This is a genomic window from Enterococcus sp. C57 (assembly GCF_040887305.1).
Classification (GTDB): Bacteria; Bacillota; Bacilli; order Lactobacillales; family Enterococcaceae; genus Enterococcus_B; species Enterococcus_B hirae.
In genome coordinates this window covers 1-57671 of the sequence record NZ_JBFOFP010000011.1, presented here as the reverse complement: position 1 = coordinate 57671, position 57671 = coordinate 1, and the positions used below count along the sequence as shown (strand labels likewise).

General features: G+C 38.0%; 60 protein-coding genes, 1 riboswitch and 1 other annotated feature (1 of these 62 running past the window's edge). Of the genes, 42 read left to right on the top strand and 18 right to left on the bottom strand.

The window, feature by feature from the left end:
- The 3 genes from AB5M32_RS12570 to AB5M32_RS12560 all read left to right on the top strand — a co-directional run.
- Nucleotides 1–1069 carry the 3' portion of a M20 family metallopeptidase gene (locus AB5M32_RS12570; RefSeq protein ID WP_178286863.1) on the top strand. 41 nt of this gene lie to the left of the window's left edge, so only the last 1069 of its 1110 coding nucleotides appear in the window; its start codon lies off the left edge, out of view; the stop codon is at nt 1067–1069.
- A gap of 29 nt (nt 1070–1098) precedes the next feature.
- Nucleotides 1099–2265 (top strand): pyridoxal phosphate-dependent aminotransferase, encoded by a 1167-nt coding sequence (locus AB5M32_RS12565; RefSeq protein WP_034699425.1) that lies wholly within the window; start codon nt 1099–1101, stop codon nt 2263–2265.
- Between the two features lie 222 nt (nt 2266–2487).
- Nucleotides 2488–3867 (top strand): FAD-dependent oxidoreductase, encoded by a 1380-nt coding sequence (locus tag AB5M32_RS12560; protein ID WP_010738534.1) that lies wholly within the window; start codon nt 2488–2490, stop codon nt 3865–3867.
- A 180-nt stretch (nt 3868–4047) separates the two neighbouring features.
- Here the strand turns inward: AB5M32_RS12560 and AB5M32_RS12555 are convergent, their stop codons facing one another.
- A complete protein-coding gene (locus AB5M32_RS12555; protein WP_063626514.1) occupies nt 4048–5013 on the bottom strand; it encodes an AraC family transcriptional regulator in 966 nt (321 codons plus the stop codon).
- Between the two features lie 462 nt (nt 5014–5475).
- On the opposite strand from AB5M32_RS12555, the gene AB5M32_RS12550 reads away from it, so the two are divergent.
- From AB5M32_RS12550 to AB5M32_RS12530, 5 genes are all read left to right on the top strand, one after another.
- On the top strand, nt 5476–7467 hold the full coding sequence (locus AB5M32_RS12550; protein ID WP_368024496.1) for an amylo-alpha-1,6-glucosidase: 1992 nt from the start codon (nt 5476–5478) through the stop codon (nt 7465–7467).
- A 17-nt stretch (nt 7468–7484) separates the two neighbouring features.
- Entirely contained in the window at nt 7485–8825 is a 1341-nt protein-coding gene (locus tag AB5M32_RS12545) for an MFS transporter (RefSeq protein ID WP_010720189.1), read from the top strand.
- Between the two features lie 111 nt (nt 8826–8936).
- Entirely contained in the window at nt 8937–9908 is a 972-nt protein-coding gene (locus AB5M32_RS12540; RefSeq protein WP_010720188.1) for an AraC family transcriptional regulator, read from the top strand.
- Nucleotides 9909–10210: 302 nt separating this feature from the next.
- On the top strand, nt 10211–11542 hold the full coding sequence (locus AB5M32_RS12535) for an MFS transporter (RefSeq protein WP_053765841.1): 1332 nt from the start codon (nt 10211–10213) through the stop codon (nt 11540–11542).
- An 18-nt stretch (nt 11543–11560) separates the two neighbouring features.
- Nucleotides 11561–13141 (top strand): alpha-rhamnosidase, encoded by a 1581-nt coding sequence (locus tag AB5M32_RS12530; RefSeq protein WP_178286861.1) that lies wholly within the window; start codon nt 11561–11563, stop codon nt 13139–13141.
- 264 nt (nt 13142–13405) lie between these two features.
- Here the strand turns inward: AB5M32_RS12530 and AB5M32_RS12525 are convergent, their stop codons facing one another.
- The 3 genes from AB5M32_RS12525 to AB5M32_RS12515 are packed head-to-tail and all read right to left on the bottom strand — an operon-like array spanning nt 13406 to nt 15559.
- A complete protein-coding gene (locus tag AB5M32_RS12525; protein ID WP_010720185.1) occupies nt 13406–13651 on the bottom strand; it encodes a hypothetical protein in 246 nt (81 codons plus the stop codon).
- Nucleotides 13652–13710: 59 nt separating this feature from the next.
- Entirely contained in the window at nt 13711–14208 is a 498-nt protein-coding gene (locus tag AB5M32_RS12520; protein WP_053765838.1) for a hypothetical protein, read from the bottom strand.
- Nucleotides 14171–15559, bottom strand: coding sequence for a Y-family DNA polymerase (locus tag AB5M32_RS12515; protein WP_081127667.1), 1389 nt, complete (start codon nt 15557–15559; stop codon nt 14171–14173). The genes AB5M32_RS12520 and AB5M32_RS12515 overlap by 38 nt, the downstream gene beginning before the upstream one ends.
- A gap of 383 nt (nt 15560–15942) precedes the next feature.
- Here AB5M32_RS12515 and AB5M32_RS12510 point away from each other — a divergent pair, with 383 nt between their 5' ends.
- The 10 genes from AB5M32_RS12510 (at nt 15943) to AB5M32_RS12465 (ending at nt 25735) form a co-directional block, all read left to right on the top strand.
- Nucleotides 15943–16176, top strand: a complete 234-nt coding sequence (locus AB5M32_RS12510) for a DUF1858 domain-containing protein (RefSeq protein WP_034699449.1) — start codon at nt 15943–15945, stop codon at nt 16174–16176.
- Complete coding sequence (locus tag AB5M32_RS12505) at nt 16173–17477, top strand: DUF438 domain-containing protein (RefSeq protein WP_063626520.1); 1305 nt, start codon at nt 16173–16175, stop codon at nt 17475–17477. Before AB5M32_RS12510 ends, AB5M32_RS12505 begins: the two co-directional genes overlap by 4 nt.
- Nucleotides 17478–18115: 638 nt before the next feature.
- Complete coding sequence (aroF, locus tag AB5M32_RS12500) at nt 18116–19135, top strand: 3-deoxy-7-phosphoheptulonate synthase (protein ID WP_010738525.1); 1020 nt, start codon at nt 18116–18118, stop codon at nt 19133–19135.
- 15 nt (nt 19136–19150) lie between these two features.
- Nucleotides 19151–20215 (top strand): 3-dehydroquinate synthase, encoded by a 1065-nt coding sequence (gene aroB, locus AB5M32_RS12495; protein WP_081127671.1) that lies wholly within the window; start codon nt 19151–19153, stop codon nt 20213–20215.
- Entirely contained in the window at nt 20216–21379 is a 1164-nt protein-coding gene (gene aroC / locus AB5M32_RS12490; protein WP_063626521.1) for a chorismate synthase, read from the top strand.
- A gap of 12 nt (nt 21380–21391) precedes the next feature.
- Nucleotides 21392–22471 (top strand): prephenate dehydrogenase, encoded by a 1080-nt coding sequence (locus tag AB5M32_RS12485; protein WP_178286859.1) that lies wholly within the window; start codon nt 21392–21394, stop codon nt 22469–22471.
- A 4-nt stretch (nt 22472–22475) separates the two neighbouring features.
- The gene (gene aroA, locus AB5M32_RS12480) at nt 22476–23762 is read left to right on the top strand and encodes a 3-phosphoshikimate 1-carboxyvinyltransferase (RefSeq protein ID WP_034699459.1); all 1287 of its coding nucleotides are present in this window, start codon (nt 22476–22478) and stop codon (nt 23760–23762) included.
- Entirely contained in the window at nt 23759–24289 is a 531-nt protein-coding gene (locus AB5M32_RS12475) for a shikimate kinase (protein ID WP_010720175.1), read from the top strand. The genes aroA and AB5M32_RS12475 overlap by 4 nt, the downstream gene beginning before the upstream one ends.
- On the top strand, nt 24261–25106 hold the full coding sequence (gene pheA, locus AB5M32_RS12470) for a prephenate dehydratase (RefSeq protein WP_034699462.1): 846 nt from the start codon (nt 24261–24263) through the stop codon (nt 25104–25106). Before AB5M32_RS12475 ends, pheA begins: the two co-directional genes overlap by 29 nt.
- 116 nt (nt 25107–25222) lie before the next feature.
- Entirely contained in the window at nt 25223–25735 is a 513-nt protein-coding gene (locus AB5M32_RS12465) for a type 1 glutamine amidotransferase domain-containing protein (RefSeq protein ID WP_178286857.1), read from the top strand.
- A gap of 436 nt (nt 25736–26171) precedes the next feature.
- On the opposite strand, the gene AB5M32_RS12460 is transcribed toward AB5M32_RS12465, so the two are convergent.
- Together AB5M32_RS12460 and AB5M32_RS12455 are read right to left on the bottom strand one after the other, a co-directional pair.
- Nucleotides 26172–26843, bottom strand: a complete 672-nt coding sequence (locus AB5M32_RS12460; protein WP_034699468.1) for a ClpXP adapter SpxH family protein — start codon at nt 26841–26843, stop codon at nt 26172–26174.
- Nucleotides 26844–26960: 117 nt separating this feature from the next.
- Nucleotides 26961–27536, bottom strand: coding sequence for a CYTH domain-containing protein (locus AB5M32_RS12455; RefSeq protein ID WP_172595694.1), 576 nt, complete (start codon nt 27534–27536; stop codon nt 26961–26963).
- 130 nt (nt 27537–27666) lie between these two features.
- Here AB5M32_RS12455 and AB5M32_RS12450 point away from each other — a divergent pair, with 130 nt between their 5' ends.
- From AB5M32_RS12450 to mgtE, 4 genes are read left to right on the top strand one after another with little or no spacing between them, the layout of a single operon-like run.
- Nucleotides 27667–28368, top strand: coding sequence for a GTP pyrophosphokinase family protein (locus AB5M32_RS12450; protein WP_010720170.1), 702 nt, complete (start codon nt 27667–27669; stop codon nt 28366–28368).
- Complete coding sequence (locus AB5M32_RS12445) at nt 28346–29143, top strand: NAD kinase (RefSeq protein ID WP_010720169.1); 798 nt, start codon at nt 28346–28348, stop codon at nt 29141–29143. Before AB5M32_RS12450 ends, AB5M32_RS12445 begins: the two co-directional genes overlap by 23 nt.
- A 1-nt stretch (nt 29144) precedes the next feature.
- Nucleotides 29145–30044: an RluA family pseudouridine synthase gene (locus AB5M32_RS12440; protein WP_010720168.1), complete on the top strand. Its 900-nt coding sequence runs from the start codon at nt 29145–29147 to the stop codon at nt 30042–30044.
- Nucleotides 30045–30061: 17 nt separating this feature from the next.
- A complete protein-coding gene (gene mgtE, locus AB5M32_RS12435) occupies nt 30062–31423 on the top strand; it encodes a magnesium transporter (RefSeq protein ID WP_368024495.1) in 1362 nt (453 codons plus the stop codon).
- Between the two features lie 104 nt (nt 31424–31527).
- Here mgtE and AB5M32_RS12430 read toward each other — a convergent pair whose 3' ends face one another.
- Complete coding sequence (locus AB5M32_RS12430) at nt 31528–32166, bottom strand: copper homeostasis protein CutC (protein ID WP_010720166.1); 639 nt, start codon at nt 32164–32166, stop codon at nt 31528–31530.
- A gap of 140 nt (nt 32167–32306) precedes the next feature.
- Between AB5M32_RS12430 and AB5M32_RS12425 the strand changes: the two genes are divergently transcribed.
- The 4 genes from AB5M32_RS12425 (at nt 32307) to AB5M32_RS12410 (ending at nt 37444) form a co-directional block, all read left to right on the top strand.
- Nucleotides 32307–33164: a methyltransferase domain-containing protein gene (locus tag AB5M32_RS12425; RefSeq protein ID WP_010720165.1), complete on the top strand. Its 858-nt coding sequence runs from the start codon at nt 32307–32309 to the stop codon at nt 33162–33164.
- 221 nt (nt 33165–33385) lie between these two features.
- Nucleotides 33386–33889, top strand: a complete 504-nt coding sequence (trmL, locus tag AB5M32_RS12420) for a tRNA (uridine(34)/cytosine(34)/5-carboxymethylaminomethyluridine(34)-2'-O)-methyltransferase TrmL (protein ID WP_010720164.1) — start codon at nt 33386–33388, stop codon at nt 33887–33889.
- A gap of 263 nt (nt 33890–34152) precedes the next feature.
- The gene (locus AB5M32_RS12415; protein WP_010738514.1) at nt 34153–34809 is read left to right on the top strand and encodes a histidine phosphatase family protein; all 657 of its coding nucleotides are present in this window, start codon (nt 34153–34155) and stop codon (nt 34807–34809) included.
- A gap of 19 nt (nt 34810–34828) precedes the next feature.
- The gene (locus AB5M32_RS12410; protein WP_178286855.1) at nt 34829–37444 is read left to right on the top strand and encodes an ATP-dependent RecD-like DNA helicase; all 2616 of its coding nucleotides are present in this window, start codon (nt 34829–34831) and stop codon (nt 37442–37444) included.
- Nucleotides 37445–37868: 424 nt separating this feature from the next.
- Here AB5M32_RS12410 and AB5M32_RS12405 read toward each other — a convergent pair whose 3' ends face one another.
- The gene (locus tag AB5M32_RS12405) at nt 37869–38846 is read right to left on the bottom strand and encodes a diacylglycerol kinase family protein (protein WP_096709620.1); all 978 of its coding nucleotides are present in this window, start codon (nt 38844–38846) and stop codon (nt 37869–37871) included.
- A gap of 366 nt (nt 38847–39212) precedes the next feature.
- Nucleotides 39213–39259, top strand: a riboswitch (PreQ1 riboswitch).
- Nucleotides 39260–39272: 13 nt separating this feature from the next.
- On the opposite strand from AB5M32_RS12405, the gene AB5M32_RS12400 reads away from it, so the two are divergent.
- Entirely contained in the window at nt 39273–39776 is a 504-nt protein-coding gene (locus tag AB5M32_RS12400) for a QueT transporter family protein (protein WP_010720160.1), read from the top strand.
- A gap of 457 nt (nt 39777–40233) precedes the next feature.
- Here the strand turns inward: AB5M32_RS12400 and cbpA are convergent, their stop codons facing one another.
- Nucleotides 40234–40875, bottom strand: a complete 642-nt coding sequence (gene cbpA / locus AB5M32_RS12395) for a cyclic di-AMP binding protein CbpA (RefSeq protein ID WP_010738510.1) — start codon at nt 40873–40875, stop codon at nt 40234–40236.
- A 160-nt stretch (nt 40876–41035) separates the two neighbouring features.
- On the opposite strand from cbpA, the gene rpmG reads away from it, so the two are divergent.
- The 5 genes from rpmG (at nt 41036) to AB5M32_RS12370 (ending at nt 44539) form a co-directional block, all read left to right on the top strand.
- Entirely contained in the window at nt 41036–41188 is a 153-nt protein-coding gene (gene rpmG, locus AB5M32_RS12390) for a 50S ribosomal protein L33 (RefSeq protein WP_002294578.1), read from the top strand.
- Nucleotides 41189–41206: 18 nt separating this feature from the next.
- Nucleotides 41207–41377: a preprotein translocase subunit SecE gene (gene secE / locus AB5M32_RS12385; RefSeq protein WP_010720158.1), complete on the top strand. Its 171-nt coding sequence runs from the start codon at nt 41207–41209 to the stop codon at nt 41375–41377.
- 99 nt (nt 41378–41476) lie between these two features.
- On the top strand, nt 41477–42022 hold the full coding sequence (gene nusG / locus AB5M32_RS12380) for a transcription termination/antitermination protein NusG (protein ID WP_010720157.1): 546 nt from the start codon (nt 41477–41479) through the stop codon (nt 42020–42022).
- A gap of 243 nt (nt 42023–42265) precedes the next feature.
- On the top strand, nt 42266–43150 hold the full coding sequence (locus AB5M32_RS12375) for an alpha/beta fold hydrolase (RefSeq protein WP_178286853.1): 885 nt from the start codon (nt 42266–42268) through the stop codon (nt 43148–43150).
- A gap of 408 nt (nt 43151–43558) precedes the next feature.
- A complete protein-coding gene (locus AB5M32_RS12370) occupies nt 43559–44539 on the top strand; it encodes a hypothetical protein (RefSeq protein WP_178286851.1) in 981 nt (326 codons plus the stop codon).
- Between the two features lie 19 nt (nt 44540–44558).
- On the opposite strand, the gene AB5M32_RS12365 is transcribed toward AB5M32_RS12370, so the two are convergent.
- The 3 genes from AB5M32_RS12365 to sdaAB all read right to left on the bottom strand — a co-directional run bounded on the left by AB5M32_RS12365 (nt 44559) and on the right by sdaAB (nt 48477).
- Nucleotides 44559–46604 (bottom strand): EndoU domain-containing protein, encoded by a 2046-nt coding sequence (locus tag AB5M32_RS12365; RefSeq protein ID WP_207432749.1) that lies wholly within the window; start codon nt 46602–46604, stop codon nt 44559–44561.
- 324 nt (nt 46605–46928) lie between these two features.
- Nucleotides 46929–47795 (bottom strand): L-serine ammonia-lyase, iron-sulfur-dependent, subunit alpha, encoded by an 867-nt coding sequence (gene sdaAA / locus AB5M32_RS12360; RefSeq protein WP_063626532.1) that lies wholly within the window; start codon nt 47793–47795, stop codon nt 46929–46931.
- Nucleotides 47796–47808: 13 nt separating this feature from the next.
- Nucleotides 47809–48477: an L-serine ammonia-lyase, iron-sulfur-dependent subunit beta gene (gene sdaAB, locus AB5M32_RS12355; protein ID WP_010720152.1), complete on the bottom strand. Its 669-nt coding sequence runs from the start codon at nt 48475–48477 to the stop codon at nt 47809–47811.
- Nucleotides 48478–49016: 539 nt separating this feature from the next.
- Here sdaAB and rplK point away from each other — a divergent pair.
- The 4 genes from rplK to rplL all read left to right on the top strand — a co-directional run bounded on the left by rplK (nt 49017) and on the right by rplL (nt 51539).
- Nucleotides 49017–49439: a 50S ribosomal protein L11 gene (gene rplK / locus AB5M32_RS12350; RefSeq protein WP_010720151.1), complete on the top strand. Its 423-nt coding sequence runs from the start codon at nt 49017–49019 to the stop codon at nt 49437–49439.
- 103 nt (nt 49440–49542) lie between these two features.
- Nucleotides 49543–50232, top strand: coding sequence for a 50S ribosomal protein L1 (gene rplA / locus AB5M32_RS12345; protein WP_010720150.1), 690 nt, complete (start codon nt 49543–49545; stop codon nt 50230–50232).
- A 79-nt stretch (nt 50233–50311) separates the two neighbouring features.
- Nucleotides 50312–50437, top strand: a sequence feature (ribosomal protein L10 leader region).
- 177 nt (nt 50438–50614) lie between these two features.
- Complete coding sequence (rplJ, locus tag AB5M32_RS12340; RefSeq protein WP_010720149.1) at nt 50615–51118, top strand: 50S ribosomal protein L10; 504 nt, start codon at nt 50615–50617, stop codon at nt 51116–51118.
- 52 nt (nt 51119–51170) lie between these two features.
- The gene (rplL, locus tag AB5M32_RS12335) at nt 51171–51539 is read left to right on the top strand and encodes a 50S ribosomal protein L7/L12 (protein ID WP_010720148.1); all 369 of its coding nucleotides are present in this window, start codon (nt 51171–51173) and stop codon (nt 51537–51539) included.
- Between the two features lie 90 nt (nt 51540–51629).
- Here the strand turns inward: rplL and AB5M32_RS12330 are convergent, their stop codons facing one another.
- The 5 genes from AB5M32_RS12330 to AB5M32_RS12310 all read right to left on the bottom strand — a co-directional run bounded on the left by AB5M32_RS12330 (nt 51630) and on the right by AB5M32_RS12310 (nt 54917).
- Complete coding sequence (locus tag AB5M32_RS12330; RefSeq protein ID WP_181934907.1) at nt 51630–52775, bottom strand: site-specific integrase; 1146 nt, start codon at nt 52773–52775, stop codon at nt 51630–51632.
- A 12-nt stretch (nt 52776–52787) separates the two neighbouring features.
- Nucleotides 52788–53102 (bottom strand): hypothetical protein, encoded by a 315-nt coding sequence (locus AB5M32_RS12325; RefSeq protein ID WP_010738263.1) that lies wholly within the window; start codon nt 53100–53102, stop codon nt 52788–52790.
- A gap of 58 nt (nt 53103–53160) precedes the next feature.
- Nucleotides 53161–53814, bottom strand: coding sequence for a DUF3221 domain-containing protein (locus AB5M32_RS12320; protein ID WP_368024494.1), 654 nt, complete (start codon nt 53812–53814; stop codon nt 53161–53163).
- Nucleotides 53815–53909: 95 nt separating this feature from the next.
- The gene (locus tag AB5M32_RS12315) at nt 53910–54404 is read right to left on the bottom strand and encodes a toxin (RefSeq protein WP_368024493.1); all 495 of its coding nucleotides are present in this window, start codon (nt 54402–54404) and stop codon (nt 53910–53912) included.
- A 15-nt stretch (nt 54405–54419) separates the two neighbouring features.
- A complete protein-coding gene (locus tag AB5M32_RS12310) occupies nt 54420–54917 on the bottom strand; it encodes a helix-turn-helix domain-containing protein (protein ID WP_368024492.1) in 498 nt (165 codons plus the stop codon).
- A 165-nt stretch (nt 54918–55082) separates the two neighbouring features.
- Between AB5M32_RS12310 and AB5M32_RS12305 the strand changes: the two genes are divergently transcribed.
- Both AB5M32_RS12305 and AB5M32_RS12300 read left to right on the top strand, forming a co-directional pair.
- On the top strand, nt 55083–55313 hold the full coding sequence (locus AB5M32_RS12305) for a helix-turn-helix domain-containing protein (RefSeq protein ID WP_368024491.1): 231 nt from the start codon (nt 55083–55085) through the stop codon (nt 55311–55313).
- A gap of 18 nt (nt 55314–55331) precedes the next feature.
- Nucleotides 55332–55550, top strand: coding sequence for a hypothetical protein (locus AB5M32_RS12300; RefSeq protein WP_368024490.1), 219 nt, complete (start codon nt 55332–55334; stop codon nt 55548–55550).
- On the opposite strand, the gene AB5M32_RS12295 is transcribed toward AB5M32_RS12300, so the two are convergent.
- On the bottom strand, nt 55537–56028 hold the full coding sequence (locus tag AB5M32_RS12295; RefSeq protein ID WP_181934910.1) for a hypothetical protein: 492 nt from the start codon (nt 56026–56028) through the stop codon (nt 55537–55539). The two genes, AB5M32_RS12300 and AB5M32_RS12295, sit on opposite strands and share 14 nt — an antisense overlap.
- A gap of 76 nt (nt 56029–56104) precedes the next feature.
- Between AB5M32_RS12295 and AB5M32_RS12290 the strand changes: the two genes are divergently transcribed.
- The 4 genes from AB5M32_RS12290 to AB5M32_RS12275 all read left to right on the top strand — a co-directional run.
- The gene (locus tag AB5M32_RS12290; RefSeq protein WP_010738250.1) at nt 56105–56389 is read left to right on the top strand and encodes a hypothetical protein; all 285 of its coding nucleotides are present in this window, start codon (nt 56105–56107) and stop codon (nt 56387–56389) included.
- A gap of 145 nt (nt 56390–56534) precedes the next feature.
- Entirely contained in the window at nt 56535–56684 is a 150-nt protein-coding gene (locus AB5M32_RS12285) for a hypothetical protein (protein WP_179130742.1), read from the top strand.
- Nucleotides 56685–56725: 41 nt separating this feature from the next.
- The gene (locus tag AB5M32_RS12280; protein ID WP_010738245.1) at nt 56726–57019 is read left to right on the top strand and encodes a hypothetical protein; all 294 of its coding nucleotides are present in this window, start codon (nt 56726–56728) and stop codon (nt 57017–57019) included.
- 232 nt (nt 57020–57251) lie between these two features.
- The coding region (locus AB5M32_RS12275; protein ID WP_368014405.1) for a YqaJ viral recombinase family protein at nt 57252–57671 on the top strand (420 nt) is incomplete at its 3' end.

Here is a 57671-nt window from a genome sequence, read left to right as displayed (position 1 = left end):
AATCGGCTTTCATGAATTTAAAACCAAAGCGTATTTGCATGAACAAATCAAGGATCTTGGGGGAGTCCTGCATGAAATCGGCGAGACTGGTTTATTGCTTTATTTTGATCATCAACAAAACGAAACGATTGCTTTTCGGACAGATATTGACGCCTTACCGATCCAAGAAGAAACAAATCTTCCCTTTGCTTCTACTCATGAAGGGATGATGCATGCGTGTGGTCACGATGGACATATGGCAATGTTATTAGGGTTAACGGAATATATCGCAGATCATAAAGAACAGTTAATGTACAACGTTGTTCTGATTTTTCAACCTTCGGAAGAAATATCTGGCGGAGCGGAAAGTGTTATTCAAACAGGTTTGTTAGAGGACTATCAAGTCCAAGCCATTTTCGGGTTTCATTTATGGCCAGGTCTTCCCAAAGGCGAGATCTATTCACGATCGGGCGCCTTTATGGCACAAAGTAGTGAGACAGATATCATTGTCAAAGGGAGATCAGCCCATATTGCCTCTAGTGAACAAGGGATCGACAGTATCCGAGGAGCAATTGGTTTTATGGATGAAGTATACGAGTTGGAACAATCTTTACCTAAAGAATGGCGACGTTTAATAAAGTTTGGACAGATCACTGGTGGTACGATTCGAAATGTTTTAGCAAATGAAGTAACTATTTCAGGCAGCATCCGTTCTTATGATCAGCAAATCCAAGATTCGATCAAAGCACAACTGGCTGATTTAGCAGAGAAATTTCAAAAAAATTCGCAGGTATCGATCCAATTCCGTTATAATGATGGATATCCAGCGGTCATCAATGATCCTCACTTATATACAGCCTTGAAGCAATCAGAAAAATTACATGAGCTTGAACAACCGGTCTTGCAAGCAGAGGATTTCGGTGTTTATACCCAGAAGTATCCATGTGTTTTTTTCTTTCTCGGTGTCGGTGATACACCAGCACTTCATGATGCACGATTTGATTTTGATATGGCTGTGTTAGAAAAGGGTGTCGCTTGGTATCAAACGATCCTTCATACAAAAGGACTTTTTCTAAAAAAGGATCAGTGACAAAGAAGTGATAAAAAGGAGAAAACCACATGAATTTAACCAATCGTTTTAATCACAGGCTTGCAAAAATAGCAGTGTCACAAATCAGAAGTTTTGACCAACAAATTTCTGCTATCCCCGATGTCATCAAGTTAACCTTAGGAGAGCCTGATTTTCCAACACCCGAACATGTCAAACAGGCGGGGATCACTGCTATTGAAGAAAATTATTCCCATTATACGGGGATGAGGGGACTACCCGAACTTTGTGAAGCTGCTTGTTTATTTCAAAAAGAACGTTATGGGTTGGTATACGATCCTCAAACTGAAGTACTAACGACAGTTGGTGCCACAGAAGCAATCGCTGCTTCTTTACTAGCGATTTTAGAAGAAGGCGACAAAGTATTGATTCCTGCGCCTGCTTATCCTGGCTATCAGCCGATAGTGGATCTTGCTGGAGCGGAATTGATCACGATCGATACGTCAGAAACAGGCTTTATTTGCCAACCAGAACAATTAGAAGCAGCCTTTGCTACTTATGGCGACTCGATCAAAGCAATTATCTTGAACTATCCAAGCAATCCAACAGGAACACTGTTAACTTCAGAACAAATGGCAAAATTAGCTGAAGTCATCAAACAACGATCGGTCTTCGTGATCAGTGATGAAGTCTATGCAGAGTTGAATTATGTCGGAGACCATGTCTCGCCAGCGTCTTATCTTCCGGAGCAAACAATTGTGATTAGCGGTTTATCCAAATCTCATGCGATGACCGGCTGGCGGATCGGCTTTATTTTTGCTCAAAAATATGTGATTGATGAAATCATCAAAGTCCATCAATATTTAGTCACTTCAGCCACTACAATGGCTCAAAAAGCTGCGGTTGAGGCACTTACTACCGGAATGTATGATGGGGAAAAAATGAAAGAACAGTATGCGAAGAGAAGAGATTATCTTTTAGGTCAATTAAGTGAGTTAGGGTTTGAAGTCATACCACCTGATGGCGCCTTTTACCTGTTTTGTAAACTGCCAAAAGAAGTTACCCTAAATTCTTGGGAGTTTTGCTTACAGTTAGCAGAACAAGGCAGAGTCGCCTGTATCCCTGGTTCAGCTTTTGGACCAGAGGGTGAAGGCTATATTCGGATTTCTTATGCAAGTAGTTTGGCAGAACTTACGGAAGCTTGCCAACGGATTCGCCTTTTTTTAGCTGATATATAATCAAAAAAAATGAAAAGCTGCGTTCGTTTTATTGAACGAAGTTTTTCATTTTTTTGTTTGTTTTGTTGATTGAAAGAGGAACATTTAAGTCAAAATCTTAATAGAGAAAGTCTTGTTTTTTCTGTCCAATATTTGGGCATTTCTTTTGATTTATAAAAAATCGAGTGTTATGTTTGAATTGTTTAGAGTTATTCTAAATAATTGAACAAGGAGGTTTCATCAATGGAGAAAACAAAGGTTATTATTGTCGGCGCATCTCATGGCGGACATCAATCGATTTTAGAATTGCTATCTAGATATGGTGAAAATGTCGATATCACCTTATTTGAAGCAGGGGATTATGTTTCGTTCATGTCATGTGGCATGGAATTATATTTAGAGGACCAAGTGACAGATGTTAATGATGTACGAAATTTCAGACCAGAAAACTTTCCACAACCCAATGTTCACATTTTAAACAATCATGAAGTAAAAGCGATTCATGCAGACCAAAAGACAGTAACGGTGACTAGTATCTTAGATAAGAGTACCAAAGAGTATGAATATGATAAATTGATCTTAAGCTCAGGAGTAAAACCAAATTCATTGCCAGTACCAGGAACAGATTTAGAGAACGTTTATTTGATGCGTGGGTACGATTGGGCTACTAGAATCAAAGATAAATTAACTGATCCAGCAATCAAAAATGTAGCTGTTATCGGTGCAGGCTATATCGGGATCGAAGCCGCTGAAGCTTTTCAAAAAGCAGGGAAAGAAGTGACGTTATTAGACGTGATTGATCGACCATTAGGCACTTATTTAGATCCGGAAATGACGGATATTTTAACCGAACATTTAAAAGAAAAGGGTATCAAAGTCGTGACGGGTGCGAAAATCACTGCTTTCACTGGTGAACAACAAGTCGCTGCGATTCAAACAGCAGATGAAGAAATCGCGACAGATCTTGTGATTCAAGCAGCTGGAGTCAAAGCGAATACGGAATGGCTAAAAGGAGTCGTAGATTTAGATGATCGTGGTTGGATCGTTACCGATGAATATTTGCAAACCAATTTACCTGATGTGTATGCAGTAGGGGATGCAACCCTTGCTTATTCGATACCTGCCCGCTCAAAAATGCCGATTGCACTAGCAACAGTGGCAAGAAGAGAAGCACGATATGTAGTCAAACATCTATTTGAGGATACACCAAGCCAACCATTTGGAGGCGTTGTAGGTTCTTCGGCATTAAGTGTTTTTGATTATCACTTTGCAGCTAGTGGTTTGAATAGTTTTACAGCAGAAAAAGCAGGCGTAGCTATTCGCACAGCTTATTATGAAGATACTATTCGTCCTAAATATGTACCTGAAGAATATGGGAACACGAAAGTTTCAATCCAATTATTCTTTGACCCAATGACACATCAAGTCCTTGGCGGAGCTGTTTTATCTACTTATGATGTGACTGCTCAAGGCAACGTACTAGCGCTAGCGATCCAACAAAAACTGACGATCGAAGATTTAGCAGAAGCTGACTTTTTCTTCCAACCAGGTTTTGATCGCCAATGGAATATGATCAATCTAGCCGCGCAACAAGCATTGGGAGAAGAACCATTTGTAGAATAAAATCAAACAATTAGAGACATTCGTTAGACATGTTGTATTTTACGTAAAATATAAATGAACCGCCTGAAACACTTCAATTGTTTCAGGCGGTTTTTGTTATTTTTTTGTATTAATAACTTTTAGTTACTATTTTATAGCTGGAATTAGTAAGATGCACCATTCATGTTTAAACTACTCTTTTTACATCCGTTTTTTTCGGAAATAATCAGGTGTTTTTCCGGTTTCTTTTTGGAAAAGTTTGAAAATCGAAGGGACACTTTTATAGCCGATTTTTAAGGCAATCGTACTTAAACTATCGTTTGTTTCTAGCATGAGTCGCTTTGCTTCAGATAAGCGTTTTTGATCGATCAACTCTTGGAAACTACTACCGGTTTTATTTTTTAACAAGTTGCTTAAATAGTTTTTGTTATAGCCAAAAGTTTCTCCTAATTGCTGTAAGGTGATTTCTGCATAGTGATCATTGATATAATCTAAGATTTGAATCAGCGGCTCATTACGAATCGTTTTTTTATTCGTGATAATCACTGGTGCTTGGGCGCTTTCTACCATCAGTGAAGAAAATAATAAATTCAGCAAAAGTTGCTTATGCACAGACTCTTTTTGATAAGTGGTCAACATCAAACTTTTAATTAGCTGATTCGCTAAGGGACTCATTGATAAGTCTAGGAGGATATAACTAGTATGTTCAGTAGGCGAACGAGTTGCTTGAAAGAAAAAATCTGTGATTAGATTATTGGATTTTGGTAGATTAGGCAATAGAATATTTTGAATAGCTGGAATATCAAGGAGGAAATTGATCAAGATATCCTCTGCTCCTACATAATCGATTTGTTGGATAACCTTACTATCTAACAGAAGTAACTGTCCTTTTTCTAAATGAAAAACGTCACCGTTCAAACGCTGGGTGCAGTGCCCATTGAATAAAAAATTCAACTCAATAAAATGATGGGTATGCGCGGGTGTGTAAGAAAATCTTGGATGTTTATTAATTGTGATTGATCCAAACTCAAAGAAATTACTTTTAGGAATTTCTGGAACGATCGAACGATGATAGTTGAGGTTCATCGTATTAATATTTTTACCTGATTTTTTTTGCAATTTTTCGATTTCCGTTTCTTTGAATAACTCTGCGATCCATTTCTCCATGAACTTCACCTCTTAATGATCATCTTACCTTGCTATTAATGTAACACAACTTCTTAACCAAAAAACCTGTAGATTTGATATAAACATTCTGGATTTTGGAAATTGTTCCCCGAATATGAAAGCGGTTAATATGTAGAGGGAGAAAAAGCATAAGTGTTTAGGAAGGAGAACTTAAATCTTTTAGCTGTTGATTGTTAACGACTGTTCCTGTTTTTTTTAAGTGATAGAAAGCGAAAAATGGAAAATTTTAGCCTATTTTTGAGGAAGAGTGAGCTATCAAAATGACTAAACAAATGTGTTCATTTGGCTTAACTTTCGCTAGTTTGGGTGAGACGTACGGGGCTGTTTCATTCGTTATTGAGCCATTCGTTCAAAAGATTTAGATTATCAGTTATTGACAATGAGAAAAAAGAATCGTGCATGATTACCATTGCTACGATCCAAAACCAAGGAGTGTGGAAGATGAATAGTGAAAAACAAACAAGATGGTTATGGTACCCAGGAGATTTTGAAATCAGACAAGGATTATTACAAAATTTTTCAAGAGAAGAAAGAGGCTATGACTGGCCTGCTTATTGGAACGTTGATGATTGTCATAAAAATGTGAAATTCAAACGTTACTACGAACTGACAGAACCAACTTCTTTTATTGTTTATGCAACAGGGATTGGCTATGTGGAAGTGAATGGGAAAAAGTATCCACTTAAAGAAACAATCAATTGTCAGCCTGGAAAGAATAAAATCAGGATTTTTGTAGGCAACGCAACTGGATTACCCGCTGTCTTTGTCGAAGGAGAGGTTATCAAGAGTGATTTAGGTTGGCGAGCAAGTAACTTTATTGAAGAACTACCAGCTGGTTGGAGCTCACTTTATTTGGATAAAGCAAACGATCCAAATCATGTCTATTTTGAAAAAAAAGTGGTTACACCTGTTTCAATCAACGAACAGAATGATGGGGTATTGATCGATTATGGTCGTGCGGTTTACGGAACACTGGCAATCAAAAAAATGACACATGGACAACCGATCATGATTTGCTATGGTGAATCTGCATCAGAAGCATTAGATGTGGAGATGTGCTATTACAAGGAAAAAGCAGCTACTGTTGAAACAATCCCAAGAAAGCGTGCTTTTCGGTATTTGTTTGTTCCAGATGTTGCGAAGGAAGAAATTGAGATCGAGGCAATCCATGAATCCCTTCCTTTAACCAATCATGCTGCTTTTTCTTCAGACAATGTCCTTTTAAACAAGATTTGGGAAGTTTCTGTGGAAACATTTACCCTATGTAGCGGATTGTTCTTTATCGATGGGATCAAGCGAGATCGGTGGATCTGGTCAGGCGATGCTTACCAAAGCTACTTTATCAATCAATACCTCTTTTTCGATGAAGAAATCAATACCCGAACGATGTTAGCGCTTCGTGGGCAAAATGAGATCAAGCAACACATGAATACGATCGTTGACTACTCGATTTTATGGATCATCGCTGTTGAGAATCACTATTTAATGACGGGCGACACGGTTTTCTTGAAACAAATCTATCCTAAGATGAAGACGATGATGGACTATCTCCAAGCACAAACGAATGAACTTGGCTTTATTTATGGGCGAGAAAAAGATTGGTTGTTTATTGATTGGACGGAGATGGATCGAGAAGGAACCTTGGCAGCAGAACAAATTCTATTGCTTGAAGCTTATCAAACGATGATGACTTGTGGAGCTGTTTTGGGTGAGGTAGATGACTACGAGCAGAAGTATCAACAACTAAAAGAAAATGTCATGAGCTATTTCTGGGACGAAGAAAAGCAGGCATTTATTGATTCCTATGAATCGAAAAAGCGCCACGTAACTCGTCATGCCAATATCTTTGCCATTTTATTCGATTTAGTGGAACAAGAAAAGAAAGAACAGATTTTAACCCATGTATTGTTAAACCCTGAAATTACCCAGATCACGACACCTTATTTCAAATTTTTCGAGCAAGATGCTCTATGTAAAATGGGTCAAACAGACCAAGTGTATCAAATCATCTGTGATTACTGGGGCGGAATGGTTGAAAGAGGGGCAGTGACATTCTGGGAAGAATATATCCCTGAGGAAACGGGCGAACAAGTGTATGAAATGTATGGGGATCCTTTTGGCAAAAGCTTATGCCATGCTTGGGGAGCAAGCCCAATCTATCTATTAGGCAGATATTTCGCAGGTGTCCGACCACTTTCACCAGGATATCAAACTTTCATCGTTGAACCTAATCTAGCTGCCTTTGAAAGTCTAAACATGCAAATACCAATCAAAAATGGACTTGTCACAATCAATAAAGAACAAGAACAGCTACACATTTCAACGACGCGAGAAGGAGGGATTCTCCGTATCAACCAGCAAGAGGTTCATTTAGAGCCAGGAAAAAATTATGATATCTCCCTTGAAACAACTAAGAGCAAACAACTGATTTGAAAAAGGAGAGGATTGGAATGCAACAAACACGAATCAGTGTAAAGGAAAAAATTGGTTTTGCTTTAACAAATCTCGGAAATATCCCAGTGATGACGTTGTTGAATACGTACCTTTTGATTTTTTATACCGATGTAATTGGCATTAATCCTGCTGTAGTTAGTACGCTTTTTCTAGTCTCCAGACTACTTGATGGTTTCAGTGATCCTTTATTAGGTTTTTTGATCGATCGTTTCCCAGTGACGCGCTTTGGCAAATATCGCCCGATTTTGGTGCTAGGAACAGTGATTTGTTGTATCAACTATTTACTTGTTTGGTTTGCGCCGTTACTTTTTACTAGTCAAAAAATCGTCGTTATCTATATTTCTTATATTTTGTTAGGTATCACTTTTGATTTAATGGATATCCCATTAAATAGTTTGATCCCCGTATTAACCGATCAAGAAGCCGATCGAAACATCTTGTCGTCCATAAAAGGTGTGTCGTATACAGTAGGACCTACTTGTTTGAATATTTTGGCACCGTTGATCCTTTCCGCTTACAATAATGGGCTTTCTGGGTATACCTTGTTGATTGTCGGAACGGTACTAGTCGTCTTGTTCTTCACGATTTTTGGTACATTAGCACTGAAAGAAAGAGGGAATGAAGAGCCCGCTGAATTATCGCAAGAGCGCGGCTATTCTTATAAAGAAGCGCTTGCTATCTTAAAAATTCGTCCAGTGATGACCCTATTTATCAGTATGCTTTTTATTACCGCCGCAAGCAATATCTTTAGTGGATCGCTTTTGTATTATTTGAACTATATTTTGAATGACACAAAATTGCTAAGTTTCGCTAGTTTTTTAGGACTGTTTGGTGCTTTAGGAGCAGGTGTGTTGGTCCCTAGTTTATCTAAGCGATGGGGGAAGAAAAAAGTATATGTTGGCGCATTATCTTTACTCTGTTTAGCGATGATCGTGATGATCGGCGTGCATCAATCGAAAATGATTTTCTTAGGGGCTTATCTTGCTGTCCAAGTTGGCTTAGGGCTGACCAATACTTTGCAGTATAGTTTATCTGCTGATAATGTGGATCAAATAAAACACGAGTTGGGAATTGAAACAGCAGCGCTGATCGCTTCATTGAATTCTTTTATCATGAAATTTGCGATGGCGATTGGTGGAGCTATCCCAGGATTTGTTTTGAGCTATACAGGCTATGTAGCGAATCAGGCGCAATTATCTAGCGCATCATTTGGCATTATTTTCTCTACTTTTGTAGTACCACTTGTTTTTTACCTAATCACGCTCGGTGTTTTCCAAATCGGTTATCCAGCGAACTATTTATTTGTTACGACTAAGGAAAAACCTTCCATTGGTTGATTTGCTGCTTTTTCGTTCGTTAGACTGAAAGATAGTTACCTAATTACCTAAAAGCTCTGGTTGCTATTGACGAAAAGCTAACTGAAAATGAAGAAAAAGGGGAGGATGCCAGTGTTTACCTTTGAGCAACTAAAAACATTTTTGATGGAAAATAACGAAATTGAATGTCGACAACAAATTGATGGTCAAAATATCAATGACCAACAGTTGCCCTATGAGACAGTCGCAGTACCTAAAATGCCCAAAAACCAATTTTTCAAAGAGGGTAATATCTTTATCAATAAACATCATCGTTACGCTGAAATGCCTGCACATACGCATGAATTTGTTGAATTTAACTATATGTTGTCTGGTTCATGTGTCCAATATGTCAACGATAAGAAAATTCACTTGAAAGAAGGTGAATTGCTGTTATTAGACAAAGAAATCGTTCAGCGTATCGATCCTTTAGAAGAGGAAGACCTTTTGATCAATATTTTATTGAAAGGGGAATCGATTACGACTGACATCGTGATCAATATGGTGAAGTCACGTGGATTGGTCAATGAATTTCTATTAAATGCTTCGCAGGAAAAAGGAAAACATGATGAATTTATCCATTTTCATTGTGGTGATAACTTAGAAGTGCAAGGGTTATTGCACAAAATGATTTTGGAATATTACAACAAACAAGACTATTATATGCGGGCACTGAATCTGAGATTGTCTTTACTATTGATCGAACTTACCCGTGATTTAGAAGAATATGTTACGCAACGTGAGAATCAGGAATTATTAGAGATTTTACGATATATCGATCTTCATTTTCGAAAACTGACACTGAAAAATCTAGCGAAACATTTTGGTTATAATGCAAATTATTTAAGTAATAAATTGAAAAAAGAAACAGGGAGTTCTTTCCAAGAATTGATCAATTCTTTGCGGTATAAAACGATGATCGAGTTGATGAGAGAAACGAATAAAACTTTTGAAGAAATCTCGTATGAACTTGGTTTTGAAACTCTTGCTTCTTTGTATAAATTAGTCGGAAAATACACAGAACTGACACCTAAAGAACTCAAAGATAGTCTGTTAAAAAAATAGAATAGGCAGTTGTGATGCAACGAGTCCTTTTTCTCAGGTGATCTGTAAAAAAGATTTGACCAATCATGAACTGGCAATGAAAAGCGAAGATTAACGAAAGCGTATTCCAAATGTATTGGATAAGTGTGAACCTTCTTTTCGTTTCCTGAATGTTCGAAAAAGAATCGCTTGTTTGATTCGCTGAAGCATACGAATGTGATTTGGATAAAAAGAACACTTTTTTTGCTATAGTCCTGAGTAATTCATACGTTTACAATTCTAACTGTTCGAACTTATAAAACTTATTTTAAGGAGTGTTTTTTATGAAGAAACAACAGGCATCAACTACTACCACGGTCAAAGAGTATTCGCCTCTAGCTGTCGCTGCTGGAATTGGCTCCATGCTTGGATCTGGCTGTATTGTTGGACTCTCAGCGACGATTCCCGTTTGGCAAAAGGGACTAGAGCTGACAACTGGACAAGTCGGGATCGTTTCTGGCGGGCTAACTTTTGCAATCGCTTTCGGATCGCTGTTTACTGGACAGATATCAAAAGCATTTGGCTTGATCCGTTCATTTAACTGGATCAATTTGTTTTACGCGATCGGAGCTGCGGTCTGTATTCTAGCCACAAGTTTCCCAATGCTCTTATTAGGCGTGATTATCATGGGCGTAGCATCTGGAGCAGACTTACCATTAAGTTTGACCGTTGTTTCTCATGATGCACCTGATGAGCATACTTCTGCTCGTTTGATTTCTTCCACACAGATTTTTTGGCAAGTGGGGATATTCATTTCTTACATCTGTTCGTTTCTTTTATCGGGAATCGAAGGTGTGTTAGGAGCAAGAATTGTTTTTGCCATCTTATTTACGTTTGCAGTGATCACTTGGTTATGGCGGACACTTTCACCTAAGTTTAGACAATTTCATGAAGCCGGAGCTGCTCGACAAGCAATGACCAAAGTGACAAGCGACTCGAAAGAAGTTTCTTTCAAGACAGTACTATTTGGGGAAAACAAACAAAAATACCTTGGCTTTTTCGCCGCTATCTTGATTTTTTATGTGTGTTGGAACCTCTTAGCGAATACTTGGGGACAATTTCAAACCTATGCTTTGACAAATGCCGGAGCTAGTCAAGCACAAGCTACAGGATTAGGGATCGGGTTGAATGTGATTTCTTTAGCAACAACGATTGCATTTGCCTCTGTTGCAGGTGGTAAATTTAGAAACAAAGCTTTCTTTATTGGGGCAGTCGTTCAATTTGGCGCAATGTTAGGTATGGCATTGATCGGTGGTGGTGCAGGATTTATTGCATTAGCGATCACAATTGCTTTTTATAATTTTGGGAATCCACTAGCCGGAGAAGCAATCTACAAAGTGTGGACACAAGAATCTTTCCCAGCAGAAACACGAGCTTCACTTCAAGGGTTCATCAATGGTTTTTCAAGAATGTGTTGTGGATTATTTGCTTTTGTTACCCCTTACTTAGTTGCTCCTGATCGTATCCAGACGTCTATGTTTGGCTTTGCGGGAATCGTTTTGGTAGCGACAATTGCTGGAGTGATCATGATGCGTCTACAGAAAAAATACCCAGTGATTGATCCCGTGGATAAAGAGCTGACTGAAGGAGAAATGACTGCATCGTTCACCAAGTAAAGAAGAGGAGAAAGCAAGATGGCATTTACTTTTCAAATCAATCAAGATGTGCGTTGGAAGAAAGACGAGGCACTGCTAACCAAAGCACAACAACATGTACCAAATCTTCTGAAAACGAAGATCGAACCAGTAGCAATCACTGAAGTCGTTGAAGACCCACATGGTTTGAATGGGTATTCAGCAATTAACAGTGACAAAGAAATCAAACAACTAGCTGATTATACTTTAAAAAGGGATGAAGCGATTATCTTAGATTTAGGGGATCATTATGTTGGGCATTTTAGTCTGTCCATTGACTCGGTTGGTTCGCCAATGGATGCGCCCTTATATTTACAACTGAAATTTGCGGAAGTACCCGCTGAACTTGCGGCAGATTCTAGTGTATATGATGGTTGGTTGTCAAAGTCTTGGATTCAAGAAGAATTTATCCATCTAGATGTTTTACCGGCACGTTTAGAATTACCAAGAAGATATAGCTGTCGTTATATTGAGCTAAAGGTGTTAGATACTTCACCCAAGTGGCAAGCTAGTTTTTCTAATCCGCTTTTTATCGCAGAAAGTTGTGTGTCACTCGACCAATTACCAAAGCCTGTGATTGCTGATGAAGAACTTGCTTCCATCTACCAAGTTTCTGTTAAAACATTATTTGATTGCATGCAAGAAGTCTTTGAAGATGGGCCCAAACGAGATCGCCGATTATGGATTGGTGATTTACGTTTACAAGCGTTAGCGAATTATGCGACTTTCGGTGATTTAGCTTTAACGAAACGTTGTCTTTATTTATTTGGTGGGATGACGACCAGTGAAGGGAAGATTCCAGCCAATGTTTTCACAGCCCCGCAATTGACACCAGATGATACGTTTTTATTCGACTATAGTTTGTTTTTTGCAGTGATCTTAGCTGATTTTTATCAACAGACGAAAGATTCAGTTGTCTTGCAGGATTTATATCCAGTAGCGAAAAAGCAGATGGAACTAGCACTGACATGTGTCGATGAAGAGGGACGCTTGAATTTGTTAGAAGAGTGGCCAGTATTTATCGACTGGTCGAATGAGTTTGAAAAGAGTACAGCAGGACAAGCAGTGTTGATCTATGCGATGAAACGATTCAACCAGTTGGCAGAACAAGTGAAAGATCCACAACTGAGTCATTACCAAGAAACAACAGAGAAACTGATTGCGTTTGCGAAGCAACAATTATTTGATGAAGAACAAAAGCAGTTTATTATTGAAACAACCGGAGAAATCAATGTGGCGAGTCAAGTTTGGATGGTTTTAGCAGAGGTCTTTGATCAACCAATGAATCGAGAAATTTTGGAGACGATGATTGCGCATCATTTTCCGATCACAGGGATTGCTACACCTTATATGTATCATCATGTAGTCGAAGCGCTATTTGTAGCTGGACTTCAAGAAGAAGCTATCCAGTTAATGAAAAACTATTGGGGCAAAATGATTCAGCTGGGAGCAGACACTTTTTGGGAAGCTTTTAAACCAGAAGAACCAGATTTTTCTCCTTATGGCAGCCCGATCATCAGTAGTTATTGCCATGCGTGGAGCTGTACGCCAGCGTACTTGATCGAAAAATATCTAAATTGAAAAAGCAGTCAGTTACTTTACATTGTCAACTGAAAAAAAGACAGTTGGATCGTTAAGTAATGATTCACTGATTCATCCTAGACATAAGCAAAAAATCTCAAAACCATTTTTGCGGTTTTGAGATTTTTTGCTGTAGTATGAAATGGACGAGCAGTTTATCCGTATAATCAAAGGTTTATCGCTTACGAGAAGATTTGTACGTTTTTTTGGGGGAGTCCATGCGTTCCATATAATAGGATTAGGTGTTCCAATTATATGGCTTTGTTAGGATGTCGGTTCCTTTAGATGTAAAATATCTTCCCAAAAGTGAAAGTATTGATCGGTCAATTGGATTTCAACGATGTCCACCCAATGAATCAATTGCTCATCTAAGGAAAATCCTTTTTCTGTCATGTCTCGTTGGACAAATCCTCGATAAGTGTTGTTATCCTTACAGCGGACAATGATTTCTTGTTTGGCAATAAACGCAGTGATAGCGATCGTTTCAAAATGTTGATGGACTGTTTTCAAAAAATCACTTCTTTCTAGTTTAATGAAATAGGCATTTTATGCTGATCAATGGCAAAACGCTACTCTTCTTCAGGAAAACTTTGGTAAAATTCATCTTTGATCGGAACGATCTCTTCGTTAAGACTTCGGTTACTTAACGTTTCATGTTGTGTGACTGACTGGGGAAAATAGGAAACATCAAACCACTTATCTTCCTGTTTTATTTGAACATGTCGGACGTCACACCAGTGAACGGTCTGTTCTTCAAGGATAAAATAGTCGTGATAAGCTTCACCAGTAAAGAAACCCTCGATGCTTTCTAAGTAGCGGCCAAATTCATCCTTGGTATTTAATTGCAGACTTACTTTTTTATGGTAAAGAAAAGCCTCTAATAAAACACTATCCATTTCTTCTCGAGACATTTGTTCCAACGGACGAATCTCTTTCACTGCCCATGCTTCATTTTTTTTGATTCCAGTGACTAGCTCTTCCATGGCGAATGCGGTGCCCCATTTTAATCCGAATGGGCGATCTCGGTATTCATTGTAGTCGAGAAATTCTTTTTTTGTTCGACGCATAGCCCTCACCTTCAATACCGGCATGACCACCAGCGTGTCCGCCAACGAGTGAACTCCTTGCGATCGCACGGCCACCTTCTAATAAGCTATGGGCATGGACAATTGCACTGAACCCATATTTTTGGCGAATACGATCAACGACAAAATCGATTTTGGCATCGTTGACTTGTTCATCGGGATCTGCAAATAGATTCAATTGCAGACTGTCTGTGTAAATTAGTTTGGAGCAGTTGACACCGACACTGCGAATGTCTTGATGCTGGTAATGTTTACGAAAAAGATTCAATAAAATGAGACTGAGTTCATGACTAGAATTTGTCGGCTCAACTTTTAGTTGTTGATGAAATCCAGTTTTCCCTAGACGATCTCGATAACCTAAAGAGTAGCCCATCCACAAGCTAACAACTTGCGCTTTCGCATGTTCACGCCGCAGACGAGTTCCGACTTGATCAGCCATTTCTTTAAGAACGATTTCAAGTTCTTCACGCCTTGTATAATCACGATTCAAAATTTGACTATTCCCAATACTTTTTGATTTGGGGGTATAGTCTTCTCCCAAAAAGCTTCGATCAATTCCCCAAGCATGGGCAAAAAGCTGGGTGCCAATCACTCCAAATTTTTCTTTTAGTTGGTAATAATCCGCATGAGCTAAATCATGAACAGAATGAATCCCCAGTCGTTTGAGTCGTTTGGCTGTCCGATGTCCAATTCCCCAAAAATCGGTGAGAGAAGGAATACGCCAAACGTTGTCTGCCACATCTGCATAGCGCCATTCGGCCTTTCGCTCTTTTCCTTTAGAACCGTTATCCAACGCTAACTTAGCTAGTAGTGGATTATCACCAATCCCAATAGTTGTATGGATTCCTGTTTGTTGGTAGACATCCTGATAGATGATTTCAGCTAGATCCCAAGCACTTTTGACTTTAAAAAGTTTCAAGCTGTTGGTGACATCAAGAAAGCTTTCATCGACAGAATAGACATGGTGATTCTCTTCATCCACGTACTTTTTATAAATAGCATTGATCTCGGTATTTTTTTTCATGTAGTAAGCCATTCGTGGAGGGACCATATAAAGATCGTCGGGATAGGGAAAGGGTAAATCTCTTGCTCGACTGATATTTGTAATATGATAGGCTTTTTTTGCGGCTGGACTGGCAGCTAAGATCAAGCCACTCCCACGTTCATCGGTTTTCCCTGACGGATAGGACATGACGACGAGTTTGGTTGTTAGAGGATCTAAATGACGTTCGGCACACTCAACAGAAGCATAAAACGACTTACAATCGATGCAAAGAATATCTCTCGAAGGTTCTTTTGTGTAATCAAAGACTGGATTTTGATTTCGAATCATATTCGTCACCTCTTCTTATTGATTAGAACACATGTTCGCGTTTTGTGTCAACGAAAAAAACGTGATGGAATGGGTAAAAAAACAGTGGAGAAGAAGATTGTTGTCTTTTTATCGTTTAGAGAAATGGGTAGTATCTGAAGCAAAATTAATTGAAAGAAAAAACAGCTGGATGACCTCATTAGTTAATAAAAAAAGTTATTTTATTTTTTGCTGATCAGAAAGTCATTAGGAAGTTTTACACTGAAAAAAGAATGAGCCTAGGTATACTCATCATTAGAATGGTAAAAAAAGATTTACTCTGAAATTATCGTGTAAAAGTGCACAAAATCGTTTATAATGAATCCGATCGAATGAGAACGATTCTCAATGAAGGAGGAAGTAAAATGAGAGAGATCGATTTTTCCAAAACATTATTTGAATTAGTTACAGAGTATCCAGAAGTCAAACAAATCATGGCAGAGCTAGGATTTAATGCCATCAACCAACCTGGGATGTTGCAAACTGCTGGTCGCTATATGACGATTCCTAAAGGGGCTCAAATGAAAAAAATTCCTTTAGAACAAATTGTTACTGCCTTTGAAACATCAGGATTTATTGTGAAAGGATTGGTAAAATGAAACCCACGAATCAACGACAAGAACGGATTGTTGAAATCCTGTCACTTTTACATAAAGGTGGTTCTTTTGAAGAAGCAAAACGATTGTTCAATGAAGAATTTGAGGGAGTCGATGTTACGGAAATCACTGCTGCGGAAAAAGCATTGATTCAAAGCGGTCTTGATCCGTCAGAAATCCAAAAGTTATGTAATATCCATGCAGCTGTTTTTAAAGGAGCGATCAATGAGATCCATCATTCCAATTATGAACATGCACAACCAGGACACCCGATCCATACCTTAAAGTTAGAAAACCAAGTGTTGCAGTCGTTACTGACGGATGAAATTGACGGGTTATTGGCAAAAATGGCTAAAGGTGATTGGTCACAAAAGGAACGATTGCAACACGCTTTGACTGATTTATTGCAGATCGACAAGCATTATGCACGAAAAGAAACGTTGATCTTTTCTTATATGGAAAAATACGGAATCTCAGCCCCACCTAAAGTGATGTGGGGTGTAGATGATGATATCCGTGAAATGATCAAAGCGCTGAATGCTTATTTAGCTACAGACAAAGCGGCTTATAATCCGCTATCCGAAAAATGGGAAGCAGTAAAAACAGAAATTGAAGAGATGATTTTTAAGGAAGAGGAGATCATGGTACCCATGACCTTAGATGTGTTTAGCCTTAAAGATTGGGAACAAATCGCTCATGACAGCTTTGATATCGGTTTTGCGTTTATCCCTGAACCACTTCCATGGAAGCCAAGCCAAGAATCACTCGAAAAAGAAAGCGAACGGGAACCAGCTCGTCAATTAGCCATTAAAAAAGCTAAAGAAACGACCGATGGTATTGCTGCTGGTCTTGGGATCGAAGAGTTTACGTCAGAGGCAATTCAAGACGAAACAGCACCTATGACTGATTTAGTTGTGCAATTTCCGACAGGAGCGTTACAGTTGGAGCAATTAGTTGCCTTGTTTCAAGTGTTGCCTGTGGATTTGACATTTGTTGATCATGAGGATCGGGTTCGTTTCTTCTCAGAAGGAAAGAAACGGGTCTTTCCAAGAACTACTTCTGTCATTGGTCGTGAAGTCGTCAACTGTCATCCACCAAAAAGCATGCATCTTGTCCAACAAATACTTGACGATTTCCGTACAGGAACAAGGGATTCAGCAGAATTTTGGATTGATATGAGAGGACGGAAAATTTATATTCGCTACTTTGCTTTAAAAAATGAGACAGGTGATTATCTTGGGTGCTTAGAAGTCACGCAAGATATTACTGAGATCCAAAAGTTAGACGGACAAAAACGATTGTAAGAGCGGGCAAATTTCAAAATAAAGAACAATTTCAGCTCACTTTTGGGCTCGTTTGATTATAGAAGTAGAAGCCGGACATGCTGTTGATACTTTTCTATGGTATTTTCAGCATTCTCCTGCGACTATTTAGTGGGTAAATTGGAGTTTTTATCAGGTAAAAGCCCTTTTTTCATACCCTTTGATCATTTTATTCAAGAAATTGTTTGACTTCTTTCAAAAACATCTCTATACTTAAACTCAATCTTATATCAGTTTGGAGCGATTATTATGAAAATCACACATAGTTCACAACTGAATAATTATTACTTTAGCTATTTTAGATAAGTTTGTATTCATACGATTATGGGTGCAAACATCAGCGTTTGTTTGTATCTATGATGGCTAAGGATGTTTGAGATGACTTGCTCGCCGCATAGATGAAAAATCTATAGTGGCTTTTTTATTTGATTGATTCAGGGGCTCACTGTAGATGGATTTTCTACGGTGGGCTTTTTTTGTTACATAAAGGGGGAACTAAACGCATTCAAACAAGGTATAAGCAAAGTAACGATTGATTTGCAAGAATTTATGTAATCCAATCAAACAGCGAGGAAATCGATGAAGCGAAACACAAAATAAAAAACAAAGGGAGTTATTGTATGATTCTAATCATTAAACCAGGTATCCAAGAAAGTGAGTTAACACAAGTGATTGAACGTATTAAAGAAGAAGGGCTAGATGTACAGATCAACCATGGTAAAGATCGTTTTGTCTTAGGGCTTTTAGGAGATCCAAAGGTAATTCGGGATGTTCCGTTTGAACGCTACGATATCGTAGAACGTGCCGTACCGATTACCAATACGTACAAATTGACGTCACGAGAATTTCATCCTCAAGATACGATCGTTGATGTAGCTGGAGTGAAAATCGGTGATGGGAGCTTTGTGACAATGGCTGGTCCTTGTTCTGTCGAAGGGGAAGAGCAAATCATGGAGACAGCACGAATGGCTAAGGCTGGTGGTGCTAAAATCTTACGTGGTGGTGCCTACAAACCAAGAACGTCACCATACGCTTTCCAAGGATTAGGTGAAGAAGGGTTGAAAATGATGCGTAAAGCTGCGGATCATTATGACTTGAAAGTGATTACCGAAGTGATGGATGAAGCGCATATCGATGTGGTCAGTGAATACGCAGATATCATTCAAATCGGCGCACGAAATATGCAAAATTTCCGTTTATTAGAAGCTGTAGGACGAACAGGTAAACCAATTGGCTTAAAACGTGGCATCTCAGGTACGATCGAAGAGTGGTTAAATGCCGCTGAATACATTGCAGTTCAAAACAATTCAAACATCATCTTCATTGAACGCGGAATCCGCACTTACGAAACAGCTACTAGAAATACATTCGATCTAAGTGCCGTACCACTGATCAAAAAATTAAGTCATTTCCCGATCATCGTTGACCCAAGTCATGGAACGGGTGTCTGGGACTTAGTGACACCAATGGCACGAGCAGGTGTTGCTAGTGGGGCAGATGGAATGATTGTAGAGATCCATCCTGATCCGATTCATGCTTGGTCTGATGGACAGCAGTCATTGAATGAGAAAAACTACCTGAAAATGATGAATGAAGTGGACATCTTAGTAGAAGCGATGAAGAAAATCAACGCTTTATAGAGAGGAGAAACACGGATGTTAGAAGTTGTCTTACCCGAAAAAAGCTATGAGATCATCATCCAGCGAAACGCACTAGATCAAGTCGCAGATTGGCTTTCCGGTTTATGGCAAGAAAAGAAAATTGCGATCATTAGTGATGAAAATGTCTTTCCGCTTTATGGTCAAAAGATACAACAACAATTAGCCGATCGGTATGAGGTTGTGAATTATGTTATTCCGGCTGGCGAAGAAAGTAAATCACTGTCGATGGCTGCTAAATTATATGATTTTCTAGCCACTGAACAATTGACGAGAAGTGATGGCATTATTGCTCTAGGTGGCGGTGTTGTAGGCGATTTAGCTGGTTTTGTGGCATCAACTTACATGAGAGGAATTTCTTTTGTACAGATTCCTACCTCCTTATTGGCACAAGTAGACTCAAGCATAGGCGGCAAAACAGCAGTCAATGCACCAAACGCCAAAAATATGATTGGCACATTTGCACAGCCAGACGGTGTGTTGATTGATCCAGAAACGCTGATGACATTACCAGTAAAAAGGATCCAAGAAGGAATTGCAGAAATCATCAAGTGTGGTGCGATCAAGGATGAAAGTCTTTGGAGAGAGTTAGCTCGTTTTATTGATGTAGCTGATTTAGTAGCACATAGCGAGCTAGTGATCGAAAAAGCTTTACGTGTAAAAAAAGAAGTAGTAGAAGAAGATCAATTTGATCAAGGCAGTCGTTTGTTCCTCAACTTTGGTCACACGATCGGACACGCTATCGAGCAAACAGCAGGATATGGACAAATTAGTCATGGAGAAGCAGTGGCGATCGGCATGGTACAAATCAGTCGGAATGCTGAAAAAAGGAAAGAAACACCTGAAGGAACGACGCAACAACTTATCAAGATGATCCAAAAGTATCAGTTGCCCATTTCTTACGAACCATGGGATGAACAGGCGTTGTTCCAGGCGATCACTCATGATAAAAAAGCCCGGGGAAAACAGTTGAAAATTATTTTATTAGAAAAAATCGGTCAGGCAAAAATCCAATCGATCCCAATCGAAGCAATCAAAAATTATTTAGAAGAAGGTGAGTAAATGCGTTACTTAACAGCAGGAGAATCACATGGTCCTAATTTGACAGCGATTATTGAAGGAGTTCCAGCAGGCTTAACCTTATCGATTGAGGCAATCAATCAAGAATTAGCTAGACGACAAGGTGGTTATGGTCGAGGTGGGCGCATGAAGATTGAAAAAGATCAAGTGACAATCACGTCGGGTATTCGTCACGGCAAAACATTAGGCTCACCGATCACAATGACTGTCACGAACAAAGATTGGAAGAACTGGCAAACGGTGATGTCAGTTACTCCAGTTTCTGAAAAAGAAGAAAATCTACGACGAGTGGCTAAACCAAGACCAGGTCATGCCGATTTAGTTGGTGGTATGAAGTATCAACACCATGATCTTAGAAATGTATTAGAGCGTTCTTCCGCAAGAGAAACGACGATGCGAGTAGCAATCGGGGCACTAGCAAAACAGATTTTAGCTGCTTTAGATATAGAGATTGCTAGTCATGTAGCGATCCTTGGAGGAATCAAAGCGAATGTGCCAGAGAATTTGACCGTGACAGAAATCAAAGAAAAGACGACTATCTCCGAAGTGAACATGGTAGATCTAATGATTGAAGAGGAAGTAAAAGCCTTGATCGATGCTACTAAAAAAGCAGGAGACACTTTGGGAGGTGTAGTGGAAGTTCGGGTCGAAAATGTGCCAGCAGGGTTAGGGAGCTATGTACAGTGGGATAAAAAATTAGACGGTAAGTTAGCTCAAGCGATGTTAAGCATCAATGCTTTTAAGGGAGTCGAATTTGGAATTGGGTTTGAAGCTGCTTCGTTACCAGGATCACAGGTGATGGATGAAATCACTTGGGACGAAAGCGGCTATCACCGAGCAAGTAATCATTTAGGTGGCTTTGAAGGTGGAATGACCAACGGAGAACAGATTATTGTTCGGGGCGTGATGAAACCAATTCCTACTTTATATAAACCTCTCATGAGCGTGAACATCGATACTAAAGAACCTTATAAAGCTAGTGTGGAACGTTCCGATAGTACGGCAGTTCCAGCAGCTTCAGTCGTCGCAGAGCATGTGATTGCGACCACTCTTGTTCGCGAGATACTTGAGCATTTTCCAGCAGATAATATGCAAGAATTAAAAAAAGCCGTTGCAAATCACCGCCAAATGACCCAAGAATTCTAATCGGAGGTAGCGATGAAAAAAAAGGTGTTTGTCATAGGATTGGGTCTGATTGGCGCTTCCTTATGCCGAGCGATCAAAGGGTCAGCAATTACCCTTTATGGCTGGGATCATTCAGAAGAAACAAGAGAAATAGCGGAAAAAACACAGTTAGTCGATCAGGTTGTCACAGGGATCGAGGCAGCTAGTCAAATGGATGTGATTATCCTTGCCGTTCCAGTTCAAGTTAGCTTGGAGTATCTCAACTGTTTGGCGACACTTCCCTTGAAAGAAACAGTATTAGTAAGTGATACCGGAAGTACGAAAGCGACGATAATGGCGCTAGCGAAGCAACTCCCATTTGATTTTATTGGTGGGCATCCGATGGCTGGTTCACATAAATCAGGAGTAAAAGCAGGCAATCCGTATTTATTTGAAGAAGCGTATTATATCGTAACGGATGACTGTCAAAGTAAACGTACAGAAGAACTGATCGCTTTACTACGTCCTACTCGAGCAAAGTTTGTTCGCTTAACTGCCAAAGATCACGATGAGATCGTTGGGGTGCTAAGTCATTTGCCACATATTGTTGCATCAGGATTAGTACAAATCAGCGAGAAGCTGAATCAAAAATATCCACGTGCCTCACAATTAGCCGCTGGCGGATTCCGGGATATTACACGGATTGCTTCATCAGATCCCCAAATGTGGACGGATATTTTAATGACGAACCAAGAAATGATGATTCAGTTGATGGAAGACTGGCAAGGCGCAATGGAAACGTTAAAACAGGAACTGATTGATCAAAACCAATCGGCAATTCAAGAGTTCTTTGTGCAGGCAAAACAAACACGGGATCAGTTGCCCCGGAAAAAACAAGGAGCGATTCCAGCTTTTTATGATTTATATGTCGATATTCCCGATATCGCTGGTGCTGTCGCAAAAGTTACTAACGTACTAAGTCAGGCAAATCTTTCCATTATTAATTTGAGCATCCAAGAAACAAGAGAAGATATTTTTGGTGTGTTAGAGTTGTCTTTTAAAAATCAAGCGGATTTACTTAAAGGACAGAAGCTGATCGAAGCCGAAAAATTTCATTGTTGGATAAGGAGTTGAAGTCATGAAACTATTGACAGCTAAAAATGGGATCAATGGAGAATTAGTGATTCCTGCTGATAAATCGATTTCCCATCGCAGCATCATGTTTGGTGCGATCAGCAAAGGAACTACGATCGTCAACAATTTTTTAAAAGCTGAAGATTGTTTAAGTACGATTGCAGTTTTTAAGCAATTAGGGGTACGTATTACCGAAAAAAATGAACAAATCATGATTGAAGGAAAAGGATTTGAAGGATTAACAGCACCATCTTCTAGGCTAGATGCAGGAAATTCTGGCACAACGATGCGCTTAGTATTAGGAATTTTGGCAGGCTGTCCATTTACTTCTGAGATTGCAGGGGATGCTTCTTTGAATCGCCGTCCGATGGAACGTGTGATGAAGCCATTGCGTGAGATGGGTGCTGATTTACAAGGAACGGCCGAAGCTGAATTTCCTCCACTAAAAGTAACTGGAAATACATTGCACGGGATCGAGTATCACATGCCCATTGCTAGTGCGCAAGTGAAGTCTGCTATCCTTTTTGCAGCTTTACAAGCCGAAGGGACCACTAAAATCATCGAGAAAGAACAGTCAAGGAACCATACCGAAGAGATGATCAAGCAATTCGGTGGGAAGATCCAAGTGGAAGGAAAAGAAATTATAGTCACTGGACCGCAGCAGTTGATCGGACAAGAAGTCACTGTCCCAGGGGATATTTCTTCGGCTGCGTTTTATCTCGTCGCAGCAAGTATTTTAGCAAACAGTGAAGTCCTCTTAAAACAAGTAGGAATCAATCCGACACGGACAGGGATTCTCGATGTGCTGATGCAAATGGGTGCTAATATTGAAGAAAGACAGCTGGATGAGCAAAATCAAGCAGCAGATTTGATTGTCCGTTCTGCGCAACTCCATGCTTGTGAGATCCAAGGAGAAATCATCCCACGCTTGATTGATGAGTTACCGATCATTGCATTAGCTGCTACTCAAGCAACAGGCACAACCATCATTCGTGATGCTCAGGAATTAAAAGTCAAAGAAACAAATCGGATTGATGCAACTGCGGAAGAATTAACGAAAATGGGTGCGAACATTGAACCGACAGAAGATGGTTTGATTATTCACGGACCAACACCTTTACATGGAGCGACAGTGGATAGCCATGGGGACCATCGAATTGGGATGATGTTACAAATCGCCGCTTTACTAACCGCAGAACCTGTCGAATTACTCAATCCTGAAGCAGTCAATATTTCATATCCTGAATTTTTTACGGATCTAGCCAAATTGGTTCAGGAGGACCCATCATGACGTCACTTGTATTGATCGGTTTTATGGGCGCTGGTAAGACGACGATCAGTAAGAAACTAGCGGCTCGATTGGATCAACCAGTCATCGATATGGATGACTATTTAGTTCAACAATTAGGCTGTTCCATTGAGCAATACTTTGCTACCTTCGGAGAAGCCGCGTTTCGCGACCACGAAACCGCTCTTTTAAAAACAATTTTACAAAAAAAGGCAGTGATCGCTACTGGTGGCGGGGTTGTCTTACAGAAAGAAAATCAGGAACTATTAAAACAGCAACAAGTCATTTATTTAAAAGGAGAAGCCGATATCTTGATCGAACGGATACGACAAGATCAAACAAATATTCGACCGTTAGCGTTAAAGAATAGTGACACAAAACTACGTGAGATCATGTGGGAACGGGAAAAAATATACAAAAGTTTAGCAAAAATCACGATAGATACGTCTAAGAAATCGCCAGACGAAATTATCACAGAAATCATAAAGTGGGTAGAAAATAATGATGAAAATTGGGTATCTAGGTCCTAAAGGTTCCTTTACTTATAGTGCGGCCACACGTTATTTCAAACAAGGTACTTTTCTTTCTTATGATTCCTTGATTGATTTGATCGATGCACAATTAGAAAAAGAGATTACTTATGCAATGGTGCCAATCGAAAATACGATTGAAGGTTCTGTTTTGCCAACACTTGATCATGTGTATGAGACATTACCTTCTATTCAAGGAGAAATCGTTCTGCCGATCCGACAACAATTGATGGTCCATCCGACCCAACAAGCCAACTGGCGAAATATCACAAAGATTTGTAGTCATCCACAAGCATTAGCCCAATCACAACTTTTTCTACGGGCAAATTTTCCAAAGGTCGAGATTGAACAAGTAGGTTCCACTGCCCAAGGAGCCCAGCAAGTAGCAACCCATCCAGAAGAATGTCTAGGTGCGATCGGCTCCAAAGAAGCTGCAAACGAATTTGGGTTGACCATCGTGCAATCAGATATCCAGTCCATTGCAACTAATGAGACCCGTTTTTGGGTTCTAAGTGCCGCGCCTGTTGATGCAAAATTACAAAAAAACAGTCATAAAGCGACATTCTTTGTGGATTTGCCAGAAAATAAACCAGGGGCGCTTTATCAAGTTCTTTCGGTCTTTGCTAATAATCAAGTGAATTTAACAAAAATCGAATCACGCCCACAAAAAACGCGGTTAGGCGAATACTTTTTTGTTATCGATGTTGCTATCGATGACAAGATCGACAAGGTGAATGAGCTGATTGAAGTGCTAAAAGAGCAAGGCTATCCTACGCATTTGGTTGGTTGTTATCCGGTTTATCACATCGATGAATGACTAAAAGAAACAAGATGGACGGAGACAAAAACCGATCTTTAGTCCAAACAGATGATTTGCACACTTGAATAAATTCCTTTAGGCTTGAATTAAGCGATAAGAAAGGAAGAGAACAAATGGCAAAAAAAGTTGCAGCAATCGTTACAGATTTAGTTGAAGATGTGGAACTAACGTCACCGAAAGAAGCACTAGAAAAGGCTGGACATACAGTGACTTTGATTGGGTTTGAAGGAAATCAAACAATCAAAGGAAAAAAAGGCGCAGAATTCACAGTCGAACAAAGTATTGCAGATGTTTCTCCTGAAGACTTCGATGCGCTATTGATACCAGGGGGATTTTCACCGGATCAATTACGAGCAGATCAACAATTCGTTGATTTTGTTTCTTACTTTTTAAAAAATGATCAACCGTTATTTGCAATTTGTCACGGTCCACAATTATTTATTCAAACAGGTTTAACTGAAGGACGGACAATGACAGCTTATGATACGGTACGTCCAGATATCGAATATGCCGGTGCCGTCGTGAAGGATGAGCCAGTGGTAATTGATCGAGGTTTGATTACTAGCCGAAATCCTGATGATATTCCAGCATTTAACGAAGCAATCGTTGAAGCACTAGCAAACTAATCTGAAAGAGGTTGAGAGAATAGTGTTTGGCATCAAGAATAAGAAGGAATTTCCGAAAATTGACAAGAAACACAAAAACTAGTTTTTGATGTTGATTGTTACCTACTTGGTGCTTCTCAAATTTTTGGTAAATTTCGGCAAATTTTCCGAAGATGCTGCTTTTGTCCCAGTCTCATTAAAAAAAGCAGTCGTATCGGTCGAAAATGGCATCAGCTATTTTCCGGAGGATGCGATTGCTTTTTGTCATTTTTCGAAAAACTCTTTCTTATTTCTTGATTCTACACACTTTTATCTCAACCTCAGACGATGCTATTAGTCCATGTTGGTAAAGATTCCCATATTTTTCTACAAGCACCAAATAACCGTTTTTCGAATACTTAGCGATCTAAGTACTTGAAAAACGGTTAGTTAGTGAAACGAATGGTTCTTGACATGGTTAGTTAGAGAGTAAATATAAATGGCTACTTCCTGGTTGTAAGCGAGAATCATTTGTATGTAAATGTTCACCATCAAAAATTTGATAAGAATCATTTTTAGTCTTACAAAGTTCTTTTATTTTTCGGACTGTATTTGTGCCTTCAATTAAGACACCGAAGTCTTGTTCACAGGAGTAGTTATACACTACAGCAGAAGGATGTTTGGTGATGCCCATTTCTCGAGCGATTTTTTGATCAGAGAAAAAAACTTCTTTAACAAACTCGGATTGACGATCTTCTTTGAACATCTCGATATCGCCGCCGACTTCTGCAAAAAGTGATTCAGCAAGTTCTGGAGAATACGGTACTTTATTACAACCTACAGCTTCTTGCATTTTGATCAAAAATTGACGTCCTTTTTTCTTACCTTGGAACTGTGCCGCTTTACAGTCTAACGCAGCAGAATAGGTAGTTGAAAATAAGTGGTTACGCGTAACGAGGTCGTTTTGAGAAATTCCGTTACGTTGCATGACATCCCCAATTGTCTGCAAATTAACTAAAGGTAGAAAACGAAATTGCATCTTTTCTTTGGATGTTTTTCCGTACTCTTCTTCAATAAATTGTAATAACTGTTGTTCTAGTGTAAAACAATGTTTCCCCAAAGGATTAACAAATAAATAGATTTCGATCATATGAATCTCCCCCAAAATAGATTCTATACAACTCGTGAATTCTTTTATTCACAACGTATAACTTAACAGAAAAACGATAAAAAATGAACTCAAGTGCCTTGTGAAAATGATAGAACTTTAATTTTTCGCTGCTAGCATCCGTTGAATTTTATTTTTAGCTGGTCGATAAGGGAAAGAATGTCTTTCCAAAAACGCTAAAAAAGCAGATTTACCAAGAGTAGCATCAGATACTTCTAACTCCAGTTCAAAATCATGTAATTGTTCTCCAAAACTTTCATCAATCGCTAAAAGACCTTCCTCAATGTGAAATTCCGCACGTTTGGTAGTAATGTCTCCAATTTTGCCCAATTCATCCGAAGGAACAGCCAATTCTAACAATTTTTGAAAAACAGCACCCTGACGTGGCAATTGACGTTGCTCAATGAAAGAGAGTGCTTCCTCTTTGCTTAAAGTATCAGTGGTTTCAAGTTTTCCTTCTTTTGCAGGTGTTTTTAGTGTATATTCTGCCCGATCTTCAAGTAATCGGATGCGTAATCCACAATTTTTTTGTGCTAGCTGTCCATCTGGTGTATCAAAATAGATATTCGTTTGAACCGTAAAATCTTCTGGTTTTAGTTGATAATACTGGATCAATTGAGTATATTCTTGTTGCGTCAGCATGGACTTGTATTCAATTTCTAACATTTCAGACATAATGATCGCCCCTTTCATTCATTCTGCCTAATTTTTCCTTTTTGGTCAATACAAAAAGCCGAGAGGTACAAAAAAACTTCATTTATATGTTAAAATAGAAAAGAATGTTAACGAAGTAGAGGGATCAGCGATGGAACGAGATTGGGAAGAGTTTTTAGCACCGTATGAACAAACAGTATCAGAATTAAAAGTAAAGTTACGCGGGATCCGTAAGCAATTCAGAGAACAAAACCGACATGTTCCGATTGAGTTTGTTACTGGACGAGTCAAACCAGTCGATAGCATTGTGACAAAATCACAGCTGCGTCATATTCCGATGAGCCGTTTAGAAGAAGAAATGTCTGATATTGCTGGATTACGAATCATGTGTCAGTTTGTAGAAGATATCCACCAAGTAGTAGATATCATTCGTAAAAGAAAAGATATGAAAGTGATTCAAGAAAGAGATTATATTACAAATAAAAAAGCCAGTGGGTATCGTTCGTATCATTTAGTGATTGAGTATCCTGTTCAGTTGATCAGTGGCGAAAAGAAAATTTTAGCTGAAATTCAAATCCGGACGTTAGCTATGAACTTTTGGGCGACAATCGAACATTCATTGAACTATAAATATCAAGGCGTGTTTCCTGAAGAAATGAGTGAAAGACTCCAACGTGCGGCAGAAGCGGCTTATCAATTGGACGAAGAAATGTCCAATATTCGGGAAGAAATCCAAGAAGCTCAACGTCTATTTTCCCATGGAAGAGGAAAACGAGATGACGTTTACTATCGTACCGTATTAAATCGAGAGAAAAAAGAGGAGGTCACGGATGAAAGTAGCGATCGTTCATAACCAAGAAGCGAAAACAATTGAAGTTACCGAACGATTGAAAGCTCTTTTGACACAATCGGCTATTCAAATCGACGGACAACGCCCTGATTTAGTGATTTCCGTAGGTGGTGATGGGACGTTATTGTCCGCTTTCCACAAGTATAGCCATCTATTAAATGAAGTTCGTTTTTTAGGGGTCCATACAGGGCACTTAGGTTTTTATACGGATTGGCGTGACTATGAATTGGAAGAATTAGTCAATAGCTTACAGACCAATCAAGAACAAAGTGTAAGTTATCCTTTGCTCGATATAAAGATCAGTTATTTAGATGATAAGCCGGCAAAACATTTCTTGGCTTTGAATGAATCCACGATTAAACGATCAAATCGGACGATGGTTGCCGATGTATATATCAAAAATGAATTGTTTGAAAGTTTCAGAGGGGACGGATTGGCTGTGTCTACGCCAACAGGTTCAACCGCTTATAATAAAAGTATCGGCGGGGCAGTTATTCATCCGAGTATCAATGCCTTTCAGTTAACTGAAATTGCTTCATTAAATAATCGAGTCTTTCGTACACTCGGTTCGCCTATGGTCATCGCACAAGACGAATGGCTGGAAATCAAATTAGAAAATACAGAGGATTATCTTGTTACAGTCGACCAATTGGATATTAAGGAATCGAATATTCGTTCCATCTATTATCGCATTGCAAAAGAGCGAATTCATTTTGCTTCTTATCGCCATATGCATTTTTGGCATCGTGTAAAAGATTCCTTTATTGGTGAGGGATAACATGGAATTTGTGTGGACGTATGAAAAAAATCATCCGCAGCAGATAAAATATTTTTTAAAAGAAAAAGGAATTTCTAAAGGTTTGTTAGCGAAAATCAAATTTCAAGGTGGCGAGATCAAAGTAAATGGTCAAACTGAAAATGTCTTGTTTTCTCTATCGTACAATGATAAGGTAACGATTGTCATTCCAGCAGAAGGCGAACATGAAACGGTGCTTTTAGATGAAACACCGATCGAGATCGTTTACGAAGATGAACATCTTTTAGTTGTGAATAAACCAGCTGGCGTCTCTTCGATTCCAGCACAATATCATCCAAACTATACGATGGCTAATCGAGTAAAAGCTTATTACAAACGACAAGGTTACGAAAATCAAGTCATTCATGTGGTGACAAGACTAGATCGGGATACTTCTGGGTTGATGTTGTTTGCCAAACATGGCTTTGCTCATGCAAAGTTAGATGTACAGCTTCGAGAAAAACGATTTGTGAAGAAATACCAAGCACTTGTGAGTGGCGAAATAACTAAATTGGCACCCCACGGCTGGATTGACCTTCCAATTGCGAGAGACCAATCTTCTTTACTGAAACGGATGGTTTCGACAGCTGGGCGAAGCGCACAAACCGAATATTGGTTAACGAAAAACACCGCAGAGGTTGCTTTGGTAGATATCCAACTGCATACGGGGAGAACCCATCAAATCAGAGTTCATTTTTCAGAAATTGGCTGTGCGCTATTAGGAGATGAAATGTATGGTGGGCGTATGGATCTTGGAATAGCAAGACAAGCTTTACATTGTTACGACCTGCGTTTTGATCATCCTTTTACACAGGAACGATTGGAATTTAAACAGCCTTTGGCTAAAGATATGGCGACTGTTCTCCAGCATTTTGAAAGTTAGGGTGAGGTGAGATAGAGTTGGATGAAAATCAAGAACTAGAGGAACGATTTGCCCAGTTACTACAGGATTTAAGAGAAAATAACCTACAGGAATTTAGAAATAGTTTCCTGGAAATGCATATTTACGAGCAGGGGCAATTCTATCAATCTCTGAACGAAGAGGATCGTCAACTGATCTATTCCTACTTATCTCCTAAAGAATTGGCAGATATGTTTGATGTGATTGAAGAAGACAATGAATATATGAAAGAGTATTTAGCTGAAATGCGTCCGAGTTATGCTGCAGAAATGCTTTCAGAGATGTATACCGATAATGCGGTAGATTTGCTAAATACCTTAGATAAAAAACAAGTCGCTAAATATTTAAGTTTAATGACTGCTGACGATGCTAGTGAAATCAAAGAGTTGTTACACTATGAAGATGAAACAGCTGGCGCGATCATGACGACAGAATTTGTTTCGATCGTGGCGAATCAAACGGTTCGTTCTGCGATGTATGTCTTAAAAAACGAAGCAGATGTAGCTGAAACCATTTACTATATCTATGTCGTCAATCAAGAAGAAAAATTGGTTGGAGTTATTTCATTGCGGGATTTGATCGTTAATGATGATGATGCAATGATCTCTGACTTGATGAGCGAACGTGTGTTATCCGTCCATGTGGGGGATGACCAAGAAGATGTCGCGCAAACCTTTCGTGATTATGACTTTCTAGCATTACCCGTAACAGATTACGATGACCATCTACTTGGGATCGTAACAGTTGATGATATTATTGATGTTATTGATGATGAGGCTGCAAGTGATTACTCTGGTTTGGCAGGGGTCAATGTTGAGGAAATCAATGAAAATCCCGTGAAGTCAGCTGCTAGACGTCTTCCTTGGTTGATCACCTTATTATTTTTAGGGATGTCTACGGCTTCGTTGATCAGCCATTACGAAGAACTGGTGAGTGAAGCAAGTATTTTAGCTGTCTTCATTTCGTTGATCACCGGAACTGCGGGGAATGCTGGCACCCAATCATTGGCGGTTGCAGTTCGCCGTTTGGCTGTTTCTGACGACAAAGATGCTGGTTTTGTCCGTTTGATTCTAGCTGAAGTACTCACAGGACTTGTGACAGGGGCAATCACTGGCTTGACGATCTTTTTGATTGTAGGAATTTGGAAGCATAACTTTATTTTAGGCTTTGTGATTGGGATTGCCATGTTATTTGCGATTACTGTAGCCAACTTGGCAGGAAGCTTGATTCCGATGTTGATGGATCGCTTAGGGTTTGATCCTGCCGTGGCTAGTGGTCCTTTTATTACCACCTTGAGTGATTTGACTAGTGTCTTGATCTATTTCAACATCGCTTCATTGTTTATGGGGTATTTTATGTAGCCATTCCTTTTGAGATGGTGCAACAAGTCTGTGATAAAAATAAAAAACGTAAGGAGCAAAGTAATCAACTTGCTTCTTACGTTTTTATTATTACTAGAAAAATTTTAGTCGAATGAAACGATCTTTGTTCCATGAACTTCATTCACGCCTAGTTCTTTGGCAACATGTTCTGCATTTTTGTAATCGATCTTGCCACCAGGTAAGATGATCAGACGTCCGTCAGCATAAGCAATCAATTTTTTTAAATGGTCAAAATTGGCTTCAATTGGTGCGTTCGCATCTCCACCATGAGTTAAAATCCGGTCTACACCGTGTTCAACCAGCCAATCAATCGCTTCAAATTGCCGTTCTTGCGGGATACAATCAAAAGCCATGTGGAACGTGATTTGTAGTCCTTCTGAGGTTTCGATCAATAATTCCATTGCCTCTTCATCAATCCAATTTGAAGGAGTCAAACAGCCTATAACTACGCCATCTGTACCTAATTTCTTCGCTTCGATTAAATCAGTATGCATGATCTTTAATTCAATATCATTATAGACAAAATCGCCACCTCGTGGTCGGATAATTGTCATTACAGGTACTTCTTTTTCATTGGCATAGCTTAAAACTTCTTCGATCACTCCGGTGCTAGGTGTGGTTCCGCCAGCAGCTAAGTTATCGCATAATTCGATCCGGTTCGCTCCCTTAGCAATTGCTAGAGGAATGGAAGTATAATTTTCTGCACAAAATTCTTTGATCATTTGCCTGCTCCTTTATCATTCGCCTTCTTCTTCTAAAATTGTACCATATTTTTTGTAGTTGCTAAAGTTTTCTTCTAACGGTAAGATGAAAAGGGAATAAAGCAATATTCAACGATTAAAACAAGAAATGAGCAAAAAAAATGTTAAAAAAAATTGATCAAGGTCGCCAATTTTTAAAGGGAAATCAACAGTTGTTCCGATGCCCACTTTGCCATGCTGGAGTAGCAGTCACTGAGAACGGTTTGGTTTGTCATCAGAACCATCGCTTCGACTTATCCAAAAAAGGCACGCTTTACTTTTTATCTCATGGGGTAAAAACGGAATATGATCAGAGTATGTTTGATCCCAGACGTAGAATGATCCAAGCAGGGATGTATCAGCCTGTGATCGACTTGTTAGCACAACAAGTATCGCAGGGATCAGAGGTCTTAGATGTTGGCTGTGGCGAAGGAAGCTTTTTAAATGAATTAGCACGACTGCAACCATTGAAAAAGGCCGTAGGTTTTGATCTTTCTAAAGAAGGTGTTTATGCGGCTACTGCTCAGCCGGTCGAGGCGTTTTGGTGTGTAGCAGATTTAACCAATCTTCCTTTTGAAGACCAAACATTTACTACAATTCTAAATATTTTTTCGCCTTCTCACTATAAAGAATTTCAACGTGTGCTAACCGATGATGGGGAAGTCTTGAAAATCGTTCCGCAACAAGATTATTTAAAAGAATTACGCCAAGCGTTTTATCCAGACCAGCCTGAGAAACAACAGTATTCAAATGAACGAGTGGTGGCTAAGTTTGCGGAGTCCCTAGAATTGACTGAACGTCGGCGTGTTACCTACGAATTTGATATCCCAGAAAAAAATCGGCAAGATTTGTTAGCGATGTCTCCGCTCGAATGGCAAGTCAGTCAAGACGTCAAAGAGCGTGTGTACCAGAATCCTTTGAAAAAGATTACAATTGACGTAGAATTATTAAAAGGAAATAAGAGAAAACGATTGCAATGAAATTATTCATTTCTAAAGGTTGCAAAAAGAGTTTGTTGATGATATAGTAACGACAAGTTGTTTTTTCATTGGTTTTTATCAGGTTCCTGTTCTGATAAAAGTTAGTGAGAAGAGCTTCACTAACGTAACGACTCGCAGTGACTGACACCGAGTTGATACGTTTTTTTTTATGCCAAAATCACTACTAGTTAGTTAACATATAGATGAGAGGATGGATCTTAATGAACCATATCGTTTTATTTGAACCATTGATTCCAGCAAATACTGGAAACATTGCCCGAACTTGTGCAGCAACCAATACGCCCTTGCACTTGATTGAACCGTTAGGATTTTCAACAGATGATAAACATCTAAAACGTGCAGGATTGGATTATTGGAACGATGTCAATATTACCTATCATCAAAATTTAGATGCTTTTATGGCTTATTTAGGGGAACGTAAACTTCATTTGGTATCGAAGTTTGCCCATAAAGTATATAGTGACGAAAATTTCGCTGATGGAGAAGACCATTTCTTTTTATTCGGCAAGGAAACAACAGGATTACCTGAAGAATTTATGCGTGAAAATGAAGAAAAATGTTTAAGAATCCCAATGAATGACGAACATGTCCGTTCATTGAATCTCTCAAATACGGCTGCAATGATCGTCTATGAAGCATTGCGCCAACAAGGATTTCCTAATTTAGAGTTAACGCACCATTATGAAAATGATAAACTAGACTAGAGGTCATTTTCCAAGTGCTCTGATTCAAGCATTAAGGAGAAACAAAGAAAAACAGCTTTTCATGTTTTACTTGGTTTGGACTTAATGCACAGAATCAACTTGGAAAATACCGTTTATCAAGAGGTCATTTTCCAAGTATTCTGATTCAATACGAATAATCACAAGGACTTTTTATTGAAGGAGTTCTTTGTTTTTAAGGAACAAATTTTATAAAATAGTAGCATCATCTTTGTCTAAATGAGCCTATAAGGAGTCCGATATAAATGGAATTATATTTTACCCGACATGGAAAAACACAATGGAATCTCGAACGCCGTTTTCAAGGAAGCCAAGGCGACTCACCACTTTTACCTGAAAGCTATGAGGAAATCAAAGCATTTGGTAAAAAAGTGAAGTATGTACCATTTAAAGCAATCTATTCAAGTACCGCTAAGCGTGCCCGTGACACAGCCGAAGGGATCAACCAAGAATTAGCGCATCCAGTCGAAATTATTTATACTGATAAATTAAGAGAATTGGGTTTAGGAGAATTAGAAGGTCAATCAATTGATGAAATGTACGAACGATATCCTGAAAACCTTCCCAATCTACGTAACCACTTAGATCGTTATGATCCGACACCTTTTAAAGGAGAAGCGATCGAATGTGCCATTACTCGTATTGAAACAGTTGTGGCTGATGCCGTTGCTTTACATGATGGACCGATCTTGTTTGTTGGGCATGGGGCATCATTAACTGCGGCGATCCAATGGTTGACAGGAAAAAAACTGAGTCAACTAAGAGAAATGGGTGGCTTATATAATAGTAGTTTGACGATTTTAGAAACAGGAGAACCCAACAATTTGTTGCCTTATGAATTAAAAGTTTGGAACGAAATTGACTTTTTAGGAAAAGAGACAAAACCAGAACCATTACTCTAATTGGAAAGGAGGCGGCAAGATGCAGCCAGAAGAAATGCCTTATTTTGTTGGTACAGTTGCCGCAATCTTTTTTCAAAATCCAAGTAATTTTTATAAAGTACTGTTGGTTCGGCTCACTGAAACAACAGCTGACTATCGTGAAAAAGAAATTGTGGTCACTGGAAGCTTTGGTGAGATCCAAGAAAATGAACTTTATCGTTTTTACGGCGAATTAGTCGATCATCCTAAATATGGGCGACAGTTAAAGGTTGAACGCTATGAGCAGGAGAAACCAACAACAGTCAACGGGATCGTGGGTTATCTATCCAGTGAAAAATTTCCTGGGATTGGCAAGAAAACAGCTGAGAAGATCGTGGAGCAACTAGGTGAAGAAGCGATTGAAAAAATCATCGAAGAGCCGTCCGTATTAGAACAAATCGCAGGCTTGAATCAGGCCAAAAGAGATATGATCGTTGAGACGATTCGTTTGAACCATGGGATGGATCAAGTGATCATGGGCTTGAATCGTTATGGCTTTGGTAGTCAGTTAGCTTTTAGTATCTATCAAGCATATAAAAATGAAGCTTTAGATATCATCCAGGAAAATCCCTATCAGTTAGTCGAAGATGTGGAAGGGATCGGCTTTAAAAGAGCAGATAATCTTGCAGAACAATTAGGGATCGCGGCTGATTCACCAAGACGGATTCGAGCTGCAGTTTTACATCAGATTTTTCAACATGCTGTTCAAACTGGCGATACATATGTACCAGCTGAAACGCTTCTTCATCAAACAATCAAAATTCTGGAAACCAGTCGACCAATTGAGATCCAACCTGATCAAGTAGCGACGGTCATTATTCAACTTGTGGAAGAAGGTAAGATCCAACAAGAAGAAACCAATCTCTATGAAAATAGTCTGTATTTCTCAGAATGGGGGATCGGTAACTCGATTCAACGGTTACTTAGTCGAAAAAAAGAAATCAACTATGACGAAAAAGAAGTGCAGAAAAACATTCGGCGAATTGAAAAAATATTTGGTATCCAATATGGAGAATCGCAAGAAAAAGCAATTTCGGAAGCAATCCGATCACCTTTATTTATTTTAACTGGGGGTCCCGGCACAGGGAAAACAACAGTTATCAATGGGATCGTCAACTTGTTTGCAGAATTAAATGGCTTAGAATTAGATCCAAACAAATATACCCAAGAAATTTTTCCGATTCTACTGGCTGCACCAACTGGTCGAGCAGCCAAACGAATGAATGAGACGACAGGATTACCTGCCAGCACGATCCATCGACTACTAGGTTTGAATGGTCGAGAAAAATCTCCTTCAGTAAGTACGAAAGAATTAGAAGGTGGGTTGTTGATCATCGATGAAATGTCGATGGTCGATACATGGCTAGCTAATACGCTATTTAAAGCCATCCCTACCAACATGCAAGTGATTTTAGTAGGAGATAAAGATCAATTACCTTCTGTCGGACCGGGACAAGTCTTGCATGATTTATTAGGAATTGACCAAATCCCGAAAGTGGAATTGAATCAAATTTATCGGCAGGGAGACGGATCGAGTATTATCCCCCTTGCTCATGAAATCAAAGAAGGTCATTTACCAAGTGATTTTTTGCAAAACCAAAAAGATCGTTCTTTCTTTCGAAGCGATGCCTATAGTATCGAACCTTTAATCGCAAAGATTGTTGAAAAAGCCAAAAATAAAGGCTTCACTGCACAAGATATCCAAGTCTTGGCGCCAATGTACCGTGGACCAGCTGGAATCGATGCGTTAAACAAAATGATGCAGTCGATTTTTAACCCTGGAGGTGCAGGGCGGAAAGAAGTCCACTGGAATGAGACTGTTTATCGAATCGGTGATAAAGTATTACAATTAGTGAACACACCTGAACTCAATGTGTTTAATGGTGATATGGGTGAGATCACGGGAATCGTGTTAGCGAAAGATTCAGAAGATAAAGTGGATGAATTAGTGATTCAATTTGATGCGAATGAAGTGACTTACAAACGCAATGAATGGAATAAAATCACCCTTTCTTATTGTTGCTCGATCCATAAATCTCAAGGAAGCGAATTTAAGATGGTCATTTTACCGATGGTTCATCAGTACCAACGGATGTTGCAACGAAATCTTCTCTACACGGCTGTCACAAGAAGTAAAGAACTATTGATTCTACTAGGGGAAGAACAAGCTTACGTTACTTGCGTTGCGAATGAATCGGCTAGACGAATGACGACATTGAAGAAACGGATCGAAGAAAATGACAGTATGAGTCTTGTTACACGAACGAAACTTGTCGCTTATGAAGATTCCCTTGTAGGTAATGATCCTTTTGAAGAAGGAAATTATACCAAGGCGGGAGAAACTGCTCATCCCGTAAAAGCAGAGACAAGTCAACGAGCCACTCAAGAAAATGCCGTAGATTCAACGGAGGGAAATGTTGGCGATGATCTCTTTACTTTATCAGTAGAACAAGACACAACCGAAACGTCTGTCGAATCAAAAGTGATGGAAGAAGCACCAACAGAGCAACTACCAAAAACATATATTTTAACAACCGAAGCGATTGAAAAACAGTGGATTGATCCAATGATTGGGATGGAGCCAGAGGCTGTGAAAGAAGTGTTTAGCTCCGAATAAGTGAGGATTTTTTTAATAGCTCCTCATATTTTAGAAAATCATCGCTTATTGTTGAGGAGTTGCTTTTTGAACGCCGTGAATCAGAGGTCGTGAAAACATCGGGTAGCTCTGATGACAATAAGAAAGAATTTTTTGAAACAGCTTCTCATGGTTTGAAAAATTTAGGCTTATTTCAAGGAGCTGATGTTTGAACACCGTTTATTCGTTTTTAGAGATAGGTAGAAGAGCCTGAGGCAAGTTTTGGCTCAGGCTCACTTGAATCGCTCCTAATGAGAATGTTACTTATTTTTTAAGAGCCAAGAGATAGATAAAGACCGCAAAAGTTAGCCCAACAAGTCTGACTTTTGCGGTCTCTTCAATATCTACATCTCTTTTTATGGGGTTATCTTACCCATGGAAGAAAATGTATATAAAATAGGCAAAATCAATGTGACACGTTACACCAAAACAGTTGCTTTTTGGTAGCTAATTGCAAATCAAAAGGTTGTTTTTGGCTATCTTCACCATCTTCTTGACCATACTGAGGAACAGTTGATAGTATGCGCAATTTGCTAGTAGTAAAATGATGGAAATTTTTTGATTTCATTTGCTTTTTCTGTAGTAATAAGAAGATGATTCCCAAGATTTTGAATAAATTCACTCGTTCAACAACAACTAGATCGATCGTTGGTTTGGCAATTTCTGCTGTCGGCGCAATCGCTACACCGCCACCAAAATAAGGATGGTTCGTTGCAGTACATAAAAAGGCTTTGTCAAAACTGATTTGTTTTCCGCCAATGTCCACTAAGATTGGAAACCCTTTTTGCCAAAAAAAGACACGTAGGATAGAAAATAGGTAAGCAAAAGAACCTAAATTATATTTATTTAATTTTGTTTTTGAAGTAGAGTGGTTTGTAGCATGGACGATTGCCGCATCTAAGCCAATGCCAAAATTGTTTACTACTACACCTTGTTTGTCACTCACTTTTTCCTCGTAAGTTAAGAGGTTGATTTCTTGAGGTTTGTTCGTCTTTAGGATATTTTCTAATGCTTTCTCGGCATTTCTAGGTAACCCAATCCCTCGAGCGAAATCATTGCCAGAGCCTGCGGGAATATAGGCTACTGGAAATGCCACATCTAGTTGATAAAAGGTATTTAACACTTGATGCAGTGTGCCATCACCACCGATGATCACGAGTAGGGGAAATTCAGACTCGCTTTCTTGTGGTTCGTCTGTCCATTCAACTAATGTTTCTTTCGCTAACTCTTTGGCAATTTTAGCATCATGCCCTGGATACTCACTGTATTGGATCGAATAGTGAAGCTTTTTTTCGGCAAATAGCGGAATCATTTTTTCTGCTACTTTTTTACCAGCACCACTTCCAGCAGCTGGATTGATCAATAAGTAATAATGGAAATTCATTTTTACCTCCTGCATCTGATTCAGAAGATGAGTAAATCTCACTCATTCCACTCATTCATTAAAATAGAAAAAATGATCAAACTATTTTTTGCTTAGTCATTTAGTGAACAAGCAACTGAAACTTCTATCGTTAATTTTACATGGTTTGTGTCTTAGCGAAACTAAGAAAACAAACATTATTTTTTATCCTTGGCTATTATAGCAGAGAAGAGGAATTTTGAAAAAGCACCGTGCATAAATAAGAGGTAAAGTTCACCCTGATTTGAATAAATAGCATGGAAGCAAAAGACTTATATTTAGAGAACGTTTTTTGTAGGAGCAGTTTCAAATCGCGGGGATATCTGCTATAATGAATCCTTGCTTATGACAGCTGCGGTTCATCAACCATCCCGCATTAAAAAAACTAGGAGAAATGAGGAATATTTTATGCAAAAAACGGTGGAACGCCAACGATTGATGGTCGTTGTAGTAAATGGAATCATTATGGCTTTGTATTTGGCACTTACGATTTTAGTGGCACCAGTCTCTTCTGGACCTATTCAATTTCGTATTTCTGAAAGCTTGAATCACTTAGTAGTCTTCAACCGGAAATTACTTTGGGGCGTGTTAGGTGGCGTCATTGTCTATAACGCATTTTTTGGTTTTGGTATATTAGATGTGGTCTATGGTGGGGGACAAACCTTGATTTCATTGGGGTTGACTGCTTTGCTACAAAATAAAGTAAAGAATGTCAAAATAAGATTAGCATTAAATACGCTTTTCTTTACAATTAGTATGGGATTGATTGCGTACATGTTGGTACCAACTGGTGGACAAGCATTTTGGACAACTTACGGTACGCTAGCTTTGAGTGAGTTCATCATTATGGCTATTTCTGCACCATTGATGTATTACTTGGATCGTTCCCTAGACTTTGAAAAAAGAGTATAGCGATCAATAGGTAGATAGAGGAAAACCTGTTAATCAGTTAAAATATATTTATAAAAAGGGATAACAGTAGTTAAAAGAAATTCATCTTTAGCTACTGTTTTTATTTACGCAAAATTAGAGGTTGTGAAAGAAGCGTTTAGCTCCGAGCGAATAAGAGAGGATTTTTTAAAATAGCTCCTCATATTTTAGAAAATCATCGCTTATTGTTGAGGAGTTGCTTCTTGAACACCGTGAATCAGAGGTCGTGAAAACATCGGGTAGCTCTGATGACAATAAGAAAGAATTTTTTGAAACAGCTTCTCTTGTTTTGAAAAATTCAGGCTTATTTCAAGGAGCTGATGTTTGAACACCGTTTATTCGTTTTTAGAGATACTAGAAGAGACTGAGACAAGTTTTGTCCCAGTCTCTAATCTTAGTATGTTTTTTCTATCGTAAAGTTGACTGATCCTTTACACATTTATTCAGGGTTTTGTAAATTTTCGATTTCGATCACTTTGTAATTTTTCTTTTCAAGATGGTTCACGATCGTGTCGCAAACTTTTTGATCTGTATGTGCAGGTAACGTGATTAGTGTACGACGGATGTATTCTTCTTTTTCAATATCTAACGTGATGCAACTTGCGATACTACTATGTTTTGCGATGATTTTAGCGATCGTAGCTAAATCTCCTTGTTTTCCAGTAGAAGCAATCGTTAAAACATAGCTGCCTTGTTCTACGCTCCAAGATTGTGAAAGCATGTTTAGCAATGTACTGTGGGTCAAAATACCGTAGAAATGATTGTCATTGTCAAGAACAGCAATATAAGGCAACTCTTTGATCGTAAAAAATATTTTAAAGAATGAAGTATCTAAATAAATGAATTTTGTTGCATTTTTCAAGAGGTGGGTGACGGGTAAAGTCATATCTCCACCATTCGCTTTGTGACGATAAATGTGCATTTTGTAAATATTTCCACGGAAAATATTTCCTGAAGCATCTAAAATTGGCACACAACGATAACCAGAGGATTCTAGAATCGCTAAGGCTTCTTCCAAGGTACTAGTTTCTGTGACAGTTGTTAAATCTTTTTTCTTATATACGAGTGTTTTTAGTAGCATAAAGTTACCTCCATGTATCTCATTTTTACTTAATTTCAAATTAATCATATCATAATTAATTATAAAACAATAGGTTATTCAATCTCGAATTGACAGAAAATCTTTTCCATGATACTGTAAATGAGTATAATTTTGATTTTCAGTGAGGAGGTAGGAGCGGATGGCAAAGAAGAAAGCAGCATTAGCTTGTTCCGTTTGTGGTTCTAGAAACTATACCAAATCGGTTAGTGAAGGAAAAAGTGGCGAACGTTTGGAAATCAATAAATTTTGTAAATATTGTAATCAATACACATTACATAAAGAAACAAAATAGAGGACAGGAGGGCCCGCAATGAAATTCATTAAAAGTGTAAAAGATGAAATGAAACAAGTGACTTGGCCTAGTGGCAAACAATTACGCAAAGACACACTAGTTGTCATTGAAACATCAATTATCTTTGGTGTGATGTTTTTCGTAATGGACACAGCGATCCAAAGCTTATTTGCTTACTTACTAAAATAAGTCGCTAGTAAAAGCAAGGATATCGTGCTATAATCAACGTGAAGAAAAACTTCGGGAAACTGGGGTTTTTTTATTTTACAACGAAATGAGGAGCCTTTAATGGAATCTTTTGAAAAAAATTGGTATGTACTACATACATACTCTGGTTATGAAAACAAAGTAAAAGCAAATATCGAATCACGTGCGCAAAGTATGAAAATGGCTGACTTTATTTTTCGTGTAGTTGTTCCTGAAGAAACTGAGAAAGAAGTAAAGAACGGAAAAGAAAAAGAAATCGTTCATAAAACATTTCCTGGTTATGTCTTAGTAGAAATGATTATGACAGATGCTTCTTGGTATGTTGTACGTAATACACCTGGTGTAACAGGATTTGTAGGGTCACATGGTGCAGGTAGTAAGCCAGCTCCATTATTGCCAGAAGAAGTAAGTCACATCTTACGTTCAATCGGTATGAGTCTTCGTCAAACAGATCTAGAGATCGAAGTTGGCGAAGTAATCAAGATCATCGAAGGTGCTTTTGCAGGCTTAGAAGGTCAAGTAACTGAAGTAGATGAAGAAAAAGAAAAACTAAAAGTTAATATTGATATGTTTGGTCGTGAAACAAGTACTGAACTTGATTTTGAACAAGTAGATAAAATCGACTAAGTATTCAACTATCTGAGGATGGATTTTTAAATAGAAATCCATGCGACGATCAGATAGCATCACGACTAAAAGATTGAAACCGAGATTTGCAAAAATTGTTTAACCTATTTTTGCAATATTTCGGTTTATTTTTTCAAGTCGTTCACGAATAACCACTAATATAGGTTGGGAATTTGAGCCGATTTGTCAGTGGAAAATTGAGAATGCTAGTCAGAGAATCGATCAAATTAGAAAGGAGAAACAATGAAAAATTGGAGAAAGTCTGGAATCGTCGGCTTTTTATTGATGGTCAGTGTTCTTTTTATAAGTGGCTGTCAGACAAAAGAAACAAGTCAGTCGTCTGAAGCTGCTAAAACAGTTGAAACAACGCAAGCAACGAAAGAAAAGGAAACGCAATCGACTACCCCTACTTTGTTTTTCCATGGATATAGTGGGACAGTTAATTCATTCAAAGGAATGATCCAGCGCCTGGAATCATCAGAGAGTGGTAAAAAAGAATTAACATTGACGGTTGATGTCAATGGCAATGTACAGGCAGAAGGAGAACTTTCAAAAGAAGCAGATAATCCAATGATCCAAGTTCTATTTGTAGATAATAAAAATAATGAATGGAACCAAACAGAATGGATCAAAGACTGCTTAAGTTATTTGCAACAGACGTATGGAATCAATCAAGTGAATCTGGTAGGACATTCAATGGGGGGCGTCAGTGGTCTTCGGTATTTAGCTACTTATGGACAAGATCAAACGTTGCCTAAAGTGGATAAATTCGTGGCAATTGCCGCACCATTCAATGACTTTGAAGAAAATAATGGGCAAAGTATCAGCGATGAATTAGCTAATGGTCCAGCGATAGCTTCTAGTCGTTATCAAGACTACCAACGACTTATTGGCAATGTGCCAACCACTACACAAATCCTGCTGATTGCAGGACAAGTGAGTGAGACGGATTTAAGTGATGGGACGGTGTCATTAAGCAGCGCTTTAGCAGTGTATGCGTTATTGAAGCAACATGGAAATCAAGTGGAAGAAAAAGTGATCACAGGGGAGAACGTAACGCATAGTATGCTTCATGAGAATAAAGAAGTTGATGCCCTCACGCGCCAGTTTCTTTGGAACATCGACTAATGAAAAAAATAGGTTGTTAAAGTATATAAATATATTTTTAAACTATTGATATATCATAAAAAAACTATGGCAATCGGCAGGAATGGCATGTTGGATTTTCAGTCGCTTTCTATTTTTTAGAAAAGTAGCGCTTGTTACGAAGATCAGTCCAGTAACCTCTAATTATTCGATAGTCGCTGAGCTTGGGACAAAAAGGTCGTCCCGAGCTCTTTAGCATGTATAAAAACGAATAAACAGAGATGCAAAAGTAGCGCCTTCGAGAATTTCCTTCTAATCTTTGGATAATAAATGTTTTTAGCTCAACCTCTAAGGAACTTTTTTTTCGAAAAATAAGGAAAAATGTACCCGTGTTTCAGCATTTTCTATGAAATAATAAAAGATAGAAGCTAGCGAAAGGAGTAAATGAGCATGAGAGTTTTTTTCCCTGATCCTCAACGAAGACCACAAAAAGATATTCAAGAAATGACTGCTAAATTAACCAAGCAATTCCAAGCAATTGATGAACGATTAACACTAGAACATTTTGATGATTTTGTTGATTATGGCCCAGAAGTGTTTCCCCAATTAGCTCCACTTTATTGGGATCCACGAGTGCCGAATCATCCAATGGAACACTTTGTTTACTATGAATATGTTTTGAGATTAAATGGGTTTCCTATTTATGTGATCACACCGTATAGTGAGGTCATAGATAAAACTTATACGAGAAAAGGGAGAGATAAAGATCCCTTTTGGTCTTTGATGAGACGTATTGATCCTGAGATTTTATCGCTCATCCATGATTATCAGATCCAAAATCTTCATTACTGGCGGGATCTTTATTCAGTAACCCAATTTCAAGCAGAAATCAATAAAATCAATAGTAGAGTATCCTTGATCCCCGAAAAAACAAATAACGAGGCGCGCACACTCCTTTTTATTGATCCAAAACAACGAGACCCTGAATTTGTCCGACGAACCACAGAACAAATGGCTCAAGAATTAGCTGAGCTTGATCCGCACTTGTCCGTGGTCTACCATGAGGACTTTATTGATTTTGGCCCAGAAGATGGGCTGTTTTTATCCGAGTGTCCTTTTGATCCAGAAGAGGATGATCCTGATGATCCACGAGCGGGGCTAGCAGATACAGAGTATACCGTCTATTATGAGGATACGATCTTATATGCTTCAACCCCTTATTCCTTAGGTTATGGGTACCATAGGGACTATTTTCGAGGAGGAATCCCTAGCACGGAATACTTAGGACTATCTCAAGAATTGACGGCAGAAATCCTAAAAATCCTTCATACGTTTAAAATTTATAATAAGTATTATTGGCGACATCTATATACTCCTGCAGAATTTCAAACAGAAATAAGGCGCTATCAAAAAAGTTGGGACTTAGAGTAAGCAAAGTCCCAACTTTTTTCTATTTTTTTACAAGAGGATAGACGGTGGAAATCGTTATTTTTCCATTTTCTTTGATGTTAACATGACCTTGGATCTCAAAAAGACCGTTGCTTGCTTTTCCGCTGAATGGTTTATTTCCGGTGCCATTAAAGGTCGTTTCGGAAATAATTTGTTCGACTTCTTTCATGATTTTTTCTGCATCCCAATCATCGGGAAAGACAGTAGAATTAGCTTCTTTATATTTTCCTGCGTATTTTACTTTCGCTTCATAAGGCATACCTTTTTTTACTTCTCCGATTGGTTCGTAGATAATGCCACTTTCTTTTCTATAAAAATCTGGGTGTCTTGAATGCGCACCTGACAGATTAGGAACACCATCTTTGCCTGGTTTGACCTCACCCGCTAGATGATTGAGAGTTTTTCGTTTAAAATATTTCGTCGGTTGGATCTTTTCTACGATGCCTTTATTTGGGCACCCTTTGAGAAGGATTTCTTCTTCTGCTGCTAAAATGGTTTTGGCTTGTGCTTCTTCGACTTCAACAGCACCGATGAGTTCTCCTCGTTCGACCGTGGTCAATAAGGAACGCATCTCACTCCACGGCAAACACATGGCCACTAAAAGCACATCCAGTGGTTCAATTTTCATCTCAGATTGCTTGATGCGCAATTCGGTATTTTCGTAATTCGGTAGGTTCTTTAAGACGTTGCCACCAATTTCTTCTAAGACATTTACCGTGTCGTCATTTAAGGTTTTAGGTAAGGCGTCGGTTCGTTCCTCGTCATAAAGACCATCAGCTAATGCGTAGTATGTAGCGTAAATACCAAAAAATTTCTGGACTTTCCGTAAAGAATAGATGACTTGTTGGTTATAGCCGATGGTAATTTGTTCCATCGGCACAACGGTTTGTGTCCCGCGATAAACAAATGCGCCCTCTCGATTGAGTACTAAATCCTGCCCATTGGCTTGTGCAACGATTCGGAAGAAATTAGTATAAAATGTTTCTGGAAATTGGCTGATCAGCTGGTCACGTTCCTTGATCATTGCTCCAGTGATGTCTTTTCCTGTCCGATTGACGGTATCGACATCGGTTGGTGGGATCGCACCTATTTGAACGGTTGCATGATTCAAAAAGAACTGTAGTACGGTCTCAGGTGTGTCCATTTGGTTAAGGAAGGTATCAAAATCTGTTTCGATGGCAATATTGATCGTATTAGAACTGTAGTTATTGTAGGTTTGTTTCTCATGATCATAGGCAGTAAATGCAAAAGTAGCATTCACTTGCTTATCGGTCCACATCGAAGGAACAAACGTGATTTCTTGTAATGAGCCGATCCTAGGTGGAATTTTGATGTTCCCGGGGTAGTAATTATTGATCGAATTCTCTAGATAAACTAATAAACTTTGTCCATCAGTTGTTTTTGGTCGAAAAGTCAATTTTTCTTTGGTTTTGATGAGTTGATAGCCTGACAGATCGGGACTGACATTTAAGTAATCGATAAATTGGTTTTGTAAAGCAATCCAGCTAGCCATTTCCATTTTGCTAAATTCGTCTAAATCGGTAGGATTTTCTGGATGATCAATGATTTCGTCAAAAACAGCAAGGGTATGTCGTAACAACTTCTTTTGTGTGAGACGATAAGCTTGACTAAGGGCGGTTTCTTGTGCACCGGGTTTGAGATACGGGGTAGTAAACTCTGCTAAGGTGACCGCTTGAATAATTGGTGCGATCGGTGCGAGATTGAAACGAGTACTTAACGGTAGGAACGCTGGGCCATACATTAAATCTAAGTAGTCATTTAAGATCAAATTATCAAATACGTTTCGCTGACTCGTTAACGAAGAGAAGCCTTTTTGAAAGGTAAGTTTTTCTATTTCTGCTATTTTTTGTGGTTCTTCGAGTGGCGAAAGCGTATTAGGCAACGTGAAAGGCACTGTCGCTTCTTTACGTGCGGCTTGAAGTGTTTGTTCTGTAGCAAAAGCCGTGATGCTAGGCGGAAGTATCGTGGTAAACAAAAGAGAGAGGACAAGCCACCAACAGCCCCAAGTTAATTTTTTGTTTTTCATTTTTTATCACTCCTTTAGTTTGATACCACAAGTGTACAAAATAAAGAAAGCGTTTTATTTGAAAATGAATGTTCTCTAACACCTTATTTTTCCAAAAAAAAGAAAAAAAGTTCTTCTATAATGAGCAAACATGAGCAAGGTGGTGTAAATCATGTGTTTTTACGATGGCTTATAAATAGAAATACTCTTTGACAATAAAAAAAGGCTCTTTTAAAATGCGAAAAACGATTTTAAAAGAGCCTCTTTTTATTGCTCAAGATGAGGGAAATCAACACACCCTCACATGAAACAAATAACTATTCATTTTTTATAAGGAAACTATTGTTAGTGATTCAAGAGTTCGGCTGTTAAACGTTTTGCTGTCGGTGTAACCGCCAAACCACCTTCAGCCGTTTCTTTAAAGATGGCTGGCATCTGACGACCTACTTGATACATCGCTGCGACGACTTCATCTGGTGGGATGACACTTTCGATTCCTGCTAAGGCCATATCTGCCGAGATGAATGCCTGAGAAGAGCCGAGGGCGTTTCTTTTAACACAAGGGACTTCAACGAGGCCTGCGACAGGATCACAAATCAGACCCATCATGTTTTTCAGCGTAATTGCGATAGCTTGGGCTGCTTGATGGGGCGTGCCATTTTTTGCACAGACTAGGGCGGCAGCGGCCATTGCACTTGCTGAACCAACTTCTGCCTGGCATCCGCCTTCTGCACCACTGATGGAGGCGTTATTGGCAATGACTAATCCAAAGGCACCAGCGGTAAAAAGAAACTCAATCTGTTGTTCGTGGGTCAAAGACAATCGGTCACGGACAGCCATGAGAACACCAGGTACAACACCAGCGCTTCCTGCTGTAGGGGTGGCACAAATCAACCCCATTTTTGCATTTACTTCGTTGACAGCGATAGCGTTGCGGACTGCTGACAAAATGGTTTCACCACTTAAAAAGTCGGCTTCTTTTAAGTAACGAGCTAGTTTTTGGGCATCACCGCCAGTGATTCCAGTCACAGACGTTACACCTTCGTTTCCTTCAGTGATGGATTGTTCCATGACACTGAGGTTTTTTTCCATGATTGCAATGATTTGTTCCCGTGGACGACCACTCATTTCCATTTCAACAGCAATCATTAATTCTGCGACACTAGGATAATTTTCTGCTTGGCGAACCAACTCTTCAATAGAGAAAAACATCTTTCTTCCTCCTTTAATCAAAATAATTAACGCTGTCGATCTTCGGTAATTGCGTTAGTTTACTGATGGTATCATCTACTTGTGGATCATCTACTTCAATGATCATAATGGCATTTTCACCCTTTGATTCTCGTGTAACAGTCATTGTACCGATATTTGTATTTGTTTCTGAAAGGATATTCGTTACTTTAGCAATCATCCCAGGTACATCTTGATGAACGATGATAAAGGTCGGTGTTCCCATGCTTAATGAGATTTTGAAGCCGTTTAATTCCGAGATTTGGATATTTCCGCCACCAATCGAGATACCAGTGACTGAAAGTTTCCGTTTTCCTTTTTTCAACAATAGTTTAACGGAGTTAGGATGCTCAGCTTTTTCACCCTTAGGCACAAAGAGAACTTCCATTCCTGCTTCATAAGCTAACTGCAGTGAATCTGCCAGACGCTCATCATCTGGTTCCATGCCTAACAAACCACCAACTAAGGCGATATCTGTTCCGTGTCCCCGATAGGTTTTTGCAAATGATTCATAAAGATAGATATCCACAGAATCTGGTTGTTCCCCAAAAATACTACGGACGATTTTGCCGATTCGAGCAGCTCCAGCAGTGTGAGAGCTGCTTGGACCGATCATGACTGGACCAATAATGTCAAAAACACTACGATATCTTAATTCTTTCATTTTTCCACCTCTTTAAAATAGATAAACACCCCAGCAAAAGTAAGTGAACTGTGTATAGCTCACTTACTCGTTTCCTCATCATTTTTGAACCATAAACTACATTAGTTAAATTAAATAAATATTTCACAAGTGTGCATTAATCTAGGAAACGCATCAATGATAGCTATGAAAATATATCGAACAATATTTTTATATTTTTAAATAGAAGAAAGCAGAAATTTCTAAATTACTAATGAGTGAGCGGTAGTGATACCTTATGTATTTTCGCTTGTTTTCTTTTCAGCGTAAGTGTATCACAAAAGAAGGAAGATGAGGTGGACTTCCTGTTGATTTTTAGTTTTTTTTTAGAGGTTCAAGCAATAAATTAAACATTTATCAGAAAAAAATCTTGAAAAATAGAATATATTTGCTATACTGTATCAGTGTGCATTGTCATATGCATTATTTTGACTGATAATCGAAGGATTATGAGTGAAAACGTGGGAGGAGAAATATGCATCTCCAATTAACCACATCACGGACTTAAGGAGGTATGTCTCGTGGCAAAGAAAGTAGAAAAAATCGTTAAATTGCAAATTCCTGCAGGTAAAGCAACTCCAGCTCCACCAGTAGGTCCTGCACTAGGTCAAGCGGGTATCAATATCATGGGATTCACTAAAGAATTCAACGCTCGTACAGCTGATCAAGCAGGTTTAATCATTCCGGTTGTTATTTCTGTATACGAAGATCGTTCATTCACATTCGTTACAAAAACACCACCAGCTGCAGTATTATTGAAAAAAGCTGCAAAAATCGATAAAGGTTCAGGCGAACCAAACAAAACTAAAGTTGCTAAAGTTTCTAGCGATCAAGTAAAAGAAATCGCTGAATTAAAAATGGAAGACCTAAACGCAGCTGACATCGAAGCAGCTATGCGCATGGTTGAAGGAACTGCACGAAGCATGGGGATCACTGTAGAATAATCGCTACACCCTAAGAAAGTAGCTTCTCAGTTGGCTCTGTATTGAAAGATATAGAACACGTGGGAGGTACAACCGTTATAACCACAATCAAGGAGGAACCAAAATGGCTAAAAAGAGCAAAAAAATGCAAGACGCATTAAAAAAAGTTGATTCAAGTAAAGTTTATCCTGTTGCCGAGGCTGTAGCTTTAGCAAAAGAAACAAACATTGCAAAATTTGACGCGACTGTTGAAGTTGCATACCGTTTGAACGTAGACCCTAAAAAAGCAGACCAACAAATTCGTGGTGCTGTAGTATTACCAAACGGAACTGGTAAAACACAAACTGTTTTAGTTTTTGCTAAAGGAGACAAAGCAAAAGAAGCTGAAGCAGCTGGTGCAGATTTCGTTGGTGACGACGACATGGTTCAAAAAATCCAAAACGGATGGTTTGACTTTGACGTAGTTGTTGCTACACCTGATATGATGGCAACTGTTGGTCGTCTAGGACGTGTTTTAGGACCTAAAGGCTTAATGCCAAACCCTAAAACAGGTACTGTAACAATGGACGTAACAAAAGCTGTTAACGAAGTAAAAGCTGGTAAAGTTACTTACCGCGTAGACAAAGCTGGAAACATCCATGTACCAATCGGTAAAGTATCATTCGACAATGAAAAATTAGTTGAAAACTTTGCAACAATCCATGATGTATTAGTGAAAGCTAAACCATCAGCAGCTAAAGGTCAATACATGAAAAATATCACAGTTACAACAACATTTGGACCTGGTATCCATGTAGACCAAGCTTCTTTCTAATTCTTGAATTAGAACGTTGATTGATCCAACTGAAAAATAATTCTTGACTCAACTAGTTTAGCATGCTAAGCTAGTTGAGGTTAATAATTAACTTGTACCGAAGACAGTAGGTGGCGTAGCCTTAATTTCCTACCGAGGACGTTTATTGAATACTTTCAATAGTCCCTCTATGTCTACGGTGGCATAGAGTTTTTTTATTGTGAATCACTAAGAACGAAGTGAGTAGATGATGAACAATACTTGGCGAACAGAGTGAGCGAAGTTCCCTCTCAAGCGAAGCATGATGAATCACTAAGAACAAAGTGAATAGATGATGAACAAACTTGGTCAATGATCAAGTGTAAAAACTCTTCCATCAAAATTCAGGAGGTGAAACTCAAAAATGAGTGAAGCAATTATCGCAAAAAAAGCAGCAATCGTTGATGAAGTGAGCGAAAAATTTACAGCAGCAGCTTCTGTAGTCGTAGTTGACTACCGTGGTTTAACTGTTGATGAAGTGACTCGTTTACGTAAACAACTTCGTGATGCAAACGTAGAAATGAAAGTTATCAAAAACTCAATCCTTTCACGTGCCGCTAAAAAAGCTGGATTAGAAGGCTTAGACGAAGTATTCACTGGACCTACAGCCGTTGCATTTAGTAACGAAGACGTTGTAGCACCAGCGAAAATCATGGACGAATTTGCTAAAGAAGCAAAAGCATTAGAAATCAAAGGCGGTATCATCGAAGGTAAAGTATCTTCATTGGAAGAAATCACAGCATTGGCAAAATTGCCAAACCGCGAAGGACTTCTATCTATGTTGCTATCTGTACTACAAGCGCCAGTCCGCAACGTGGCTTACGCTGTCAAAGCAGTGGCAGACAAAGAAGATGGAGATGCAGCTTAATAGCCGCATAGCATAAATAAAAATACGAACATCTAAAACGGAGGAAATTATAATGGCAATGAACATTGAAAACATTGTTGCTGAGTTAAAAGAAGCAACTATCCTAGAACTTAACGACTTAGTTAAAGCTATTGAAGAAGAATTTGGCGTATCTGCTGCTGCTCCTGTAGCTGCAGTTGCTGCTGGTGGCGCTGCTGCTGCTGAAGAACAAACAGAATTCACTGTAGAATTAACTGCAGCTGGAGACCAAAAAGTTAAAGTTATCAAAGCAGTTCGTGAAGCAACTGGCTTAGGCTTGAAAGAAGCTAAAGCTGTAGTTGACGGAGCTCCTGCACCAGTTAAAGAAGGCGTATCTAAAGAAGAAGCTGAAGAATTAAAAGCTAAACTTGAAGAAGTTGGCGCATCTGTAACTGTTAAATAATTTTATTGATTTTTAATTGACTAAAAGCCTTGATATTTAAGGTTTTTAGTCTTTTTTTATTTTTTTTGACCATACTTTTGACCATACTTTTTAAAAATTTAAATAAGCCGCAAACTTATCAGCAGACCTTTCTTTTTGTTTTTTAGTCACATGAGTGTATATGTTCATTGTTGTATGAATATCTGAATGTCCTAACCTTTCTTGAACTTCTTTGATAGACAAACCAGCTTCAAATAATAAGCTACAATGTGTATGACGGAAGCCATGTATGGTAATATCATTGAAATTATGTTCTTTGCATATTCTAGATAAAATAATATTAGGCCGAGTTATATCTATATAATTATTGTTTTTAGAAGAAAAAATTATTTGATTCTTTGTTTTAGCGTGTTGACCATGTGCAAGTAAATAACGTTTTTGCTGAGTTTTCCATGCCTTCAAAATATTTAGTGTTTCGTCATCTAGCGAAATTTTTCTAATAGATGTGTTTGTTTTTGGTGGTGTAGAAATAAATTTATTATCTGAATTTCTCGTGATAGTTTTATTGATTTCAAGTGTTTTATTAAAAAAATCTACATCGTCCCAAGTTAATGCTAATGCTTCACCTTTTCGTATTCCTGTAAAAGCTAGAACTCTGAATAGAGGATAAGTTATAGGGAATTTGTCTTTTTGACAGCATTCAAGAAAATCTTGTAATTCTTCTTTTTCAAAATATTTTAATTTAGTCTTTTTTTGCTTGCGTTCTCCTTTTGAAAAAGTCACTTCTTTCATAGGATTTTCTTTAATTAGGTTCATTTTTTTTGCATAATCAAAAACTGCAGATGTATAACATTTTAAAGCTTTATAGGTAGAATATTGTTCTTTCCATTTGTTGATAGCTTCTTGACAGTAAGCTATGTTATAGCTTTGTATTTTTTTATTTCCAAAAAAAGTTGAAATGTTTTTATCAAACAAAAACTTAACACGTAAGTAAGTACTTTCTCTGACTGTTGGTTTATATTGTTCAATCCACATATCTTTTACTTGTGTAAAAGTGTAGTTATTGTCTTTTACTAGTTTTTTATCTGTAGCTAAAACTTCTAGTCTAGCTAGTGCGATTTTCGCTTCTTTTTGTGTTTTGAATCCTCTTTTAGTTGTATATCTCTTTTTTCCAGTTAATGGATCAATACCAAGATATGTCTTGAAGTACCACGCTTTTTCACCATTTTTCTTCTGGTATTGTTTAATCATTGCCATAAAATCCAACTCCTATTCTAATTCTATTTCTAAAATACTGTTGTCAAATGATTCTAAAATCTCGTTTTTTTCTATAAAATCAATCCATTCTTGATATCCGTTGTATTTTGGAATTCCTAAATGAGATTTAAGTTTTTGATAGGTATTTGCCACAATTTTTTTCCATTCTTCTTCACCAGTACGAATGATTTTATCATCATCCCACTTTTTTGTTTTTCCAGTTCGTTTACTATTTTTTGATATTTGATAGTCTTTCCATTTGGTTAAAAATATATGTTTTGAATTAGAATTGTTTTCTAACCATTCTTTGAATTCTTGATATTGCATGTTTTTCTCCTTTCGAATGTATGTTCTTATAGCTGTAAAAGAAAAGCCCGAAGGCTTTTTATATTTTGGTTATTTCTCCGTTATTCATATCCCATTGAGCATGCATGGAACTTAAATTTGCTCCCGGAGAACTCATAGTACCAGAAAATACTACTTGATCACCAATTGAAAATTGGCTAGTATCTTCTATATTTTTTACAAAAATAACATAAGATGCTAAAGGAGTAGCTGAAACAGAAGTTGTCCAAGATTCATTATTAAACTTATTATTTGCTATAATAGCTACCCTATGGTTCATTGGTTCTATAACTGTTCCTGTAAAAGTAAATTTTTTATTTCTAATTAATTCATCAAAAACTTTTGATTGGTCTGATGTCGGGTTAATAGAATAATATTGTTCAACGAAATTACCAAAATCTTGATTATTATTTTCAAGAAACTTTTTGAATTTATTTAAATTATCTGTTGTTTGTTGATTTTCTATTTTGGTATTTTCGTAAGAAGTACGTGTAGTTGAACTACTTGTTGCTGTATGATCCTTGTCAGCTGTTGGCAACAAAATAAATCCTATTATTGTTATTAAAAATGCTAAAGCTATCTTATTAACAATTTTCTTTTTTGATATATATTTTTTTGAGAAGAAAGAATATATCAAAAAAATTGTTCCTAATAAAATTCCTAATAAGCCACCTAAAAATAAAAAATTTCCCATAAATTTCTCCTTGTTCTTCTGAGTTTATTTATATATAATTTTTTTGTAACAATTCTCATAAACGAGGAAATGGTCCATGTGAAAGCATGGGCTTTTTATTTTTTTATAATATTCAATTCTGGTTCCTTAGCATTTAAACAATAGATGGAATAGTCATCAAAAATAAAAATATGATTCTTATATAAATAAATTGTGCCATATTTGTTGTGATAATGAACAAGAACTTCTTCGAAAAATTCTTCAGTTACTCCTAGAAATTCTGCACATTCAAATTTAGTGTGGCAACCAAAGTTAGAACAATCTATTAACTGATCAAGTGTGACGAGGCGCTCGACAGAATCTCTTCTTGCTTTCCATTCTTGTTTTCTATTGTCAGGAGTAGTGTAATCAATAATGTTTCCTATACTAGTTTTATGATGTGAATATTCTTCAGATAATATAACTCTTTTTTCAATATTATTTAAATACTTATCCAAGAAGATAGTATTATTTCTGTAGCATCCTTTTAGCCCAGTATTTGATTTAAGTGTAGTTTCAATTACAGGAATTTCATTAACTACTTTATCTAAAAGTATTTCATATTCATTCATTTAAACCAAAATCACCTACTTATTATGTTTCTTATCATGATCAGCTTTTACTTTATCTAAAAATGCTTCAATTTCAGATATTTTTTCAGCAGTAAACGTTTTATCAGGATCATCAGAATGAGCAGCTAAAGTATATATTTCATCGCTATTCTTTTCCTCTTTTTCAATAGGAATAACCTGTACTTTAGCTTGTTCTTGTTTTTGTTCCTCCAATTCCTGATTAGCAAAGTCATAAACTTTTTTCTGACGTGGAGAAGATAGTTGATTATATATTTTTTCTATAGAACTAGTACTATTTACATCTTCGTCAAATCCTAATAAATATTCAGAAGAAACGTCAAGAACTTTTGCGAAATCTTCCACTTTATTTAATGGAAATTCTCTAGTTCTATTAAAATATCTAGATAATGCAGATTTAGCCATACCTACTCTTCTTGCAAGTTCGCTAATAGATAATTGTTTTTCTTTCCTTTTCAAGTCTATGATTTCAACAATTTCATCATTACTTCTCATTTACTCACCTCATTTCTACAACAATATTATAGCGTTGTTCCCAAATGGATACAACCCGTATATTGAAAAAAATTGTTTGTATCTATTTTTGAACTTTTCGTTGACAAAAGAGAACGATAGATATATATTAGTTTTGTACCCGAAAGAGAACGAGAGGTGATGAAAATGACAATTGATTTAAATCGCTTGAAAGCTGAGAGAATTGCTAAAGGATTAACTCAAGGTGAAATGGCAAATTTGATGGGATGGAAATCTAGAAATCCATATGCTAAAAGAGAAAATGGTATTGTGGCAATTGGAGCGGATGAATTATTTAAGATGGCAAGTATTTTAGGGTATGGGCCTAATGAATTAATTATTTTTTTTAAGAAAGATGTTCCCATAAGGGAACGATAACTGGCGTGAGGTGAGAGTATGGAAAAACAGATAAATAAAAAAGAACATTATTTAACAAAATTTAAGCGTAATAATGACGTTGTTGAATTTGGTTTTTCAAAAGAAGTTGAAGAATCAGGAAAAGCAATTTTAGCTGAATTAAAAAATAGGGACTTAACATACGATGATGCGTATGCAAGTCTCCAATGGGTTTATAACAAGCTTCAATATGAATCCAACTTTATTAAAATTCGATAAAGCAAGAATCATCATCAACTTTGATTTCTAGAATTTCAAAATTATCATCATTAATTAACATTGATTTTAATTTTAAATTGGTTTCAAGAAAATGAACATTTCTAACTGTTCTAGTTAAAGGTTCAATATATTGAGATTTTTTGCTGTTTTTAGAAACAAAATTAACAATTTCTTCTAACAATAATTCAGGATGAGAAAAAGCTTTTTTTGTACTAAAATAGACAGTTTCTTTATTCTTTTTCCAAAGACTAAACATTTCTTTTGGTAAACAATTATCAATTCGTTTTTCTTGGATATCATAATCAGAATCAAAGTTTTTTAAAATAATACTCGTTTTTGACTCAGTTAGAGGTAAATATTCTGCAGTCAAAATTTTGTTTTTATAACTTACAACTAAATTGAATTGTTGTTTGTTAATGATGTCAAATTGAAGAGCATGAAGTAAATAGTAAACTGCTTGGACCTCATTTAAGTTCATTTTTTTCACCACCTTTCTTCATTGATATTTTATCAAGAGGTGGAAATCAAAACAATAATTGTAGGAGGTGTAATCTATGCAACTAAACATTCCAGATGAAGTAATTCAAAACGAATTAGCAAGTAACATTACTTTTATTGTTTTGAAAGAAATCGAAAAGCGATCCAGCTTGTTGACTAAAACTGTTGAATTACCACCTTACCCGAATAAGTCTCAAGTAAAAGAAATATTGAGAATTGGTGATGACAAATTAAGCGGTTGGATTTCAAAAGGTTTAAAGATTCAACAATGGAGTGAACAAGATATTCGAATTGAACGAACTGAATTACAACGATTTTTAAAAGAAACTTTTGAAATTTAAATATTTAAACTTGTTCTACACTCACCACTTCCGAAAAGAGGAGTTGCGAGTTTTCTCCTTAAAAAATCAAGTTCGCACATACACGTTGGCATGAGCAACTCCTCTTTCCGGAGGTGGTGACGGTGAGAAACGAAGGAGGGAGCGAATGACCTTACAAGAGCATCAACACTTGATGCAAAGACTTAATCAGGAATACCACAAGGAAATGAAACCTAGATTGTTAGGGGAACAATGGCGTGAACGCCAGAAGAAGTGGTTAGAAATAAAAAGACCGACCAGCGACTGCAATCGCTAATCGGCAACAAACAAAAAATTATATCGGGAGAATTATAACATATGAATAAAAAAATTGAAAACCTTATTGAAGAATTAGCTAATGAATGTGAAAAAGAAAGCTTAGGTCTTTCACTAGCTGTGGCAGATGATGAATGTGTGGCAATCAAAATCGCTGGACCAGCTAATCTTTACGCAATTAGTATTTTTGAACAAGGAAACATCATTAAGAAATCGTTTCGAAGCAATTGCAATTGCGAAGAGTGTCAAACTTTTAGACGAGCTGTCCTTAAGTATCAGAAAGAAATGGTGTTCCATTTAATGGAGGAATCTGAATTGCTGGAGGAATTTGAATGATGAATGAAAAAACAATTGATTTACTCATTATTTTATTTTTCACGTTAGTGATTGTAGCGAAAAGGTACGTAATCTTTGGCTTGTTATTCGCAATTACCATGCTTGTCCTTTGCGTGTTAGCAAGCAGAAAAGAGGGGAAACATGAACGAGTTAGCAAATCTTGACAACTATTTAACTGATCCTGATTATGCTAAACCACCATATGAAGCACCAATCGATGAGGAGGATGAAGATGAGTAAATCAACTTTAGACATGAGCCATCAAGAATGGCTCGAAGACCGCAAAAGAGGTATTGGTGGTTCTGATGTCGCAACCGTACTTGGATTGAATAAATACAAATCCCCTTATCAATTATGGCTTGAGAAAACGGGTCAAATTGAGTTGAAAGATTCAGAGAGCGAGCCAGCTTATTGGGGCAATGTTTTAGAAGAAGTTGTTGCCAAAGAATTTCAAGAACGAACAGGCAAAAAGGTCCGTAGAAGAAACCAAGTGTTTGAACATCCGTTACATCCATTTTTAAGAGCCAATATCGACCGTGATGTAGTAGGAGAAAATGCCATTCTTGAATGTAAAACAGCGAATCAATTTCTTAGCAAAGAATGGGAAGGAGAAGAAGTGCCACTCAGTTATTTGTGTCAAGTGCAACATTAT

Coding starts and splice junctions, on each gene's coding strand:
- AB5M32_RS12565 (WP_034699425.1), top strand. CDS start 1,099: ATGAATTTAACCAATCGTTTTAATCACAGGCTTGCAAAAATAGCAGTG.
- AB5M32_RS12560 (WP_010738534.1), top strand. CDS start 2,488: ATGGAGAAAACAAAGGTTATTATTGTCGGCGCATCTCATGGCGGACAT.
- AB5M32_RS12555 (WP_063626514.1), bottom strand. CDS start 5,013: ATGGAGAAATGGATCGCAGAGTTATTCAAAGAAACGGAAATCGAAAAA.
- AB5M32_RS12550 (WP_368024496.1), top strand. CDS start 5,476: ATGAATAGTGAAAAACAAACAAGATGGTTATGGTACCCAGGAGATTTT.
- AB5M32_RS12545 (WP_010720189.1), top strand. CDS start 7,485: ATGCAACAAACACGAATCAGTGTAAAGGAAAAAATTGGTTTTGCTTTA.
- AB5M32_RS12535 (WP_053765841.1), top strand. CDS start 10,211: ATGAAGAAACAACAGGCATCAACTACTACCACGGTCAAAGAGTATTCG.
- AB5M32_RS12530 (WP_178286861.1), top strand. CDS start 11,561: ATGGCATTTACTTTTCAAATCAATCAAGATGTGCGTTGGAAGAAAGAC.
- AB5M32_RS12520 (WP_053765838.1), bottom strand. CDS start 14,208: ATGCGTCGAACAAAAAAAGAATTTCTCGACTACAATGAATACCGAGAT.
- AB5M32_RS12515 (WP_081127667.1), bottom strand. CDS start 15,559: ATGATTCGAAATCAAAATCCAGTCTTTGATTACACAAAAGAACCTTCG.
- AB5M32_RS12510 (WP_034699449.1), top strand. CDS start 15,943: ATGAGAGAGATCGATTTTTCCAAAACATTATTTGAATTAGTTACAGAG.
- AB5M32_RS12505 (WP_063626520.1), top strand. CDS start 16,173: ATGAAACCCACGAATCAACGACAAGAACGGATTGTTGAAATCCTGTCA.
- aroF (WP_010738525.1), top strand. CDS start 18,116: ATGATTCTAATCATTAAACCAGGTATCCAAGAAAGTGAGTTAACACAA.
- aroB (WP_081127671.1), top strand. CDS start 19,151: ATGTTAGAAGTTGTCTTACCCGAAAAAAGCTATGAGATCATCATCCAG.
- aroC (WP_063626521.1), top strand. CDS start 20,216: ATGCGTTACTTAACAGCAGGAGAATCACATGGTCCTAATTTGACAGCG.
- AB5M32_RS12485 (WP_178286859.1), top strand. CDS start 21,392: ATGAAAAAAAAGGTGTTTGTCATAGGATTGGGTCTGATTGGCGCTTCC.
- aroA (WP_034699459.1), top strand. CDS start 22,476: ATGAAACTATTGACAGCTAAAAATGGGATCAATGGAGAATTAGTGATT.
- AB5M32_RS12475 (WP_010720175.1), top strand. CDS start 23,759: ATGACGTCACTTGTATTGATCGGTTTTATGGGCGCTGGTAAGACGACG.
- pheA (WP_034699462.1), top strand. CDS start 24,261: ATGATGAAAATTGGGTATCTAGGTCCTAAAGGTTCCTTTACTTATAGT.
- AB5M32_RS12465 (WP_178286857.1), top strand. CDS start 25,223: ATGGCAAAAAAAGTTGCAGCAATCGTTACAGATTTAGTTGAAGATGTG.
- AB5M32_RS12460 (WP_034699468.1), bottom strand. CDS start 26,843: ATGATCGAAATCTATTTATTTGTTAATCCTTTGGGGAAACATTGTTTT.
- AB5M32_RS12455 (WP_172595694.1), bottom strand. CDS start 27,536: ATGTCTGAAATGTTAGAAATTGAATACAAGTCCATGCTGACGCAACAA.
- AB5M32_RS12450 (WP_010720170.1), top strand. CDS start 27,667: ATGGAACGAGATTGGGAAGAGTTTTTAGCACCGTATGAACAAACAGTA.
- AB5M32_RS12445 (WP_010720169.1), top strand. CDS start 28,346: ATGAAAGTAGCGATCGTTCATAACCAAGAAGCGAAAACAATTGAAGTT.
- AB5M32_RS12440 (WP_010720168.1), top strand. CDS start 29,145: ATGGAATTTGTGTGGACGTATGAAAAAAATCATCCGCAGCAGATAAAA.
- AB5M32_RS12430 (WP_010720166.1), bottom strand. CDS start 32,166: ATGATCAAAGAATTTTGTGCAGAAAATTATACTTCCATTCCTCTAGCA.
- AB5M32_RS12425 (WP_010720165.1), top strand. CDS start 32,307: ATGTTAAAAAAAATTGATCAAGGTCGCCAATTTTTAAAGGGAAATCAA.
- trmL (WP_010720164.1), top strand. CDS start 33,386: ATGAACCATATCGTTTTATTTGAACCATTGATTCCAGCAAATACTGGA.
- AB5M32_RS12415 (WP_010738514.1), top strand. CDS start 34,153: ATGGAATTATATTTTACCCGACATGGAAAAACACAATGGAATCTCGAA.
- AB5M32_RS12410 (WP_178286855.1), top strand. CDS start 34,829: ATGCAGCCAGAAGAAATGCCTTATTTTGTTGGTACAGTTGCCGCAATC.
- AB5M32_RS12405 (WP_096709620.1), bottom strand. CDS start 38,846: ATGAATTTCCATTATTACTTATTGATCAATCCAGCTGCTGGAAGTGGT.
- AB5M32_RS12400 (WP_010720160.1), top strand. CDS start 39,273: ATGCAAAAAACGGTGGAACGCCAACGATTGATGGTCGTTGTAGTAAAT.
- cbpA (WP_010738510.1), bottom strand. CDS start 40,875: ATGCTACTAAAAACACTCGTATATAAGAAAAAAGATTTAACAACTGTC.
- rpmG (WP_002294578.1), top strand. CDS start 41,036: ATGGCAAAGAAGAAAGCAGCATTAGCTTGTTCCGTTTGTGGTTCTAGA.
- secE (WP_010720158.1), top strand. CDS start 41,207: ATGAAATTCATTAAAAGTGTAAAAGATGAAATGAAACAAGTGACTTGG.
- nusG (WP_010720157.1), top strand. CDS start 41,477: ATGGAATCTTTTGAAAAAAATTGGTATGTACTACATACATACTCTGGT.
- AB5M32_RS12375 (WP_178286853.1), top strand. CDS start 42,266: ATGAAAAATTGGAGAAAGTCTGGAATCGTCGGCTTTTTATTGATGGTC.
- AB5M32_RS12370 (WP_178286851.1), top strand. CDS start 43,559: ATGAGAGTTTTTTTCCCTGATCCTCAACGAAGACCACAAAAAGATATT.
- AB5M32_RS12365 (WP_207432749.1), bottom strand. CDS start 46,604: ATGAAAAACAAAAAATTAACTTGGGGCTGTTGGTGGCTTGTCCTCTCT.
- sdaAA (WP_063626532.1), bottom strand. CDS start 47,795: ATGTTTTTCTCTATTGAAGAGTTGGTTCGCCAAGCAGAAAATTATCCT.
- sdaAB (WP_010720152.1), bottom strand. CDS start 48,477: ATGAAAGAATTAAGATATCGTAGTGTTTTTGACATTATTGGTCCAGTC.
- rplA (WP_010720150.1), top strand. CDS start 49,543: ATGGCTAAAAAGAGCAAAAAAATGCAAGACGCATTAAAAAAAGTTGAT.
- rplJ (WP_010720149.1), top strand. CDS start 50,615: ATGAGTGAAGCAATTATCGCAAAAAAAGCAGCAATCGTTGATGAAGTG.
- rplL (WP_010720148.1), top strand. CDS start 51,171: ATGGCAATGAACATTGAAAACATTGTTGCTGAGTTAAAAGAAGCAACT.
- AB5M32_RS12330 (WP_181934907.1), bottom strand. CDS start 52,775: ATGGCAATGATTAAACAATACCAGAAGAAAAATGGTGAAAAAGCGTGG.
- AB5M32_RS12325 (WP_010738263.1), bottom strand. CDS start 53,102: ATGCAATATCAAGAATTCAAAGAATGGTTAGAAAACAATTCTAATTCA.
- AB5M32_RS12320 (WP_368024494.1), bottom strand. CDS start 53,814: ATGGGAAATTTTTTATTTTTAGGTGGCTTATTAGGAATTTTATTAGGA.
- AB5M32_RS12315 (WP_368024493.1), bottom strand. CDS start 54,404: ATGAATGAATATGAAATACTTTTAGATAAAGTAGTTAATGAAATTCCT.
- AB5M32_RS12310 (WP_368024492.1), bottom strand. CDS start 54,917: ATGAGAAGTAATGATGAAATTGTTGAAATCATAGACTTGAAAAGGAAA.
- AB5M32_RS12305 (WP_368024491.1), top strand. CDS start 55,083: ATGACAATTGATTTAAATCGCTTGAAAGCTGAGAGAATTGCTAAAGGA.
- AB5M32_RS12300 (WP_368024490.1), top strand. CDS start 55,332: ATGGAAAAACAGATAAATAAAAAAGAACATTATTTAACAAAATTTAAG.
- AB5M32_RS12295 (WP_181934910.1), bottom strand. CDS start 56,028: ATGAACTTAAATGAGGTCCAAGCAGTTTACTATTTACTTCATGCTCTT.
- AB5M32_RS12290 (WP_010738250.1), top strand. CDS start 56,105: ATGCAACTAAACATTCCAGATGAAGTAATTCAAAACGAATTAGCAAGT.
- AB5M32_RS12285 (WP_179130742.1), top strand. CDS start 56,535: ATGACCTTACAAGAGCATCAACACTTGATGCAAAGACTTAATCAGGAA.
- AB5M32_RS12280 (WP_010738245.1), top strand. CDS start 56,726: ATGAATAAAAAAATTGAAAACCTTATTGAAGAATTAGCTAATGAATGT.